At 58.9% G+C, this 57671-nt stretch carries 38 protein-coding genes and 3 pseudogenes (2 of these 41 cut by a window edge); 19 read left to right on the top strand and 22 right to left on the bottom strand.

Annotated elements, in window-relative coordinates; all coding sequences use genetic code 11:
• The 4 genes and pseudogenes from SB753_RS22565 to SB753_RS22550 all read left to right on the top strand — a co-directional run.
• A protein-coding gene (locus SB753_RS22565; RefSeq protein ID WP_410801913.1) for a hypothetical protein crosses the window boundary here: on the top strand, positions 1–184 show its 3' portion. It extends 80 nt beyond the left edge of the window; the window shows 184 of its 264 coding nt (coding positions 81–264); the start codon falls outside the window, past its left edge; its stop codon occupies positions 182–184.
• Between the two features lie 227 nt (positions 185–411).
• Entirely contained in the window at positions 412–813 is a 402-nt protein-coding gene (locus tag SB753_RS22560; protein WP_410801911.1) for a hypothetical protein, read from the top strand.
• A gap of 15 nt (positions 814–828) precedes the next feature.
• A pseudogene (locus tag SB753_RS22555) lies at positions 829–1329 on the top strand (trypsin-like serine peptidase); the annotation flags it as partial.
• The gene (locus tag SB753_RS22550; RefSeq protein WP_410801921.1) at positions 1306–2625 is read left to right on the top strand and encodes a DNA/RNA non-specific endonuclease; all 1320 of its coding nucleotides are present in this window, start codon (positions 1306–1308) and stop codon (positions 2623–2625) included. The pseudogene SB753_RS22555 and the gene SB753_RS22550, both read left to right, overlap by 24 nt.
• Positions 2626–3650: 1025 nt before the next feature.
• Here SB753_RS22550 and SB753_RS22545 read toward each other — a convergent pair.
• On the bottom strand, positions 3651–3926 hold the full coding sequence (locus SB753_RS22545; protein WP_410801910.1) for a hypothetical protein: 276 nt from the start codon (positions 3924–3926) through the stop codon (positions 3651–3653).
• 1077 nt (positions 3927–5003) lie between these two features.
• On the opposite strand from SB753_RS22545, the gene SB753_RS22540 reads away from it, so the two are divergent.
• The 7 genes from SB753_RS22540 (at position 5004) to SB753_RS22510 (ending at position 29575) form a co-directional block, all read left to right on the top strand.
• Positions 5004–7070 (top strand): DNA/RNA non-specific endonuclease, encoded by a 2067-nt coding sequence (locus SB753_RS22540; protein ID WP_410801908.1) that lies wholly within the window; start codon positions 5004–5006, stop codon positions 7068–7070.
• 18 nt (positions 7071–7088) lie between these two features.
• Positions 7089–8144: a trypsin-like peptidase domain-containing protein gene (locus SB753_RS22535; RefSeq protein ID WP_410801906.1), complete on the top strand. Its 1056-nt coding sequence runs from the start codon at positions 7089–7091 to the stop codon at positions 8142–8144.
• 4 nt (positions 8145–8148) lie between these two features.
• Complete coding sequence (locus tag SB753_RS22530) at positions 8149–9162, top strand: hypothetical protein (protein WP_410801904.1); 1014 nt, start codon at positions 8149–8151, stop codon at positions 9160–9162.
• On the top strand, positions 9162–12956 hold the full coding sequence (locus SB753_RS22525) for an AAA family ATPase (protein WP_410801902.1): 3795 nt from the start codon (positions 9162–9164) through the stop codon (positions 12954–12956). Before SB753_RS22530 ends, SB753_RS22525 begins: the two co-directional genes overlap by 1 nt.
• Positions 12957–14027: 1071 nt before the next feature.
• Complete coding sequence (locus SB753_RS22520) at positions 14028–21272, top strand: hypothetical protein (RefSeq protein ID WP_410801900.1); 7245 nt, start codon at positions 14028–14030, stop codon at positions 21270–21272.
• Between the two features lie 5 nt (positions 21273–21277).
• Complete coding sequence (locus tag SB753_RS22515) at positions 21278–28060, top strand: hypothetical protein (protein ID WP_410801898.1); 6783 nt, start codon at positions 21278–21280, stop codon at positions 28058–28060.
• 60 nt (positions 28061–28120) lie between these two features.
• Complete coding sequence (locus SB753_RS22510; protein WP_410801896.1) at positions 28121–29575, top strand: hypothetical protein; 1455 nt, start codon at positions 28121–28123, stop codon at positions 29573–29575.
• Positions 29576–29713: 138 nt separating this feature from the next.
• Here the strand turns inward: SB753_RS22510 and SB753_RS22505 are convergent, their stop codons facing one another.
• Positions 29714–30742 carry a hypothetical protein gene (locus SB753_RS22505; protein ID WP_410801894.1) on the bottom strand — a complete coding sequence of 343 codons (1029 nt, stop codon included), beginning with the start codon at positions 30740–30742 and terminating at the stop codon, positions 29714–29716.
• Positions 30743–30846: 104 nt separating this feature from the next.
• Positions 30847–31110: a hypothetical protein gene (locus SB753_RS22500; protein ID WP_410801892.1), complete on the bottom strand. Its 264-nt coding sequence runs from the start codon at positions 31108–31110 to the stop codon at positions 30847–30849.
• Positions 31111–31469: 359 nt separating this feature from the next.
• Between SB753_RS22500 and SB753_RS22495 the strand changes: the two are divergent.
• Positions 31470–31727, top strand: a pseudogene (locus SB753_RS22495) (IS66 family transposase); the annotation flags it as partial.
• A 255-nt stretch (positions 31728–31982) separates the two neighbouring features.
• Here the strand turns inward: SB753_RS22495 and SB753_RS22490 are convergent.
• The 14 genes from SB753_RS22490 to SB753_RS22425 form a co-directional block, all read right to left on the bottom strand.
• Positions 31983–32423 carry a DUF6434 domain-containing protein gene (locus SB753_RS22490; RefSeq protein ID WP_410801890.1) on the bottom strand — a complete coding sequence of 147 codons (441 nt, stop codon included), beginning with the start codon at positions 32421–32423 and terminating at the stop codon, positions 31983–31985.
• A gap of 116 nt (positions 32424–32539) precedes the next feature.
• Complete coding sequence (locus SB753_RS22485; RefSeq protein WP_410801888.1) at positions 32540–33073, bottom strand: GNAT family N-acetyltransferase; 534 nt, start codon at positions 33071–33073, stop codon at positions 32540–32542.
• A 126-nt stretch (positions 33074–33199) separates the two neighbouring features.
• Entirely contained in the window at positions 33200–33544 is a 345-nt protein-coding gene (locus tag SB753_RS22480) for a hypothetical protein (protein ID WP_410801887.1), read from the bottom strand.
• Positions 33545–33553: 9 nt separating this feature from the next.
• Complete coding sequence (locus SB753_RS22475; RefSeq protein WP_410801885.1) at positions 33554–33835, bottom strand: hypothetical protein; 282 nt, start codon at positions 33833–33835, stop codon at positions 33554–33556.
• 109 nt (positions 33836–33944) lie between these two features.
• On the bottom strand, positions 33945–34778 hold the full coding sequence (locus SB753_RS22470) for a hypothetical protein (protein WP_410801883.1): 834 nt from the start codon (positions 34776–34778) through the stop codon (positions 33945–33947).
• A gap of 187 nt (positions 34779–34965) precedes the next feature.
• Positions 34966–35916, bottom strand: coding sequence for an endonuclease domain-containing protein (locus SB753_RS22465; protein ID WP_410801881.1), 951 nt, complete (start codon positions 35914–35916; stop codon positions 34966–34968).
• A gap of 82 nt (positions 35917–35998) precedes the next feature.
• Positions 35999–36376, bottom strand: a complete 378-nt coding sequence (locus SB753_RS22460) for a hypothetical protein (RefSeq protein WP_410801880.1) — start codon at positions 36374–36376, stop codon at positions 35999–36001.
• Between the two features lie 942 nt (positions 36377–37318).
• A complete protein-coding gene (locus SB753_RS22455) occupies positions 37319–38107 on the bottom strand; it encodes a metallophosphoesterase (protein WP_410801878.1) in 789 nt (262 codons plus the stop codon).
• Positions 38108–38124: 17 nt separating this feature from the next.
• Entirely contained in the window at positions 38125–39129 is a 1005-nt protein-coding gene (locus SB753_RS22450; protein ID WP_410801876.1) for a TniQ family protein, read from the bottom strand.
• Positions 39012–40028 (bottom strand): TniQ family protein, encoded by a 1017-nt coding sequence (locus SB753_RS22445; protein WP_410801874.1) that lies wholly within the window; start codon positions 40026–40028, stop codon positions 39012–39014. The genes SB753_RS22450 and SB753_RS22445 overlap by 118 nt, the downstream gene beginning before the upstream one ends.
• 1 nt (position 40029) lies before the next feature.
• On the bottom strand, positions 40030–41058 hold the full coding sequence (locus tag SB753_RS22440) for a TniB family NTP-binding protein (protein ID WP_410801872.1): 1029 nt from the start codon (positions 41056–41058) through the stop codon (positions 40030–40032).
• Positions 41055–43046, bottom strand: a complete 1992-nt coding sequence (locus SB753_RS22435) for a transposase (protein ID WP_410801870.1) — start codon at positions 43044–43046, stop codon at positions 41055–41057. Before SB753_RS22435 ends, SB753_RS22440 begins: the two co-directional genes overlap by 4 nt.
• Positions 43047–43278: 232 nt before the next feature.
• The gene (locus SB753_RS22430) at positions 43279–44280 is read right to left on the bottom strand and encodes a hypothetical protein (protein WP_410801868.1); all 1002 of its coding nucleotides are present in this window, start codon (positions 44278–44280) and stop codon (positions 43279–43281) included.
• 181 nt (positions 44281–44461) lie between these two features.
• Complete coding sequence (locus SB753_RS22425) at positions 44462–44857, bottom strand: helix-turn-helix domain-containing protein (protein WP_410801866.1); 396 nt, start codon at positions 44855–44857, stop codon at positions 44462–44464.
• A 662-nt stretch (positions 44858–45519) separates the two neighbouring features.
• Between SB753_RS22425 and SB753_RS22420 the strand changes: the two are divergent.
• Positions 45520–46041 (top strand): annotated as a pseudogene (locus SB753_RS22420) (phage portal protein); the annotation flags it as partial.
• Between the two features lie 121 nt (positions 46042–46162).
• Here SB753_RS22420 and SB753_RS22415 read toward each other — a convergent pair.
• The 5 genes from SB753_RS22415 to SB753_RS22395 form a co-directional block, all read right to left on the bottom strand.
• Positions 46163–46825, bottom strand: a complete 663-nt coding sequence (locus SB753_RS22415) for a hypothetical protein (RefSeq protein ID WP_410801864.1) — start codon at positions 46823–46825, stop codon at positions 46163–46165.
• A 2-nt stretch (positions 46826–46827) separates the two neighbouring features.
• Positions 46828–47883: a DUF262 domain-containing protein gene (locus tag SB753_RS22410; protein ID WP_410801862.1), complete on the bottom strand. Its 1056-nt coding sequence runs from the start codon at positions 47881–47883 to the stop codon at positions 46828–46830.
• A gap of 158 nt (positions 47884–48041) precedes the next feature.
• Positions 48042–49064: a hypothetical protein gene (locus SB753_RS22405; RefSeq protein ID WP_410801860.1), complete on the bottom strand. Its 1023-nt coding sequence runs from the start codon at positions 49062–49064 to the stop codon at positions 48042–48044.
• Positions 49054–50721, bottom strand: a complete 1668-nt coding sequence (locus SB753_RS22400; RefSeq protein ID WP_410801858.1) for an N-6 DNA methylase — start codon at positions 50719–50721, stop codon at positions 49054–49056. The genes SB753_RS22405 and SB753_RS22400 overlap by 11 nt, the downstream gene beginning before the upstream one ends.
• Positions 50722–51157: 436 nt before the next feature.
• Positions 51158–52363 carry an IS110 family transposase gene (locus SB753_RS22395; RefSeq protein WP_410801856.1) on the bottom strand — a complete coding sequence of 402 codons (1206 nt, stop codon included), beginning with the start codon at positions 52361–52363 and terminating at the stop codon, positions 51158–51160.
• 313 nt (positions 52364–52676) lie between these two features.
• Between SB753_RS22395 and SB753_RS22390 the strand changes: the two genes are divergently transcribed.
• The 6 genes from SB753_RS22390 to paaE all read left to right on the top strand — a co-directional run.
• On the top strand, positions 52677–54488 hold the full coding sequence (locus SB753_RS22390) for an ATP-dependent nuclease (protein ID WP_410801854.1): 1812 nt from the start codon (positions 52677–52679) through the stop codon (positions 54486–54488).
• A gap of 310 nt (positions 54489–54798) precedes the next feature.
• The gene (paaA, locus tag SB753_RS22385; RefSeq protein WP_131320000.1) at positions 54799–55797 is read left to right on the top strand and encodes a 1,2-phenylacetyl-CoA epoxidase subunit PaaA; all 999 of its coding nucleotides are present in this window, start codon (positions 54799–54801) and stop codon (positions 55795–55797) included.
• 39 nt (positions 55798–55836) lie between these two features.
• Positions 55837–56121, top strand: coding sequence for a 1,2-phenylacetyl-CoA epoxidase subunit PaaB (gene paaB, locus SB753_RS22380; protein ID WP_020070840.1), 285 nt, complete (start codon positions 55837–55839; stop codon positions 56119–56121).
• Between the two features lie 8 nt (positions 56122–56129).
• Complete coding sequence (gene paaC / locus SB753_RS22375) at positions 56130–56933, top strand: 1,2-phenylacetyl-CoA epoxidase subunit PaaC (RefSeq protein ID WP_410801851.1); 804 nt, start codon at positions 56130–56132, stop codon at positions 56931–56933.
• A 16-nt stretch (positions 56934–56949) separates the two neighbouring features.
• Positions 56950–57501: a 1,2-phenylacetyl-CoA epoxidase subunit PaaD gene (gene paaD, locus SB753_RS22370; protein WP_392392897.1), complete on the top strand. Its 552-nt coding sequence runs from the start codon at positions 56950–56952 to the stop codon at positions 57499–57501.
• Between the two features lies 1 nt (position 57502).
• Positions 57503–57671: the start of a 1,2-phenylacetyl-CoA epoxidase subunit PaaE gene (gene paaE / locus SB753_RS22365; protein ID WP_310066082.1), read on the top strand. Its footprint extends 920 nt past the window's final position; 169 of the gene's 1089 nt are visible here — the first part of the coding sequence; it begins with the start codon at positions 57503–57505; its stop codon lies off the right edge, out of view.

The following is a 57671-nucleotide window of genomic DNA, read 5'->3' as shown; positions in this document are numbered from 1 at the left end:
TGATGCGGTTTCTCTTCTGGTTGACGCGACCCCTGCCGGTGAACAGGCGTTGCGTGCACAATCACGCCTAGTGGTTCGCCGCCAAGCCCAGCTTAGCACCGATCCGGTCGACGTAGGCCGTCGAATCGACGTGCTGAAAGCTATGGACGACGCGCTGACGCGCCGCCAGAAGCTCGGCATCTAATCGAGTCGCCTCGCTTCCTTCGCACTTCCAGCAACGCCCGACCTAGTATTTTTCTCGCTCATCCCTTCGTGACTTTGTAGCATAGCTATGCCCCCGGAACAAGTAATTTTTACCGACTTCGCAATCTCCCTTCAACAACCGACTTAACCCCCTGCCAAAGAACGGTGAAGCTGCTGAACTGCCGCAGTCAAGTGCTCGTGTCCTAACCGATATCTCTGCAGCCGCCAATGTCGACAGAGTCGTCAACTACCCTTCGATTTCTCGCGCTCGTCGCACGGCATGCCGACAGTCCAATCCAGCTGATTGAGCAGATCAGCGCGTCGAGATCGGAAACGGAAGGCGCCGAAGCTCAAATGGTTTCTGCGGTACCCACCATTCTCGACAAGGGCCGTCTGGCTGTCCAGGCAGCGGAAAACGGCCGCTCTCTCACGGACGAGCAGCTGTCCAATGTTGAAGCGCTCATAGACAGTGAGTTTCGGCCCGCCATTGACATCGTGGACGACACCTTTGCAGTCACCCATCCGCTTTGGAGGCGGCTGTCGGACGACCCGGATGTCCGTGGCCGTATTGAGGCGGCAGCGTCATCTGTCGGACGCGTGGAATTGCCCGGTAACCCTCAATATCCGTAAGGCGGTACCGGCTTTGTCGTCGGACCGAATTTATTGATGACAAACCGCCACGTCGCGGAGATTTTCACCGACGGGTTGGGTGACCGACGACTGAAGTTTCTTCCTAATGCCAAGGCTGGGGTCGACTTCACACGCGAATATGACCGTCCGGTTGGGCCAACCCTGTCGGTCCGAAGAGTAGCCATGATTCATCCGTATTGGGATATGGCGCTCCCCGAGGTTGCCGACCTCCCAGCGTCTCACCCGCCACTGCGCTTGTCTCTCAAGGACGCTCGGAATCTCGACGGCCGCCAGATATTCATCGTCGGCTATCCCGCTTTCGATCCACGGAATCCGGCCGATGAGCAAAGCAAGCTGTTTGGTGGCCGCTACGGTATAAAGCGACTTCAACCAGGCGAGCTCCACGGTGCTATACATGCGGCCAGCTACGGAAAGTCCGTCGTTGCTGCCGGCCACGACTGCTCCACGCTCGGCGGTAATTCTGGATCTGCCGTGTTTGATCTGGCCAAGGGCGAACTCCTCGCGCTGCACTTTGGTGGCGCCTACCATCAAATCAACTATGCTGTGCCTAGCGCAGCGCTCGCGGAGGACGGTAGGGTCGTCAATGCGGGCGTCTTGTTCGCGGGTAGGCCATCGATTGACCCCGGTGCCAACGCGCAATGGTGGAATCGTGCGGACGCAGTCGAGGCACACCCGGGAAACGCGGCCGGTGTATCGTCGTCATCGCCGGCCGACCGAGGGGTCACTCGTCCAGACACAGATGGTCACCAAACATTGACACTCGACATCCCTCTGCGAATCACGATCTCGGTCAACGCTGCTATCGGTGCCGCGACACATCTGTCGGATCCGACTGTCGCGTTCTCCGACAACGAAGCACTGAAAGAGCCCAAACACGAGACCGACTATTCGTCCAGACTCGGCTACGACGAGACTTTCCTTGATCAGGATCAGGCGACGCTCATCGTCGCGCTGCCTGTCGCGGCAGATGAGTCCGAACTGGCGCAAAGTCGTGAGGGCGGGACTGTGCTCGACTACCAGAATTTTTCGATTGCAATGCATGCGAAGAGGCGCTTAGCGCGCTTCACCGCGTCCAACGTAACTCGCGAGCCCGCGCTTCGCGTCCATGATGCCACGCTCGCAACGACCCGCAATGCGCTGACCGGACTTAATAAAGGTGACAGCGAAAAGTGGTTTCTCGACCCGCGTCTCGACGCGAAATACCAGCTTCCGGACGTGTTCTTCACCAAAGACCGGCAAGCGTTCGACAAGGGCCACATAGTTCGACGCGAGGATGTTGCTTGGGGAACCACGTTTGAAGAATTTCAACGTGCCAACGGCGACAGCTTCCACGTAACCAACTGCTCGCCCCAGGGTGCGCACTTCAATCGCTCGAACCTGAAAATGCAGAACTGGGGATCTCTGGAAAACCTCGTGCTGAAATCGGCCGCCACGGAACGACTATGCGTCTTTGCTGGCCCAGTTCTCAGGGATTCGGACGAAACGTTCGTTGGCGTTGGCGACGGCGGTTCGGTGATACGCGCGAAAATTCCATCGGCGTTCTGGAAAATCGTAGTTGCACGCGTCGGAGACGGTCTGGCAGCGTATGGATTTGTGCTGCAGCAGGACTTATCAGACGTTGAGTGGGAATTTGCTGTCCCCGACGATTTCAAGCCATTCTTGTGTGAAATTCGGGAAATTGAAACCGCTACGAATTTGAAGTTTTCAGAGGCAATTTGTGGTGCGGACCAGTTCTTCAGGTCACGGGGGGCCGACTTGGACCTGGCAGGGATTCCGCGGAAAGTCATTTAACTAACCCCGACGCGACAATCAGGTCGGACGATGACACTCGCAGGTCAACATCCGTGAACCGCAGGCGGAACAACGATCGAAATTCAGTCATTGTTCTTCATGCAAATCGCATCAGTCTGCCTACAACCATCCATCATCCCAATCTGAACACAAGAACCGGTACTCATCTTAAGCGCGCATTTGTGACATGAAAAGACAGGACACAACCCGGATTTTCTGATTTGAAATCATACTTTCGGAGCAGATATATAGTGAAGAAGGTGCTCTCACCCAAGGGACGGGCCTGGTCAAAACAAAGCGATGCTCTTCGACGCCAGTTGCTTGAGTCTGACGACCTATTGCGCACCCCTCGTATGACGCATTCCCGCTAACTTGAGCATGCGCGGCACGGCTTCCACAAGCACGGAGTTGATGATGCCCAGCACCGTCAACATGAGCAACATGCCCAGCAAAGTATCGAAATCTGTCCCAGCACGATGCTTTCCTTGCGGCGTGAGTAGTTCGAATCCAATTTGATGCTGGTATGGATGGATCTATGCTTCGCCAATGAGTGAACACATAACCGTATTCGGTTCACGTTCCGGGTACTGCTGGAGCGAGGACTCTTGATTCTGCGGCGTACGGAATTCGGTGCCATTGCTGCGGCGTCTACTGTTTGATCGCAAAGGCGGCGACGAGGAATCGAGTGTCCAATCTATATAGGGATTGGTATGGGTTCATCACAGAACCCCCTTCTGTCTAGACGCATAACAAAACACAACGCCCTAAAGTCCGTTGATACGCGGTCATCAAGCCGCACTGGGGGAAAGTTGGTCGTCGCGTATGGTCTGTAGCTTGGACCCTTTCAGCGGAAATCCGCACCGAACAGCGCTGCGTTGACGCATCGCGCCAACGCAGCGCGTGCGTACCATGATTGTTATTGGGAACTTCGCCTGCACGATAGAATCCTTGCTTCGCCTCGGTGATATTGTGAGGCGTATAGCACAATCTAACGAAGACCGCCTCCGAAAGACATCGGACCAGATTTAGAACTCAGATCCGCTCGACATTTGGAATGACTGACCATTCTCGACGACAATGCCGTTGACGCCGGTTCCGTCCCAACTCCAATTTACTCTAGCTTGATTGCTACCCGGCGCCAGAACTGGTGCGGATATCGCGCCTGTCGTGCTGCCCGCTTCTATGTTTGTTATCGTCGTAATCTTCGCGGGAGTGTTCAGGTCGGCGGCATCGAAGACGTCGAGTGTGCCGACCTCTGATCCGGTATTATTGTGTATCTTGAAGCTTACAGTAGAACTCACGGTTTCCTCCACACTTCAACTTTTCGCTAGAAATCTGCAAAGAATGGATGAGCACTCGTCCCTTCATATATCCGACGCACCGTAGATATCCTAGACATAGGAACGAGAAACGCAACCGTGAACGACAATGCCCGAAACGCAAGATCGCGCACTTTGCAGCACCATTTTTATTGGCAACGCACAAGCCGTAATAGTCAAGAATAGTGAAGTAAGCATCTGTCCACGGCTTGCTCCGAGTCGAGCCTGTCTTCCTCAAAGTTCCTCAAAGCGGTCCTCTAAGCATACACATCGAATCGCGTCGAAACCTAAGAATGTCGGGAAATATGTGCGCTAACGATCAGTCAGTTTTCTGTACATAGTTAATGCGCTGTTGACTAGTTCGAGTGTACGCCGCCGTGAGAATTAGGCAGTCATTCACTGCCTACTTTTGCCAGATTGCATTTGCGGTCAAGGAAATGCGCGGTCTGTGCGCAGAGAAATGGAAGAGCTCGTGGGCAAGCTTGCGGGAACGTCTGCACATGTCCGTCATTGAGTCTAGAACACATTAAAGATGTCAAAATTTGCGACGATAAAGATCATCAATTCGACGATGTGCGACACATGGATCGCTTTCGAACCCTGCTGTACAAGGACTCGCCTTTGCGCATTGAAGTTGTCACTTCGCTCCACGAGCGAGGAACTTTCTGGCGTCAATCCACTGATACAGAACATCCTGTGCGCTGGGCAAGCCGCCTGACAGAGCCATAGAGTCGCCCCGCTGGCTTCCCTATTCCGAGCGCGTCTTGCAGACCGGTACCTTCCAAATTTCGGGGCGCATAAGCCCGATACATGAGGCAGTAACGTTGTCTGTGGTATGGGGGTCTCCAATCTACTGTCACTTCCAATACGAATGATCTTGAATAGAAATTCTGCTTTGCATATTCTGAAAGATTGTCAGTAAAGACACTCGCCTGCAGGCGCAACACAAGCAATTTGACGGCCCCCCTCCTTTGATCTAATTTGATTTACGCGGTAGGCATTCTTCTTTTGCAATGAAGTTCTTCTTCCGATCACGGGTTCCAATTCTGGAGATCACGGATGAGTGCCACCCCACAAGACAATCTCGAACGACTCCGCCGCTTCAATGCATCGGTGCATGCAAGCGATCGAAAGCTCGCGGAGGAATCTGCGGATCTCGCCCGTGCCGAAGTGCTAGAGCTAGCCCCTTCACCCGGCACGACTACGGAAGCCATTGAGTTCGAGAGCATCGTACTGCGTCGCACGCGCCCGGTGCTGGCCATCCGCGACAATGCGACAATACTCAAGTTCGCCGATGCCGCCGACAGCGCCATCTGGCAAGAGCGCCTCACGCGAGCCGAGTCTTTGCTCGATCGTCCTATTCGGGCGGTGGGACGTATCGACCTGAAGGGAGGACGACTCGATTGGGTCGGCACCGGCTGGCTCGTCGCGGAGAATGTGCTCGTCACCAACCGGCACGTCGCGCACGAATTTGCCACGCGACGCGGCGAAGGCTTCACGTTTCGTGTCGGCCAGAACGGCCGTATTTCTGCGGACGTCGATTTCCTGCAGGAGATTGACAGTCCCAAGACACTCGTCTTTGAGTTGGTGCGCCCCCTGCACATCGAAGAGCCGCCCGGCCCCGATGTGTCCTTTTTCGAAGTCGAGATGACAGGCGGCAATGCGAAGCTCGCTATGCCCATCGAGCTCGCAGCGCACGTCGACGAAACTAAGAACATTGCGACGATCGGCTATCCGGCCTACGACAGTCGCATTCCCGAGCCAGACCTCATGGAGCGCATCTTTGGCAAGGTCTACAACAAGAAACGCCTGGCACCGGGTGCCATCACTCGCGTTGAGCAGACCCGCCTCTTGCACAACTGCACAACATTGGGCGGCAACTCCGGCTCAGTCGTCGTGGATCTCGATTCAGGGCAGGCGCTGGGTTTGCATTTCAGCGGCAGCTTCCTCGATACGAACTATGCCGTGCGCGCCGACGTCGTGAAGAAGCTTCTAGACGATGTACGCAGCGGACGGCATAGAAACGTCCCAGCCCCCGGTCGACCACGGCCGGCGCCTCCCGTGAGCCGCCCAGCGGTCGAGCGACCACCGCAGGCGCCCGTCGGACAAACGTCTTTCACGATTCCACTGACCGTCACGGTTTCACTCGGCGCTCCGCAAAATTCCGTTGCGCCCGCCGATGCGCGCACGCCGATGGTTCGGTTCGCGAGCCCTGATGCGGACGATGGCGACGATGCCATCGAGACTGAAGCCGCCGTTAGCGACTACTTTGATCGCAAGGGCTACCAGACGGCATTCCTCGGCTCGGACTTCGCTGTTCCGTTGCCCGTCGTGGAGCGCGATGCGTCCGATGTGCTCGTGTTCGATCTGGAGGGCCGATTGGAGACGGAGCTAAGATACGAGCATTTCTCGGTCGTCATGAGCCGGAGCCGACGCATGTGCTTCTGGAGCGCCGTGAACATCGATGGCAATCAGTCGCGGAAGAGTCCCCGCGTCACGTGGAAATGGGATCCGCGCATCCCGAAGGCGCAGCAGATCATGCAGGAATGCTATGGCAACCCGCCGAAATTCAGCCGTGGCCACATGACACGACGCGAGGATCCGGGCTGGGGCAACCCCGCAGTCGCCAGACGGGGTAACGAGGATTCGATGCACGTCACGAACGCCACGCCTCAGATGCAGGCGTTCAATGCGCCCATCTGGCTGGCGCTGGAGGACTATGCCCTCCAGCACGCCAGGGAAGATGACATGAAGATCTCGGTCTTCACTGGTCCATATTTCGACGACGAGGACCCGACGCGCTACAGCGTACGGATTCCGATCGGCTTCTGGAAAGTTATCGCGTTCATTCACGATGACACGGGCCAGCTCTGCGCGACAGGTTATGAGATGAGCCAGGAGCACAGCCTACCACCGGAGGACGAGTTCGTGTTCGGAGCCTTCACGTCGCCGCAACTTGGAATTGCCACGCAAGTCCCGATTCGCGCGATCGAGCGACGGAGCGGCATCGGCTTCGGCCCGCTCGCCGGCATCGATCCACTCGTTGCCGCAGACGAAAGCTTCGCCGCCGAAGAAGCGCGGCCGGCGCCACTTGAGGCGTTGTCGCAAATTCGATTCCTACTCTGAGAGTATGGCGAGGACTGAATGTCGATACTCGATGACTTTCCATTTCCCTTCGACAAACCCGAGGGCCAAGAGCTCATGAGGGTGCTGGCCAACTTGTACCGCACGGATACCGAAGCGTTTTTGCTGACTCAACCCTTCGGCGTCGATCCACTCAATGTCCCAAGTGGACTATCCGCGCGCAACCTCTGGTACCTGCTCCTCCAGATGCTCGCTGCGCAGGGCACCGTGCGAGCGACCGTGCAGGCTGCACGCGACCGCACGCCGAACAACCCACGCGCGCCCTTTCTTGAAGCGCTGCTGAAGGACAAGCTCGCGCCCGTCAGCGCCGAGCCCGTACCGGCTCCGGGCGCAAATGCTCAGTTCGACGACTCCGTGACCGAGCCCGAGGCGCTGCTCTTCTTCGACGACCTCACGATGCCCGTCGGCCAGGTGCCGAATCTACTCGCCACGCTCGGTGGTCTCCTCGAGCGCGCCTCGGCCGTGTGTCTGCTGCGGGTCGAAAATGGGTTCGGACGGTTCTTCGGCACGGGTTTTCGTATCGGCCCGAAGTTGATTCTGACGAACCATCACGTGCTGTTCCCGAAGAGCATGTTAGCCACACGCGTGCAGGCAGATTTTGGGTTCGATGTGGATGCGACGGGGGCGAGCCTGCCGGTGACGTCGCTCGCCGGAATATCCAACAGCATCCGCGGCGAAAAGCCCGACGATTGGGCCGTCGTCGAAGTCGACGATCTGGACCCACGCTGGGCGACCCTGCCTCTTGCGGCGGAGCCGGTTCCAAAAGTCGGCGAGGCGGCATACATTCTCCAGCACCCGGGCGGACAGCAGAAGCGCCTCGGCTTCGTACGCAATACCATCAGCGACGTCGCGGATGGAGTCGTTCGCTATCTCACGGACACCGAGCCCGGGTCATCTGGTGCGCCCGTGTTCGATGCTCAATGTCGACTCATCGCATTGCATCATGCAGGAGGCACGCCGATGGAGGTGGCCGGCAAGCCCCCTGTATCGAAGAACGAAGGCATTCGCATCAGCCGAGTGCTCGCACGCCTGCAGGCAGCCGGTATTCTGGTGTAAGGCGATGCTGAGTCAGCCCTTCCGCGAATTGCTCGTCGACACGACCGTACATGCCATTCCCAGCTGGCAGGATTGCCGCACGCACGTCGATGGTGTGCGGAACGGAACGTGGGCGCGGGTGGTGCCCATTGAAAGGCCGTATCGCGCGTCGTTTCTTGCCATCGTGAACTACGCCGAAATCAATAGTTGGCTGCGGGACCTGGTACAGAGCCTCGTCGACGCATTTGCCCCCCGCCTCGAATTCGCCCGCGTGCTGGCCGAGATCGACCGGGCGGCCACGCCGCGCACCGTCGCGAACCCCTTCGACGAAGTGCTCCTCGAGGCCGACCGACCGTTCGTCAACCGACGAGCGCTGCGCAACCAGTTGCTCGATCTCATGAGTCCGGCGGGCTCGTCTGTCCTGCTCATCGATGGCAAGGAACAGACGGGCAAAACGTTTTCGTACTATCTCATCAACCACGTCGCGCCGACTCGGGGCTACATCGTCAACAAGTTCAAGATGACCGCCCTGCCCAAACCCGACGAGCTCGCCGCGGACATTCTTTGGCGTCTAGGCGCCGAACGCCCGCTGCCGTCGCAGGGCCAGGAATCCGCGGAGCGCTGGGCCGAGAAGCTTGCAGATACGGTTGCGCGTGCGATCGAAGAACGGAAATCCCCGCGCCTCTTGTTGTTCGACGAGTTTTCGGACACGCCGCTACCGGATGGCACGGAGAGCCTCATCATCCGCCTGGCGACCTATGCGGATGAGGAGTTGCGCCCGTATTTGCGCGTGGTCGCGATGCGCTTCCGCGCCGCGCTTCCCGTGGATCTCGACGACGTGACGCTCCGTGACGATGCGCAGCCCTTCACGACGACCGACATGGTCTCCGTCGTCATGCAGGTCGCGAGCGCGCGCAAGTGGGACGTGACGGAACAAGTCGTCAAAGACCGGATTGATGAATTTCACGCGATACCGCGCACGCTGAAAGAGCGCTTCAAGTTTCTGCGCGGCATGTTGCAAGAGCTGGCCGCGCCCTGATGATCGCGCTCTCCACAGAACAGCAGCAAGCGCTTGTGACGGCGCTCGTCGAGGGCTTCGTGCCGGAAGCACTCGAGCGGCGCGTGATGGATCCGTTGCAGGTCCCGTACGAGCTGCGCAGCGCTGCACGTGCGTATCAGACGCGCGTGTATGAGCTCGTGCGGTGGGCCGCGTCCGTGGGACGACTTGGCGATCTGCTCAAGGCGGCCTACGAAGCCAATTCAAACAGCGACGCCCTCCGTCGCCTTAACGAGAGGACTGGACTTATCGAGAAGACGGTGGATTTGGTCGAGGCCGTTCGCCCCGCCTTGACCTCGCTGGACGCCCGATCGTGGCAGTTCAGGCTGGGTGAGATCGATAAACAGGTCTGCCTGATTCAAGACGAGGACGGGTTCGGAATCGGTACGGCGTTTCTCGTCGGTCCGGATCAGGTGATGACTCACGCAGCCGTCTTTACCCCCGACCGGGGAGCTGTGTTCCTCGAAGCGCTCACGCGCAAGAGCTTCGCCGCATGCTTCGAGCCGGGTGCTCTGGAAAAGAGATATGCCGTGCTCGCGTCCGAGCCCTATGTGCTCGACAACCAGATCGTCATCGTGCGTCTGGATGGACAAGCGGGTCGCGAATATGCGGCGGAGAGCGCCACCGGCACGGCCGCACGCGCGCGGGGCTGGATCGCCCCTTTGCCTCCGGAAGCGCCCGACGGTGCCGTGGTGATCGTGTACTTCGCCCAAGGGCCACGGCTCGTCGTATCGGTCGATACTCACGGATTGGTTCGGGACGATGGCGCAGGCCTCTACTACCGAACCGCGACGCAACCGGGCGCAATGGGCGCGCCCTGCTTCGATGCGCGCTGGCGGCTGCTCGGTGTACATGTCGGCACCGACGGAAAGTCGCTCAACCACGGTCTCAGCGTGATGGAGATCGGGGACCAGCTGGCGGCGCGCGGCTTGGCTTGGAATGCCTCGGGCGGTGTCTATGCGACGGCGACCGCCGCGCGCTCACCCAGCACATCCCCAGGCGTCACGACTAAACCGATCGCACTCGATGACATCGTGCGCCGCTATCGACCGGCGGACGACGCTGGCGATCCCGCGGACGATGTGTGGAGCGATGAAGATGCGGAGCCCTCGGATACCGACCGCTGGTCATGGGCCGAAGCGGCAGCGGTGAGCGCATCTTTCGATCCCACGACGCTCGTGCCGGCAGGATCGCCCGAGCGAGAAGCCCTCATGGCGGTCTTGCTCGAGAGCTCACCCGTGCGAAGCCCTGACGGCGGCACACGCTGGATGTTGTCCGAGCACGTCCGCGTGCGGGCTCTCGAACGATTGGCCGCACGAGGTCAGCTCAAAGCCGCGCGCGAACGCAACGCCGAAAGGCCGCACGACCTACTCGATGCCGCGCTCGGCGCGCTGATCGCGGGTACGCCGCCGGCGCGAGCCGATTTTCAAAATCCCGATCGTCTGCGCGCGATGTTTCAAGCGTCGAACTGGCTCGCACGCACCGGCGCGCCGCTGCCGTCGCGCGAGGATCTGCTCGCCAGCCTCGAGCGCGCGACGTTGATTGCCCCCTTCCGACACCTGACTGAGGGATTTTTCGCCGGACGGGACACTGAGCTCGCGCGGCTCGCCACCTATGTGGACGGACCCGATTTCGTTCAGGGCACGCCACCGCCCCCCGTCATGCTGCATGCCCCGGGCGGCATGGGCAAATCCGCATTGCTCGCGCACTTCATTCTCGCCCACTCCGAGCGCGACACGACGCGGGTCGATGCGTGGCGGCCTTTTGTGTATCTCGATTTCGATCGTCCAGAGCTCGACGCGCGCGATCCGGTCGGCCTCTTGGCAGCGATTGCACGACAGCTAGCGTCGCAGGTTCCTGCACTGAGCGACAGAGCAACCCGCTTCGTCGCGACGTGCACGACTCGACAGCGCGCAGCGCGACCGCAGCGGACGAACGTAGTAACGAAATCGCGCAAGGGCGCATTGTCGGCTTTGGCGGTGCGAACCGACTTTCACGATCTCCTCGCGGATGTCGCCGAGCTCCTCGTCGCGAGCCACGCAGTCATGCCGGCGCCTTTCTTACTGGTGCTCGACACGCTCGAAGAAGTGCAGTACGCGACGCCGGATGCGATCGCACCGCTCGCCAAGCTCGTGACCGACCTGCGCTATCGCGTGCCCGCCTTACGGCCGGTGTTGTCGGGCCGAGTCGCAACTGATGCGAGCCTCGCGCTCACACCGCTCGCGCTCGCCCCCCTGCCTCAGCAGGCAGCCGAAGCCCTGTTGACGAACAATCTTCCGCCGCGCCTTGCGGCGAAACCGGACCTCGTGGCGCGCATGGTTCAGGTCGTGGGCGGCAATCCGCTCTCGCTGCGTTTGGCGGCCGAGGTCCTCACGCACGAGAGCAACGACGCGCTCGATCGACTTGGGGAAGAGGAGCTTTGGCGCCGAGTCGGGGATGCGATCGTGCAGGGGCAATTGTACGAGCGCATCGCCGGGCATCTGCATGACGGTCCCATCAAGAAGCTCGCCATTCCGGGCTTGGTGCTGCGCTATCTCACGTGGGAACTCATTCAACAGGTGCTGGCGCGACCCTGCGGAATCGAGATCGAAACCGCTGGCGAGGCGCGCGCTCTCTTTGACGAGCTGGCGCGGGAAGTCGCACTCGTCCGCCGAGGGAGTGACGCGACGCGACTCGTGCTGATATCGGAGTTGCGGCGCACCGTGCTCGAAAGCTTCCGCAAGGACGGGCGGAGCGCGGAAACCCGCCGGCAAATCCACGAATCCGCCATCGAGTATTTTTCGAAGCGTGCGGGCGCGGACAATCGAGCAGAGGAGATCTATCACCGCCTGTGGCTCGATCAGGATCCGATGGAGATCGATGCCCGCTGGACCACGGGTATCGACGTGTATCTACGCAGCGCGGTCGAGGAGCTTGACGGACCTGCGCGAGCGTATCTCGCCAACCGAGTCGGCGGCGTGAGTGACGAGGCCGTTGTTGCCAAAGCTTCGCCGGAAGAATGGGAAGTGTACGCGGAGACTCGCGCCTCCGATTTGCTGCGCCTCGGCGATCCCGCCGCCGCACTCGTGCTGCTGGCGCGGCGTTCGGAGCGTCTACCGACGAGCCGCCTCCACCTGATCGAGAGTATCGCGCGGCGCTCATTGCCGAATGGCGACCTTGCGGCAGCGGAAGCAGCCGCCGAACAAGCGGTCACGGCCGCTCGTGCGAGTGCGGACCCCAGCGAAATTCAGAGCGCGCTGCAAGAGCTCGCGCAAGTGCGTCGCTTGCGGCAGGATTTTGCAGGCGTGTTGCGGGCTCTTTCCGAGCTCGGAGAGTTGGGCGAGCAACTCGGCGATGACTTGATTCTGCTTCACTCTGACGTAGCAAGCTTGGAGTCCGCCTTGGGAGAGAGCAAGTCGAAGACGCGCTTCAGCGAGAACGCGGTACGCGTATTCAGTCGCCTGCCCGACGAGATCATCGCACGCGCGCCGGAACTCGCACGACGCGTGGCGGCGCAAGTCGGCGCCGACGATCCCAATGTCCTCCAGCGTGTCGTTCGCATCGTGGGTGTGGGATCGCTCGATGAGCACACAGCTCGCGGCCTCGAGCACGTCCTCACGGAATGGGCTAAACGAGAAAGCCAGATCGAGCCGTTCGTGCCGCACGCTCCCGCGAGCGCAACGGAGCTTACGAGCGCGACACAGTATTTGTTCAGCACGCGTTCACTGGATTCGCAGACGGCGCGAGAGTTCTCTTCGTGGCTCCAGTCGAGCATCGGCAATCCTGTCGAACTGTAGCCAACGACATCGACCTGGTCTCGTCATGCGATTGGCGCGACCAAGCTGAAACCACTCAACGGAAACCGAGGCTAGCGAACAGGGTAGTACGTCAGACGAACGCAGATCGGCGACCTTCCCGCCAAGCCGGACTCAGACGCAAGGACGGAAAGATCAAGTGAACGATGACCGATGGCCAACACGTGATTCCGGCTTCAGTTGTTCGAACGGCCCGGGTGGAAGAAGCGATCGGTCGATGCCGGGCAGCGAACGTTCCATGTGGGCTACCGAACATTGGCACTTAGGAGTGGCTATCGCATCTCCTAAACTAGCAGACCTGAACTCGAAACAAGGAGAAGACGATGGCAGATCTCAATCCGGAATGTGACGCCAACATCGAGGTTCTTTCGGTCAGTCAGAGCGCTTGTCTATTCGTGTCACAACGGGAAACTGCAGACCAGCACCGGCATGTACTACTTCACGCCCGTTCCTGCTGATGGGACTCATGGCGCGCGCCAGCAATCAGTGGAATGGACGGCGTGCGACTCGGGCGCCGAGGGAGAGATAGTCTCGGTCGACGATATCTCCACGCCGACCTGCACCCGCCTCGACCCTGCGCCATAAAACCCGCATCGTCAAAACGCCCCGCTGACGGACCCGCGCCGCGCTAAAAAAACTGGCTTGTGCAAATCCGTGCTAGCGACTAGATTTATTTCGGATTCCTATCACGGGGTCTTTGGAATCCGCAGTCCTCGCGTGTCACGTCTGGCCTGATCCACGGGATGGGTTGAATCGTGCTCGGCCATATGGCCGGCGCGCGCCGTCCTTTGTATGCAATCCTTACTTGATAATCGGCGACCGATATGTTTGCGCCATAAGCAGCATCGGCCCGGGAATGGGACGTCTCTCATCGGGCGTTCGAACGCATCGATCATTCTCCGGCAGTAGTCACTCAAACCGCAGACTGGCGACCGGTTGCTCGCGCGACCGTCGTCGGTCGGGAATTGTTTCGTCCTGACTTCTCGTTCGATCCGGGGTATCGAGTGCCGGTCGAAGGGCGAGCCGGTCGATGATGAATCGTCGGAGCCTGCAATGACGAATTCGAACCAGATGGCCAGCAGCAATCCGGGAGGATCCGGCGCGGATCCGCGCACGTTTAGGATCGCGTTGATCGCCGTCAGGAGCGGCACGGGATCACCCGTATCGGGATCGAACAGTATCCCTCAGGCGATCGTCGTCGGAGAGGTAACGTATCCGGGGACGCCTACGGTCACCGAGTGGCGTTATCGAGTGTTTCCGCTGGCCGAGCTGGAGGCTTTACTCGCCAGACGGCAGCGTGGTCTGGATGTGCCGCATCCGCTGGATGATCTCGACAAGCTCGATCCGCTGCTGACGGTGAATTGCTACGATCAGTTCGGCCCAGGCGCGCTTCTGGTCATGACCAAAGAGGAGCGCGACGACTTCTACGCGCCCAACGACCTGTCGGCGGCTTTGCGGGAATCGCTGTCGAAGATGGTCAAGGTTCCGGGGACGACGACGGAGCCGGCCGTATCGCTGACGAACTTTGCGGTTCCGTTTCGCGATATCGTCAGGATTGCTTTCTACGATGCAGACAGTCAACCGGATCAACCGGATCAGCCCGACGATACCGGTCCGGCTGCTCAGCAGATGCAACGCGATCAGCCGGCTTCGGATGGACCGCTGTTGATGCTGGACACGTGCCGCTACGTCGATTCGTCCGTGAATGCGCCGCCCGGCGATCCCGTCACCGATCCCATCCCTCAGGCGCCGTTTGGCTCACGGCTGATCGTAGTCACCGATCCGATGCAGGTGGCAACCGACGGACAGATGGCCGGCGATCCGACCACCGCCCGAGGCAAGATTCGCGCGTTTGCGGTTTTGGCGCAGGTGCGGCTGCCGCTGAACGGACACGCGAAGAGGAATGCCGAGACGCGCGGTATGTTCCGCTTCTATGCGGTCAGATCCGACACGACAGCGTCCATGTTCGCCGCGCCCACCGACGCAGGCAGCGCGGACGACGGCTACGCCGACAGCTACGGGCCGTGGTTCGAAAGCATGCGAGTCGGCTTTACGACGACCACGTGGGATGCGTCCTCGCCGAAATCGTCGCGGCAATGGTCGAAGACCATCCGGGGATGGCTCGGGCGACTCAGCCGTCCGAACGCACGCGCGCGGGACTACCTGCCTGCCGGATCATTGGACGCATGGCTCAGGCAGCATGACACGAGCGTCGCAAGTCCGGTCTTCTCGCCCTTGCTCGACAGGCTCGGTTATGTGATGCAGCTCGATCACATGTCACGCGAACTGGGTTTTCGCTTCGTCAGGCGGCGGCGCGTCGGCAGCCGAACGGTCAGCCTCGCGCTGCGCTTCGAGGCCGCGTATTCCATCGGACGGGGATTTGCGCTCGATTTTCTGCCCGACAACGCCGCGTGGCCGAACAATGTGTGGCTGCTGTTTGCGCAGGAACAGCCGGTCGACGCAATCAACTGGCGTTTGTCGCCCGCGTCCGGCATCCGCTGGATTCTGACGGCGCGCCCCAAGGACGATGGCCAGAAATCGATCACCGCAGCGGTTCTGAAGATCATACGCGATCGGGTTGAGGCGCTTTACGCCGGCCTGCGCCAGGCGCGCGACGCCACGCCCATCTCAATGCTGCCGATCCTCGCGGACGCGAACAAGGGCGCGACGTTTCTGTGGCACTTCGTCGGCAATCTGATCGACCGCGCGCCGTACGACAGGCACATCGCCGGGACGACGATCGACGCGAAGTTTCGTGTGCTGGAGCCGCGCTTCATCGCCGATATGTGGCGCAGCCATCTCGCCCCACCGCCCGACGGCAAGACATCGTCCACACGTGAAGCGCTGCTGTCTTTCGCGGCGAAAGCGGCGTTCCCGCGGCTCACGCTGACGAGCGCCGTCACGCTCGGTTACGACGCGCTGCTCAGTGCCCCGCGATTCGCCGATGCGGTTCAAAAGAAGCCATCGGGCTGCACGGACTGGCCGTGCTTTCAGCCGGCGATCAGCGAACGCGAGCCGGATCAGGCGGTGTCGGGAATCATCGTCGGGGTGCAGTTGTCGGCGAGCGACAAGGCGATGCGCTGGACGCGAATCGGCGCGCTGGAGATCGGCTTCGCGCCATTCGGCGTCGCAAGCGCCAACGATCCGACGACGAACATCGACCAGTTGGGCGTGCTGCGTTATCTCTATCTGTCGAGCGGCGAAGTCAGCTCGGGCATCGACGCGCTCCTGAAACTACAGGTGAGCCGGGTGCGGCCCGCGGGACAAGACGACTTACCTGACGACGCGCGCATCACCACCGACGAGCGCGTACGCGATGCCCTGCCGGATCTAGGCGCGGACCCGGACGCGCCGCTGCTGTTTCCGCTCGATGCGCCGCTCGCGCCGGAACGCGTCAACTGGACCTTGCACGCGGCCGAGACGGTCACGCGGCATCGCAATCAGACGCTGCAGTTGTCGCTCAAGACCATCAGTAAGCACGATGCCGACAGCCCGGCGCCGCCCGACACGGCTTCCGACGCGGCACTGCTGGTGATCGATCCTGCGCCGTTTCGCGTCGCGCTCGTCCGAAGCCCGGATCTTTCGGCGGCGCAGACGAGCGAGGCGTACGAGGTGGCAGTCTGGAACGCGGCCGGCGAGAACGGATTGTCGTGGCGGGTCGTCAACGACGCCGATACCATCAGCCTGCTCCTGCCGCCGCAGGTCATCGGCGAAGCGATGGAAAAGAATCGAAACGATGCGAGCGGCGGCGGACCGCCCGATATCGCGGAAGGCGTGCCGGCCGCGGCGCGCATTGGCTCGGCCACGCGGCTCGATGTCGATCCTTCGTATTTCGACGTGCGCTACGCCGAGCCCGGATGGAATCTTCGGCGGCTCATGGGTTACGCGGGCCAGCGCGCGCCGGGCGTCGGTCTGCGCGACATGCGACTGGAGCTGATGTACGGCATCGTCACGCGCATCCGGCCATCGGCGCCGGGTTTGCGGCTGGCGGAAATCGGCGCGGCGATCGGCGCACCCGCCGACGGTCTCGCCAACGACAGTCCGAACGTGAAGACCTATGCGCGGGACTTCAACGCGCTCCTGCGCGCCGAGCGCCGTCGTCTCGCAGTCGACCGGCTGTGGAAGGACAACGCGCTCGATGATCTCACCATCGAAAAGGATGTGAGCTTCCGCCTGCGCACCAAGGCCAGCTCCGGACCGCTCACGCCATTCCGCTGGCCGATTCCGGGAGGCGTGCCGCCGGATCTCGACGCCGGGCTGGCCTCGACCTTCAGCGCATTGACCGACGACAACGAGAGTTTTCCTGGCGGCGTGCCGTGGGCCTTCGAAAGCGCGAACATTCTGCGCAGCGTCTACGCCAAGACCGATGCGGGCGGCGGCCGCGTGCAGGGCGTCCACCTGTCGGCGCTCGGTGGCTGGGCGCATCAGCGCGGACTGTGGGACCTGAATCGCAGCGCGATCGAAACCGAAACCGCGATGGGGCGCGTGCATCGTTACGCGCTTGAGCGGATCGGGCGGATCGGTGCGCTGTGGAACCGCGCCAAGCACGTTATCGTCTTCGAGCGGTCCGTCGTGCCTGCGGCGCAGTTCTATAACACCGGTCCGATCGGCCGCCAGCAGGATCAACTGCGCGGCCGGCCCGTGCTGCGCAAGGTCGAGGAATACGTCGAGCTGCTGGAACCCGTGCGCCGATATCCGGAAAAGGGCAACGCGATCGAGGCGGCAGGCTGTCTGACGGGCGTGGAGTTCATCAGCCGCAAGATCCGCGTCGACAGCAGATGGGGCGGCGATGTGCGCGCGGAAGGCTGGGAGGTTCCGCTGTGGAACAAGGCGTTCGACCACTTACCCGACCGGCCCGACGATCCCGACGATCCGACGTTCATCTACCCGAAGCCGCAGATTCGGCTGATCGTCATGGGCGAGAACAAGGCGGAGAAAGCGCTCGAGATCGCCGAACCCGAGAAGCTCTTTTTCTACAGCTCGGTCACGCCGGGCGAGACTGGCGACGACACCGACACGTGGCATGCGGTTCGCGAAGTCGATTTCGTCGACCTGCCGATTCCGTGCAGCGCCAACTCCACGTGCACGTCGGGCGATCTCAACGACACCGATTTGCCCGCCGAGCGCGCATGCGTGGCCGGATACGACAGGCTGACGATCGGTTTGACGCCATCGAACGAGCTGGTTTCCGTCACCCATGGCCGGCAGGACAAGGGGCCGGTCGCGCTGCTGAGCAATGTGACGATCGGCCGCGCGGCGCCCGTGCCGGCGTCCGGCTCGGGCGATTCGCAGGCGCGCGCCGGCCGGCAGCTGGGCAGCGGCCTGGCGCAGGTGACCGTCGATGCGCGCGTGCAGTTCGATCGCGTCGTCGGGTCCATGCGCACTGCGTTCAATGCGCTGACCGCGCTCCCCCCGAATCCCGATCCCGCGACGGTCGCCGCGTGGAGGTCAGATGCGACGAACCACGTCAACGCCGAACTCGACCGCATTTTCGGGGCGGGCGGCGTGCCGAAGGCGTTGGACGACGCCACGCACATCCTCGACGGCGTGGCGGCGCTCGACGCGGCAGCGCCGTGCGCGGCCATCGAAAAGCGCCTGACTACGCAGTTCGACATGCAGCGGGATCGCGCGCTGAAGACGGTCGATGACGCCGTCAGTCAGTTCTACAAGCAGCTGGTCGATCCGCTGCAAGCCGTCGTCGTCGCGCTGGACCGCGCGGCCGAGCAGAAGCCGGACGAAATCGGCAAAGCGGTGCAGGATGCGCTCAGGCGCGCCGTCGGCGGACCGAAGACCGCCATCGATCGGGCACACGCCGCCGCTCTATCCGTGCTCGCTCAGGTCCAGGCCGATCTGAACGGCATCGATTCGGCCCGAAACCGGCTTGCGGACGATATCGGGGACGCCATGCGCAACGCCGTGGCCACCATCCGGCAACATGTGGTCGCGCTGCCCGACGCGGCGGCGGCGCCGCTGAGCGACCTGCAACACGCGTTTCAACAGCGGGCGGACGAAGCCAACGAGACGATAGCCGCGCTGGATGCGATGGCCTCGCGCTCCGGCTTCCCGCCCGACGCTGTGCGGCTGGTGGTGGTCATCGACGGCGCGTTGTCGAGGCTCGTCGCGCTGAACGGGGCCGTGAAGGCGGCCACCGGTGCGATTTCGGCTGACCTGAGCCAGCGCGTCGGCGCCTTCCGGGCGGAATTCGACCAGATGGCGGGGCAGATGATCGCGCGGCTCGATCTTGCGACCAGCCAGTCGCAGAGCTTGCTCGACAGCGTCACGAAACCGTTCAGCGATTTCCGGTCCGACGCGGCCAGCTACATCCAGGCGCTATACGACGCGCTGAACGGCAAACTGACGGATCTCGCCAACTATGCCAACACCATCCAGCTCGCAGCCGGCGATGCGCTGGTCTCGGCGATCAGGGGTGCGCACAAGACAGCGGGCGACGCGAGGACGATGGCCCACACGGAATGGGCGAAACTCGCGGCCGCGATCGGCGGCGCCGAAGACCGCTTCAAGGCGGCGATCCACGAGCCCATCAAGGCGGTGATCGAGAGGCTCACGGTCAGTTGCGAGACGATCGAAGGCTTCGTGTCGAAGTCGGTCAGCGACGGCAAGCAGGCGATCAAAGACATCGCCGATATCGTGAACTACCAGAAGAGGCTCAAGGAGACCATCGGCAATGCCATCGGCGCGGTGGTCGACGGCGGTGCGGAGCAACTCGCAAATCTTCAGCGCGCCGTCGATGAACAGGTCACGGCCATCTCGCAGACAGTCAACGACCGCATCAGCCGGTTCGCAGGTTCCGTGCAGGACGCCGTCCGCGATGCAATCGGCTGCGATCCGCAGGAAGCCGCGGGCGAGATTACGCGCATCTACAGCCAGGGATCGGACACGCTGCGGCTGTTCCGCGCGCTCGGCGATCCGCCAAAGACGGATCAGCTCAGCTTCAACCGCCCGGAAGTCGCCTACGTGTTTCAGGAGGCGAACAAGATCGTCGATATGACGCCGGCGATCGCGCTGGTCAACCGTGTTGCTGATACGGCGGCGGCGCTCGGCGCGGCGGCAGGAGCAACGGATCAGGCGCTGAAGTCGCTGGGCATTCGCCTGCCAGCATCGGGTATCGGCGATCAGCTGGTGCCCGATGCGCTGAAAGACCTCGATGTGTCGAAGCTCTTTCCCGACTTCTCGGGCATCAAGCTCGACGGCCTCTTTAAGAATCTGCCGTTTCCTGATCTGTCGGATAGCGAAGCAGTCAAGGTGCGCCACGGCTTCGACCGCGCGGAGCTGACCGCGTGGATCGAGGCGGACATCGACGTGCCCTTTTCCGATCCCGCGCCGCTGCTCGATTTCGGGCCGGTGCAGATCATGATCGACGATGCGCGCTTCACGGCGTCGGCGCGGCTCGCAGAAGGGCGCCAAGGCACGCAGAAGTCGATGCACGGCAAGCTCGCGGGCGACTGGCGACTCGTCTGCGCCGGTCAGACGCTGGTCACGTTCCGGCAGACGGGGCTGTTCTTCGACGAGTCGGGCAAGATCGATTTCAACATTCAGCCTAACCGCGTGGAACTCGCCGAGACGCTCGAATTTCTGACCAATCTCGTCGAAACGAGCGGGCAGGAGGGTGACTTCGAGATCGTGCCGTATATGTCCGGCGGCGTGCCCAGCGGCGTGGCGGCGCGTCTGGACATGGTGTTGCCGCCGTTACAGACCGGCGTGTTCGGCATTTCCGACTTGTCCCTGCACGTGTTGTTCGGCGTAGCGGCACTGCCCGAGTTCGAAATCCTCACAGAGCTCGGCATCGGCGCGAAGCTCGCGCCGTTCACGTTCAACATCTGGGTTCTCAACGGCGGCGGCTTTCTCACCTCGCGGCTGTCTTTCCTGCCGATGGCGCGCCCATCGCCCGTTCTCGCATTCACGTTCGAGGCGGGCATCGTGGCGGGTGTCGGGATGGGCTTCACCTTTGGCGTGGTGTCGGGCGGCGTGTGGGTGCAGGTTGGCTGCTCGGTCGCGCTGACGTGGACGACCGGCCCCGGCGGGTCGACCACAGCGGTGTCGGTGTTTCTGCTGGTGCGCGGCTGTGTCGATGTCCTGGGCCTGATCACCGTGGGCATCTCGCTGCTGCTGCAGGTCACCTATGACGGCGATCGGATGATCGCGTCCGGGATGCTGACCATGAAGGTGAAGATCAGCATGTTCTATTCGGTATCGGCAAACGAGCACGTCGAATACACGTTCCTCGGCCAGAAGAAGGAACAGGCTCAGGACACTTCCTACTCTAATTCGTACGCGTGACCGCCATGACACGTTCGCTCCAGATCAATGTGCAGATCGACTGGCTGCCCGATATCGCGGACAACGGTCAGGCCGGGACGACGACCGTGCAGAGATACGTGGGCGTGCGCGTGAGTGCGTCCGTCACGCCGGTCGGTGGCGATCGGGCGAAGCCGGATGACGTGTCCTACCTGCTGCCGTGGCGCTGGAAGACGCCGGGCGGCGGCGCATGGGATCCAAGCCTCCCTACTTCCTGGAGGGCCTGGCCGATCCAGCCCGCACACGACAACGTGGCCGCGAGCGTGGGCACGAGCGTGGAGCTCACGCCGTGTCGCCGAAGCGACGCCAACGTGCCGCCGAAGTTCGCGCAACGCCGCGAGCAGGTGGTCGGTTCGATGATCAAGCCGCCGTCGCCGCAGCCGTTCGATCCCGCCAGTCTCGAGACATCGGACGGGAACGCATCGGTTCCGACGCTGTTCGGCTTCGTCGAAAGCATGACGACGATGCCCGCACCCTTGCCCGAAGCGAATGCAGTGTGGACCTGTCTCAAGTTGCCGCCGAACGCCAGCGCGACGGATTACGTCATCGTGCCGGTCTTCGGTGTGGCGGGCACGGACCCGAACGTGGACCTCGGCAAGTACGACGCCGATCCCGGCAAACCACCGGCGCTGAACAACGGCAACTGGACGTACGAGTATCAGCCGGTCCCGGATGACGGCACGTTGCTCAAGGCGACTGCGCTCGTGAAACGCATCGAGTCTGCACCCGAGTTGGGCGACCGCATCATTCTCGAAAAGGATTTTCTGGTCGGCGGCGCATCGACGTGGGCTGGTGTCATCGACGAGGACTGGATGGCGGCGCTGCCGCACAGGATTGCGAAGATTCTCGACCCGGCGCAGCGGCTGGCGGAAGGACTAGAGCAGATCATCGCCGAAATCAGGCAGGACCCGTTCGGACCACAGGCAATGCTGCTGAAGTCGCCCGACAACCGCAAGCTGCTCCGCAGTGCGCTGGCCGTCGTGCACTGGCGCATGCTCTCGCATTCCGCGCAATCGACGACGGGCGTGTTTCCGCTTGCAGTCGGCATCGCGCGGTCGCGTCCGGCGGCGGACAATTTCAGCTTCCTGTTGCTGTCGAGCGCTCGCGAGGTGCGGCTCGCCACGGCCACGGAATTCGATCCCGCCACGTTTCAGGTCTGGTCCGACGACCGCGTCACAGGATTGCTGGGCCTGCCGCGCGATACGACCGTGTCCGACCCGGCGACCGTCAGTCGCGTGGACACGTCCGAAAGCGTGCGCGACTGGCTGCTCGCGTACTGGTCCGCAAAGGTCGATGCGCTGCCGCTCGGCGCCGCAGCAACGCCCTTGCTCCATTTGTCGGCCGTGCAGTGGAACGTCGCCGACAAAAAAATCGAACGGGACGATAGCGGGTTGCTCGGCCTGCTCGACATGAGCACGCTGGCCGGCGACGCGACCGCGTCGATGGCCTTCGATCTGAGCGTGGACGCCGCCGACGCCGGCGCGAAACTGCACGTCGCGTTGAAGTTCGGCGATGCCGCCGTGACCGACGCCGAGTTGTCCGCCGACATTCCGAAAGGCCCGTCGGCGGTGACGCTGACCATCACGCGGAATCTTCCGGGCACGCCATCGACATTTGCAATGACGATTGGCGGCGCCGGAATTCCTCCGGTCGAACTTCCAAACGATCCGGCGCTGCAGCGCGCCGCGCATCTGGAACTCGCGATCACGAGCAATGCGGCGCTGGCTCCGGCCGTGACCGCGTCATTCGCCGGAATCGCCGATGGCATCATCAAGCGTCTGCTGGATAATGTCTCCGGCCAGACGCTTCGCGATCAGGCGGCGCTAGTGTATGCGGCGCCGTTCATTCCCTTCATCGTGGCCGGCCGTCTGCCGGACGGAAGCGACGCGAAGCGCGCGCAAGGCAAATTCGAGACGCGGCTGCAGAAGATCGCCGCGACGCTCGGTCCTTGGGCGCAGAACCGCATCAACGCGGAATGCGACGCGGCGCTTCAGACGATCCGGCAGCCGGGCGCGGCGACGCCGATCGACACCTTGTTCACGGACGCCGCCGCACGCGCCGTCAAAAACGCCACGACCGCCGCCCTCGCGCTGGCCGCCGCCGACATGCCCTGCGCCGAAGGCTACGGCGTCAGCGTGAAGGCCGTGCCGATCGTGTTTCCGATCGATCAGCCGCAGCCGATCGAAGGCCAGCAGGACCTGTGGCATATGTTCTCGGGAATGGGCGTGCTCGCCGCGCGTTCGGACAACTCGATCGACTGGCCCGATCAACCGTGGTTCAGTCTCAACGTCGCCGAATTGCACGTGCTGGACCAGGACCATTCCGTCATCGATTTCGATGGCGGCTCGACGCTGGTTCAGAAAAAGCCGTTCGATCCGGTCGCGGTTCAGGTGAGTGAAGTCGGCGGCGTGCGTGGGGGGTGCATCACGTACGACAACCGCACGCTGATCGGCACGATGGCGCACGATCCCGCGCATGTTCAGCCGGATAGGCCTTCCGCGCCGCGCCGCATGGAGGCCTACGCCTTTCCGCATGCGCGCGAAGGCGAGCAGGCGGGGCGAGGCCGCGTGAAGCTGCCGGCGCTGTGTTTCGGCAAGCGCTATTTCTTCCTGCCTTATGTGATCGGTCACGGCGGGTCTCTACCGATATGCCTGCGCGATTCATCGGACCCGTCGATCGCGACGAAGATGCGCGGCGATGGTGGTCGGATCGAGCTTTCGGCGAACGAACTGCCGGGCGGCGCGCAGCAGGCCGACGACCTCGTGCGCCGCGTCGACTATCTGCGCACGACGCCCGTCAGCGCGCCGAGGCTCGACGATCCGTTAAAGACCGCGATTCTGCCCGGCGTTCCCGAAGGCGTGTTTCCGCTGGCGGCCGAGTTGCCGATTCTGCCCGCGCCTATCACACTGCAGGCGGGCGAGACGATCATCTTCTATCGCAACAAGGAAGCGACGCAGGGCACCCTCGAATTCACCTGGGCGGATGCGTCGAGCCGCGCGCTGCAAATCGATATCGGCGGGTTGCCGGACGGATCGGTCGGTGCCGATGGCCGTGCGCTGCCCGCGCGGCCGGAGATCCATCTGTCGATCGTCGGCTCGACTACCGAAGACATGCCGATCGCTTTCGACGATGTCAAACTTACGAGCGCAGACTGGCCGACGGATACGTCGCTCGGTTTGCGTGTGACGATCGGCGCGAACGGCGTCGCGCTGCTCAAGGAGCAGACGCCGAAGCCGGATGGCTTCGTCGAATGTCCTGGGATCTTTACTTTCGCGCGGCAGATCAACGGCCGAGCGGTCGATCTGTCGAAGTGGCGCGTTTTCTGGATCGCACTGACGAATCCGCCCGGTGTCCACGGCGGAGACGCATTTCTTATGCCGCCGCTCGCATCGCTCGGGCGCGCGCAGCTGGACGGCACCGGCGCCTATCAGATCACCGAGCCGATGCTCGTTGCGCCGGACGAGATCGCACATCGCAAGCGCGTCATCCATGTGCTTGATGGCATCGGCAAACGCAGATCGTCGGATCCGGACATGAGGTTCCCGTTGCGCCGTCCCGCCGTGGAATTCGCGACCTATGAACGCTGGATCAACTGGACGATGGACCAGGTAGGCAATGCGCTGAATCAGGCGCACGATCAACTGGTCCTGAAAACGCCCACGCGCGAGTCCGATCTCTCGCTCGACGATCCGGCCGTCGAGCGGCTCGTCGTCGAGTGCGTCCAGTTGTTTCCGGTGCGGCGCTCGCTCGGACGCCGGTTCGTCGATGGCACCGACTGGTCGGGAGACCGTGCCTGGCAGAATCCGTTTCGCCAGTCGGTGAGCGACCCGTCGCGGCACGTCGATTTCTCGGTGAACGTCGCGACGAACGCTGGCCTTATGCCCGAGACCGGCAGCACGGCAAGCTCGGTCAACGTCGCGGCGGGTGGCGTCTACGAGTTGCGCTTCTACGGCGCGGTCCCGGAAGCGAAACAGAGCTTCGCGGACAAGTTGCCGAAGGAACGATTCGGCAAGGGCGCGTGGGAAGGGCTGCTGCGCTTCAAGGATCATCGGCTGGGCGCGGCGCTGACGCTGACCGTCGAAGTGTCCACGGACACGATGCCCGTCTTCGGCACGGATGCGTCGTCGGATCCGCTGCATATCGAACGTGTTCTCAGCCCCAGTTTCGCGGATGCAGCCAATGTGCGGCTGGCGCTTTCGTATGTGAATGGCGTGGACCGCGATGGCCGCCTGCTGAACTACGTGCCGATGCGCTACGTCAGTCACGTCGCGCTGCTGAACCAGCGATGGGGCTGGCGCGGCCGGCCCCTGCCGCCGGTGCCTGAAAGCGTGAACAGCATCATGACGACGGCCGCGCAGGAAAAGAACGTCGAGACGAAGAACTTCGAAAACGTGGCATTTGTCGATCGGCGCGATGACGACATCGGCGTGATCGACGAGACGCGGCTTCATCTGGCGCATCTGTTGCCAAGGAGTATCCAGCAAGCCATTCGGCCGATTCCGCCAGCGCAGCGGACCGCGTCCGATGACTTTCGTCCGTCGCTATTCATCAAGGATCTCAAATATCGCGGCGGTGCGAACTGGTGGCGTTTCGCGTTGCGCGCGACCAGCCGCTACGCCGCGATGCGCCCCGCGCTCAACCTGACACGCTACACGCACCGGTCGCGGGCATCGTCGGAAGCTACGTGGCACTCGCTTCTCATCGGTGATCGCGAAACCGGCCGCGTGCCGAAGCGTCCCGGCCTGATGCTCGTCTTGCCGCTGACGGAACGGCTGATGCCCGACGCGTCGGTGCCGCCTTTGCTCGCGATCTTCTCGGAACCTATGTTCGCGAATTTCAACATCGGCGATGGCGTGGAAGTCGCGCTCGACTACGCGCGTCATTCACTGCCGGACGTGCCCGCTTTCTCGGCCGATGCCGCCCAGCTCGCGCGCGCACACGAGAAGGCGAAGGCGCTAACGCAGGCGGAGATGGCGTACGCACGTGCGCCGAACGACCCGGACGTGCAACTCGCGTTGCGTCGGGCGCGTGCCGATGCCTCCCTTACCGCGCTGTCGCGCGCGGAAGTGGTCGCCCGTGAAGACGAGGCGCGCGCGAAAGTGATACTCGACAGTGCGACAAACGAATACGAGCGGGTCAAGTCGAATCCGGCTTCTCCCGAGAAGCAGAAGATCGTCGAAGCCCGCGATCAGGCGAATCTCGCTTACATGGCTGCGCAGAAGCAGCGCGAGCACGCGAACCAGGCGAGCGACGCGGCAAGCATCGCCCACGATCAGGCGGTGGCCAACCAGACCGACACCTCGAAGTCGACGTTCGTCGGTCCAGCCGATATCCAGCGCTTTTGGCCGGAGATCGGCCCGGACCCGGTGCTCACCGGCGAAGGGCACAGCGGGGTGCCGGTGCCGCTTCGTCTCGATGGTCCGCTCGGCTACACCTTCGACCGCGAAACCGAAGCGCCCCGCTTCGGACGATCCGGCTTCGTGGTGACGCCGGTGCCGCAGGATTTGGACTTGCCGGAGGCATCGGAGATCGAACCGTGGACGCTCGCGCGGCTCAGGTTCCGGCGTGTCGAATCAATCGAAACGTCTTGCCGCGAGATCCGCCCGATCGCCGGCCAGAAAATGCTGTTGCGCTCGAAGACCGAGGACGCTGCCGCGTTTCCGCCCGGCGTGCATGAAGGCCTCGTCATCGATTTCGGTAAGGTCGAGGCCGCGAGCGTGTTCGCGAAGGTGCAGGTCGAGAAAGGTGCGCTTGCGGCCCCCGCGTGGACGACGCGATTCATCCAGACGACGCTCGATCTCCTGCCCGAAAGCCTGTCTATTTCGCTCGATACCGACCTCGGCCCCGCGGGAACCTTCTCCACGAAGATGACGCCGTCCGGCGTCGCGCAGTTTCGCTTGGTGCTCTCGCAACGCGATCCGCCCGAGGCGAGCACCGATGCCTACGAGCCGATTCTCGATGTATCGGTCCGGTTGCTGATCGACGACGGTCTCGAAAGCGCCGCGACGCGCTCGCAAGCGGGCGCGTGGCTCACGGTGGCATGCCTGCCGCTGCTCGCTGGCGGCAAGACTTTCCGGCCGAACGATCCGGTCTACGTCACCGTCGATTCGGCGCCGCCACAGGGCGGCAGCGCGCAAAACGCACTGGCAAGCGGCGATGCAGGACCGCGCGTCGTCGGCGTCAGGCTGACATCGTTTACGGCTTCGATGTGGTCACAATTCACGCAGGATGTTTCGCTGTTCGAAGTGACCCTGCCGGGCGGACCAGTGCGGCGCGCGTGTCCGGTCACGGCGCTCAGCGTCGTCGTGGACGCCGGCACGCATTTGCCGTCGATCAGGCTGCGCAAGGAACTCGATGCCGTCGCGCCCGTGCAGTCCGTGCGCTGGCTTCCCGCCCACGCCGGCTCGCAATTGGCGGGCGAGGTGGCGCTCATCGTCACGGCGTTCGTGCGCGATGCCTTCGATCGTACGCGCGAGGCGCCAGTCGCAATCTATCGCATCCTCGATGGACAAGGGACACAGGCGCATGGCGTCGAACTCATCTGGAATGCCGGTGGCAAGGACGACCCCGTCGTGCTCGACAAGCCGGGCCGTGTGCGGCTGCTGACGTTGATGCGCTGGCAGAAAAGAGCATCGGATACGGGCGCGGCGCCGCTGACCGACGCGCCATCGCTCAAGGAGTATTTCGGGGCCTTCGATGAAATCGGCATGGAAGCCGACGATGCGCGGGGAAGAATCCTCGGCGTATCCCGGCCCATCGACTTTAACTAGGCGTGTGACGCGGCGCGCTTTATCGCGCGATCTCTTGTCTGCATTTCGGGAGCAGGGAACATGGTGAATCCTCAAGCGACTGCGGAATGTGCACGTATCCTCTGGTTCTTGACCCGCGACTGGAAGACGACGGACGGCGACGCTTCGGCGTTGCAGTCGGCCCGAAACGCGCTGGCGCACACGATTCTCAGCCTGAACGGGGCGGGCTTTCTGAAGCCTGGACCGACAGACGTTCCGGCGAACCCGGAAGCCGACGCCGCGTGGCAAAGTTGTGCGAAGGCGGCGACCAGCGAGCCAGCGCCGGATGAAACGAACGGCTCCTTCGGCAACTACGTCCTCTTCTGGACGAGCGATCCCAAGAATTCCGGCGTCATCGGCGACAGGGCGGGACTGGGGCTGAACTGGCCGTTCGCGACGGGGTCGCACATGGCGCTCGTGACCGCCCCGTTTCTGGACGGGACAAGCAGCACGCCCAAACGCCTGTTCTTCTTCGACGAACTCGATCCATCCGCAGCCTTGACGGACGCCGATCTGAGTGTTGGACTCTGGCCGAAACAGGCGCCGTCCGGCGCGCCGGTGCCGAAGCCGAACCCGCTCGCGCTGTCGCCTGGGCCGGACACCACGGTATCGAGACGAAAAAGAACGTATGCCGCGCTATTGTTTGTGCTGTGGTTAGCCGTGTTCGTTGCGAGCGCGTTCTGGTTCTGGTTCATCGCCTACTGGGCGAAGACGGCGCAGCCGTTCGGCAAAACCTCGAGTTTTTTCTGGAACATGCTGAAAACCAATGACACCCATTTTTCGCTGCTCATACCGTTCACCATCGTGTTGACGTCCATCGCGGCTCTGATCGCTGCCGCCGGGCTCGCGAGAAAGGGCCAGTGGTTCGGAGCGTTGATCGACGAACGCTACCGATTCAGCCTGTCGCAGACACAGCAAGTGTCGTGGACGGTTCTGCTCATAGGCTCGCTCGCCGTCATGGGATGGTTCAACGCCACTTGGGGTGTCGACATCGAAAATCTCTTCCCGACCATGCAGCCCGAGCTTTGGGCCGCGCTCGGCATCAATCTCGCGCTGACTCCGCTCATCAGCGACACGATCCTGAGCATCAAGGATGATCAGGCCACGAAGGAGGAACAGAATCCGCAAAGCACGCCGCCGGCTTCGCTCGTGACGCCAGCGTTGCTGGATAAGAAGCACCGGCCCGACAACGCCAGTTGGGTCGATCTCGTGAGCGGCGAGACCGAGGGCACGCAAGATCAGATTGACGTCAGCCGCCTTCAACATCTGATTATCAGCGGCATTCTGCTCTCGGGCTATTGCCTTGAAGTCGTGAAGCTCGTCGTAAGTCTGCCGGTTGGCTTAAACACGGGTGGCACAACGCCTCCTCCTTTCGCGGCGCTGCCCGAAGTCGGCAAGACCTTTATCTGGCTGCTCGTATTCAGTCATGCCGGATACCTCGTCTTCAAGGCACGCAAAAAAGAGGGAAACCAGGCGAACGCGCCGACCGGCAAGTGAGCGTTCGGATGCCACCTCTTAAAGTTGAGGATGTCCAGTCTCAAGCGTCATATCGCAACGGGTGGCCATGAGCAGCCCGCCGTCGATCGCTACAAGGTCGTCGCGATCAAGCCGACGGTTGCGCACCTGCATCCGCGGCTACCTGAGAGTGCAATTCAGTGCGCTCATCACCTGGTCGATGGGGCAGGCATAGGTTTGGGTGCCGTTGCCGGCGTAGAGCAGACCGACGAGAGCATGATCTCTTTTCCTGACGATAGCGGAGCCCGAATCGCCATGATCCGAGAAGAGCGCTCCGTCCACGCCTTCGATGACGATGCTCTGCTGAAACCAGCAGGTCCCCATGCCGTAGCGGACCTGCGACACGGTGCCCACTTGCGTGACGATGCCGTGCGTCAGTGCCGTGGTGCGTCCAACCTTGTATACCTCGTCGCTCACGGCAGCCGTGCCCACGCCAATCGGTCCCGTCACTGCGCGCAGAGGCAGGTAGGTCTGCGAGGGCACCTGACCGGCCGCGACCGTGGCCGTGGCCGCATCAACGGTATTCAAGTGCACGTTGCCCTGGACCATGGATGCGCCCGCCGGACTCGGTGTCAATTTGACAAAATCCTCGAGGACACCCGCTAACATCGTATGCTGGAAGTTAACGCCCCCTGGCTGGAGTATGCGATCCTGTCCGATCACACCGCGATTCTCGCCAGCCAGCACATGATTGTTCGAAAGCATCGCAACGGAGCCGTTTGCCAGATTGACGAAACAGCCTAGCGTGCCGACGAACATGTAGCCCTTCGTGATCTCACCGGTGCGAACGTCGTCGTCATAGTTTTGAAGCTGGAGCCCACAGACCAGCGGCCTGTGAAATTGCTGCTCCTGCACGAGGCTACCGACGCCTGGACTTGCCGGCCCCGAGTGAGGCACGCGCGCGAGTCCGACTGGATCGTTAGGAGCGTTGATGTAGTGGACCGGGACGCCCTTGAGGTTCGTGAGCGGCCTTGGACTATGTGCGCCGCCAGCGAACGCCACGGCCTCAGAGGAATTACGCACCGCGAAGAAACCGACGTCGTCGCCGTTCTTTCCGACACCTACCGAGCGGACGCCTGGGTCGGCGTCGAATATCGTCCCTGCGGCCTCGAGTACCTGATCCAGAGCAACCTGCAAGTCGAGTGGCATGGCATCTCCTCGCAACGATATCGTCTGGGTGTGACCACCCACCGCTGCTGACTTTTAACTGCTCATTGCAAGGCGGTGTTTTGCGCGCGGCGGGGCTCGTGAACTCAACGCGCGACAGCGAGCGCCTGCGGTTCGACGTATCCGGTTTTCACGACGACAGGAACCGTTTCCCCATCTCGCTCGATGTGTTTCGGGAATCTTCCCGCGTCTTTTTCGACTTGCAGAATCAGCACGGCCTGCCTTCCGCCAGCGCTCTTGCCGACGCCGAGCGAATAAGGCCCCGTGTATCCGGCCAACACTTCCTGATGGACGTCCGGCTGTACCACCAAGCGCCCAAGCGCTTCGACTTCCATTACACCCTCCGACATGAACGGTCGTTCGAAATCTCCCGCAATCGGCTGCCAGGACCTGAAGATCCACTATGCGCAATCGTGCGATCTCAGTCAAGGAGCAAAAAATAGGCCCGATTTCATTCGACGAAAACAACTCCTCAAGCAAATACTTTACCGCGTTCCGCATCGAGGCGTTGTTCCCGGTCCATGCCGGCCACAGAGGTGCTTCAGATAGATCAGATCACGTTCGCCGGACCGTGAACGTGCACTAACCCACATATTTCGCGCCAGCGAACGCAGCAAGGACGGCCGGTAGAATCATTGGTATTGCGATCTTGTTCCGATACTAGTTCGAATCGAATAGCGCTGCGATGAACGAGGACGGCGTAATGTTCGTCACAGCAGGAAAGTACGTCGATGGTACGCCGCTGTACCGGATGGCTCACGCGCTCGCGCGCGCAGATATCGAAGTCGGACGTGGCACGTTGGCAAACTGGATCATCCGGCCCGCTGAACTGCATTACAGCCGGCTCTGCGAGGCACTGCGCAGGACGCTGCTGTCGCAGCCATTGATCCATGGCGACGAGACAACAGTGCAGGTGCTCAAGGAACCTGGCAAGGCCGCGCAGAGCACATCGTATATGTGGGTCTACCTTGCGACACGAGGTCGCTTGCAGAAGTTGTCCCTACTTCAACAGGAAGGGACCATCCATGTCACTGGATGAATCTACGGTTCTGAATCAAGTGCGAACCGGACAACGTAACGAAGCACCGCGAGGTGCGGGGTTCAATCGCGAGAGGCGTACCCTTCTGGCAGCCACGCGCCGGATGAGTGCTAGATAGTCGATATGGCGAACACAAGTAAATCTGCGATAAAGGTCGTAACACATGACAAGCAGAAGTGGCTACTACGCTTGAACCAAAAGGTAATGAAGGTGGGAGCGACGTCGGGTATATACGTCCTCGTGACCCATCCGCCCTCCGGCCAACAGCAGGCGCCTAAGTTGACGTACTTTTGCAAGCGGAACGTGGAAATCCCGTATCGCTCCCCTCGGGGACAGCAGATCGCAAGGTCTGCCCATGGCGGTGCGGGCGTAGGAACGAGGACAAAGCGAATGCCATTCTGTAATCGGATCGACACCCACCTTGCGCAACCTGATCCATTCGTCTGCCACTTCCCCCATGTTCCTCGGTGCTCCGCTTTTAATCCAGGCCATGAAGGAACGATCGAACCTGAATGTCTTACCGCACTCACTCGTCAGAAATCGACGAACGTTCTGCGTGTTCTTGTAAGTCTCGTCAATTTTGGTGGCCCGATTAATCGGGTCTCGGTGCCAGTCAAACTTCATTGAGCCTCCCCGTCTTCAAAGTTGCTGTAGAACAGACTAGCTATTGTTAGCGATCTGCGCCGCAGCGCGAGTGGCCGGTTTTGGCCCGAGGGAAGTCAATTTGAAGGCTGAACTGCTTACACTTCGCTCGTGACTGGCCGGCAAGGAATTCGGTAAACGACAGATTTGTACTTTGGTGTTACGCGGCTTTCCACAATTACACCGCCTAACGATTCGGCGATACGCCGGCTGGGGCGGTTCTCTTCGGCAACCGGATAGCTAAAGCTTGCACAGCCAATGGTTCTCGTTGCCCAGTGCGCAACAAGAGTTACGGCTTCGCGGCCAAAGCCATTTCGATGGCGATCTTCACGGATCCAGATGCCGAGTTCCGGGCTCTCAGTGCGTACGCGGTGGAGTCCGGTCAATCCAAGGAAACTCCCGTCAGCGCGTTGCCGTATCGCGAATACATAGTCTGACCCGTCGTCTATCGAAGGTAACCAGGAGCGCCAGACATCGTCAAAGTCATGCCGGGATGCCGGCGGCTCCCACGCCATGTGACGGGTGAGCGAAGGGGTGATGCATGCGAACGTGGCATCCGCGTCGTTGGCCGTGAACGGTTTGATCACGAGCCGGGGTGATTCAATCTGGATTTCTGTCGGTCGCAGCAGCATCTCAGGTTTTCCGTCGAGGTTTGTTTATGTTCACCAATTGTCGACGAATCAGAAACGTGTGTCGAACGGCTGTTCATGGCCGAACTTTGCTAGGTGCAGTCGGGCTTAATATTAATCTGGATGGGCTCAGCGCGCCGTTGTATTACGCGGCTCTTGACACAAGCTGGCTAACCGCCCTTGCGGCCGGAAACCCATTGCCTCGTATATTGTTCCGGCATAGTAGGTCTCATCTGCAACCATGATAAGCCGGTCCGACTGCCCGGCGGACAGCCTGATAACCTCGGTCACCAAGGTTTTGCAAACATTTCGGTTTCGATGCTGTGCCCCAGTAATAACTGTCTGGAAACGCCCAATGCCGTCAAGAAAGAACAGACCAAGACTTCCTACCTGCTCATCCTCGATAAAGGCCCCCCACCAGTTTCCTAGACCGCGTTCGATGAGGCTTCTGTAAGCCCTCTGTTGATGCGCCATGTAATGCTGTCAGGTAATGTCCATCGGATTTGGCATGTCGGCGAGTTGCATTCGGGACCAATCGTCCCATTCCTGCTCCATGGCAAACGGGCGCACCTTGACCAATGAATTGGTCGCAACTGGATTTATCTCAGCAGGATGGGCCACCAGCACCCGACGGACGGTCGCGTCGTAGCCTTGTTCCACGAATGCGTCGAGGGTCACCACGCTGTCGGCGCTTTCAAGCCACGCAAATGTCCGGTGTGCAATCAGCGGCGGTGTCCCGACGAGCCGGCCGAAGTCAAATGGCAAGGGCCACTCCCAACTATTACGGTGGGTATCCGATTCCGCGCCGTAACATGGCCGTAGGCAATACGCGGAGCGCCTGAACTCAGCGGGCGGACTAAAACTCGCGCTTTAGCTATTTGGTCGGACGGCAAATGCCGTCGATCGCAGCCTTTAGCTTCGGGGTTAATGCTGCTCGCACGGTGGCTTTGTCCTCGTCTTCCTTGGTGCAAGAATATAGAATCACTCGATTGAAACCTAAATCAAAAGGGAGATCGCTAATGCTGCCGAAGGCGGTGTTGCAGACCATGACGATGCCGTCGGGTCCAAGTACACTGAGTGCATAGCCAAGCTCGACCATCACATTGGAATTAGCCTGTTTTCCCGCGACCAAGGACACGTCGGCGATGAAAACATCACACTGCTTGATTTTCTCAAGGATCGTGTCGAAGATTTTCGGAGAGCCTGGCCGGCCGCTTGTGTCACTGTCGACCCGAAGCGAATCCTCGACATTCATTTCAGCGTTCAGAGCATCCACTGCCCTGTCAATGCAGGTACGAACGAGTCCTCTGTTGGTCGAGTTTGGCAAAGTCGATTGCCACGAGTAGAAGACAGTCCACGGCCCATTCTCCTTCACCCTAGGTATCGTTGTCTCGCGCTGATACCGTTCAAGAGCATTCTTTACGTATAAGACTGCGTCCGCATACTGCTGCTGCGCCCTCCCGCCGTTAAATGTTGAGGCGCCTTGCAATCCGAAAACGCTTTTCTTCAGGTTGAACAGTTCCGTTGACGGAACTGTTTGGCGCAGCTCTGGAATTAGCTCGCCTGCCGATAAGAGTGGCGCAACAATGGTCTGGAACGTGTTTGCTATCTGCAAGTTTTTATAGTCCGTTCCACCGTCGAAGCGTTTTAGATCGTTGATGGCGCGATCGCATAGCTCGATCAAACTTACCGCGTCTTGTGGAGTCATAGTTTTGAAGTTACGCAGGATATTTGAGTGTTGAATTATATGCTTTGCTGCAATCTCGGCTCATTCTGGCAGCGTGTCTTAACTAGGTTTCGTAGATCATCGACGCTCGTTGCTTGCTGCGTTTTGTCTATGACATCCGTCGTTGTATATGGCGCGATTGTTGAGTGAACTATAAATTCAGGTTTTTTTAAAGTTCAAAAAACTGAAGACCCATCGAAGTCCCCAAGGCGTACCAGATATCCTGCCAACGGACCATCACAAGGTCTGATCCCACAAAGCTGGTCTCATCATTTCCTCTCCGTAACAGCTTGCCACTGGCAAGGTACTCAAACTCCCAGTCGCCCATCTTCTCTCTCGAATAAGTCTGGGGTAATACTGACCGTAGAGGATCTATGTACACAGGATCATCTGCGACAAGATAGAAGTCATCGAAGAGATGTGAAAAATTGCGCATATGCTTCCCAAGTTCTATTGAATATAATTCTGAAGATATGCAGTTTATTCGCACATCTCCTTTTTCATACTCTCGCACTGAATTGTCAAGGTATAGTAGCTCGTCACCATCTTCGGAGCGATGAAACAAGAAGACAGTAATGAATGATTTTTCTTTCAGCCATTCAATCGCGTGAGGAATGAATTCATCAATTGGCGTCTTTGAAAGATTTTTATGAGGATGTAAATCCTGATAGAACGCGAGAGCCTTAGAACTTTCAAGACAAAAAAACGCGTAATCGATGTACATCACTCTATATTTACCCGGTGATCGCTGAACGCGCTCCCGGTACATCTCGCGAACCTCCGCGACGCACGCAGCCGGACTCCTATTCACCTCTCGACCGGTAAAGCGGACAATACTGTAACCCGCGCGGGTCAAATATCGCTGTCGGACAGCGTCTTTCTCCAGATCCTCTTTTGTGGAGTGATTTGCATGCCCGTCCAACTCGACGATCAGTCGAGCATCTTTCAACAGAAAATCGACTCGATAGCGGCTATGTTTTTTTGGGTCTCCAAACCACCTTTCACTTTCAATCGCGTTCGCTAAATCGCCTAGCTCTTTCTCAAATTTGGCCTCGATAAAAGACGGATTGCGATGTCTCCACCAAGCTGGCGGTGCTTCTGGCTGCCCCGGGTAGTTCATAAATCCTCGTTGTCATGTTCAATGTTGGCGCTCAATTTCCGCTATCTACTCAAAGCAAGCCTCTCTCGGCTCTCGTTTCCGATTAACTATGGTTGCCGCAAACTGGACAATGGTACTGCCCAAACTGCGTATGTAATATCCCACTGGCGCGCGGCAATAAAATTTTCTTGCTCGCGGTCTCAAAACATTTGATGCAGTAAGGCCCTTTTTCCGAAAATTTATGGCCGCCATCCATAGGCTCCGGTTGTTCGGATGTGCGAGTTTCAAGTTGCCTAGTCAATTCGGCGTTTTTCGTCATTATCTCCTTAAGACCGACCACCTCCAGCTTTGCATCCACTAGCTCGCTTTGCAACTCGGCAAGCAGCATCTTGATATCAGCGTCTTTGATCGTCTCGTTGAGATTGCGCAGCTTCTTCACTATTTCAAGCGAGAACTGAATTGTCGAGATTACATCGGCCATAGTAGATGTCAGGTTATGTCTTGGCTATTTCAAAAATTCGCGGCGAAAACAATGTTGTTTGATTTCCGCGCCGAATGTCTCAGGGGTCTTATGCAATGAACTTTCCTCGTACACCTCATGAAAATTCGGCATGCAATGACAAATGCGCAATGAACCATGTGAGAGCGATGCGCCTGGAAGCTTGTACGACATTGAGGTTAGGCATACTTTTTATTTTCGTCCGCATCGGCTTAGCCGAATCAGCGCTTGCGCAAACTTACCGGTCGGTACGACGGAGATTTAGCGTGCAATAGCGCTTTCGCTGACGATTGTCGCCGATCTTTGCGCTCGTGTCGAACGACCGAACTTGCCGTCGGCTTGTGCCCTATGCGGGCTGACACACAACGCCAGAATCATCCAATCAGCATCGGACGGAGTTCGGCCAAACAGAACTTCGCGACGACTATGTCAATGGCAACCTTTCGTAGCACAACGGACGTCTATGTGATCACCGCGAAGATCTCCGACGAGTCAGTTCGACCTTTAGTTCGCAGTCGCATGTGTCTCGCCTCCAACGAGGCGCTCAATCGACGATCTCCAATATGCTTAGAACGACAGGTTAGTATCATGCCCTGCCGTGGAGCTACATGTTCGCCCCTCGAACGCATCGCATGGAATATATGCCTTGGCTAGGTGAAGTGGCGCGTATCCGAATAACCAACAGGCGCGTCGAAAGCCGCGCACTTCGCGTTCTAGACTATGTAAGCCGACAACGGCTTTCTCGCGACGACTATCTAATCCTCGACGACGCACCAAAGGAGCTTGCGTCGCCCCCTGCTCTGATACCCCCGCTCGTCACCTGCGACTCGACGCGTGGCCTTGATGATCCACCGGTTATCGAACAAATTGGAAGATTTCTTCGCTAGCGGTGCGCTCAAAAGTGGTCTGCGGAAAATCTCATCGCTAATCCAGCTCGATAACCAATGACGGGTTGAAGTCTTCGTTCAGGTACTTTGGCGCATACCCACGCGGGTTACACAGGATGCGAGTGCCATTGATCTCGTAATCCATCGATTCGTGGATATGGCCGTGAATCCACAGGCGTACGTGCTCGCCCGACATCGAGTCCAGATCGCTCGCATATGCCGCACTCGTTACATCGCCCTCAAATTCACCCGGAATCGACCTCGCGGACGGTGCGTGATGCGTAATCACGACTGTCGACCCTGAAAACGGTTCAACCAGACGATTCTTGAGCCATGCGCGCGAGAGTTCATGCCTACGCAGCGTATCGCGAGGGTGCAACTTTCGATAGCTCCCAGCTTCCCGGCCACTGGCCGTGATCTTTCGGTAATCGGTCAAACCGAGGCGGATGGACTCAATTGCCGAAGGTAAGGACGTGTGCAAGCCGTAGAGTTTGAAATCCGTCCACATAGTGCACCTTAGGAAGCGCACGCCGTCGATAATTACCTGATCGTTTTCGAGAACATGAATATTCGTGCCTTTGGCGGCGTTACGCATCTCGCCAATGACCTTGTCGAAATGCCCACCATAGAACTCGTGATTGCCGGCGATCATCAAAACCGGCGTCCCAGGTATCGCCGGCGCCCATGTCTTGGTCCACTCGACACCGCGATGTCTGGTGCCGATATCACCTGCCAGTATGACCAGATCGACCGCAGCCAAAAGTGCCGGATCTGGTTTAAACGGCACAAACTCGTTGTGCAGGTCGGAATAAATCAGAATGTTCAAATTTTACTCCGTTCAGGCTAAGCACCGATCATGCGGGCAGTGCTGTTAAGGCAAGGAATAAGCTTCCCAAGTTCTTGCCATTGATTGCCGAACAACTTCACAACGTCGAGACCGGTGAACCCCTCTCTGATGGTTCTCTTGCCGGTATTGCGACGCAAATACAGTGGTGTCAACGTGCGAGAAGACGCCCAACGGCCAAACTCCGTGTGAGATCCTTCAGTCACCTGAACGTGAAACCAGTTCTGAAATGCGATCATTTGCTCTGCCACATCAAAGTCCAACGGGTCGCGAACATCGGTCGAGTAGGCGGCTCCGCACTTATTGCAGATTCCGACGCAACTATGCCGATCGTTGACGGAAATCTTCGCCGAAAAGCGCATTGTCAAGTCAAGCAGTTCTCCGCATACGAAGCAGCTGTCGATGAGCGCACATCGATGTCTTTCGCAAACGAAGGCGTATGCCAACCTCCAAAAATAGCGAAAATGAGGTACTCGATCTTCCGCCAGGCAGACTACACAGCATCGGTAAATCGGGCGACGAAGTCGCATATCATTCGTTAAGCAAAGGAAATCAGACTGCCCGAGGATGGTCGACTTCAAATCCGATGCACGGGCAATCGACTCTGGGTCGTGCATTGTGACGCGCGCGATTCTATCGAGCACCTCTTGCTCAAGAATGGCAAAATCCAAGCTACTGGATGGCCCTGCAAAGCCCCACAGTTGCATAATGGTGGTTGGCGCGACGTCGTGTCGCTCGGCAACCCGTCCAACCCAGCTGCTTAGCAGTTCGTTTCCTATAAGTTTAGGACATGAGAACAGGCGCCGGCCTTCTGCTGACTTAATTAGTCTGGCAGTAGGTATAAGTTGAGCCTTCGTCCCACCGAGGTACCTGTAAGAGAATTGGCTCAAAACTCTATCTCCAGTTGAGAACTCAAGGATCTTAGCGATCCGGTACGACCTGCCCGCCTGAGAAGGTCGCGTGTCTGTTGCTGGAAAATTCGACGCATGCACAGCGGATCGCATTCAAGCGTAATGTGATAGATCCTGTCTCGCACGAACCGCAGGATTCTTTCGGCCTCACAGTTGGTCTCTCTCAGTCTTGAAACAAATAGCTGTTCGAGCCCGGTTACGAAATTTTCCGGCCAATCTTCCAACATGTGGAAACCGCGGTCCGCATGTATCCGTGCAGTTGGCAACGGAACTCCTGCTCGACCGCGACATATCTTTTCGTCAATTAGCGCAGGCAAACTGACCGCGAGAAACCAGAGCGTCTGAAGCGCCGTGTTAGGGTGTACGAGAGAAATTGTCGCGTAAGCACGATTGGTCGCCCTCGTCTGCGCACCCGGTGAGAGTCTGGTCCGGGCAACGCAGTCGCTGAGGCTCGCTGAGATATACAATCTGCCGCTTGTAGCCAGCGTTTCGCGCGCGTGGCGCATATCGAATCCACAATGGCAGCGGGTCATGCTCTGTCGTGACCATACGAGTAAACGCCTGCATTCTGGGCACCGATCAATAAGATCACACTGGTGCTCAACGCAGCAAGTGTAAAGCGAGATATCCCATGTATCTCGCGAATAGCCACCGTCCTGCAGACACCGAGGACATATCGCTTTGCAAGGGCCTGACATGTGCGGCTTGGCTATTACCCAAGAAGGTCCAAGCCTGCACTCGGGTATGGGTCCGTGCTGCTTTCGCCAGAATCCAGAAAGTCCCCATATGTCGTCTGGTTCGGCGCGGCAATAGGCGGCGAACTGCGTCGACCTGTCAAGTTGCGGTTGAGCACACTCTCCGAAGACACTTCGCATGATTCGCTCGGGCGAGTGTCCTGCGTTCGCTTCAGCGAGGCGGATGACGTAACCTCCCAGTGACTCATCTGTCCGAGGTGCCAACGCGAAAAACAATCGTGTATTCGGGTCAACCATGTCACCTCGCACCTGGGAGCGAATTCATCGATAGCCTACGGCTCGCTTCCCTGAAATGGTCCTCCGTCAAGCTAACTGCCTTATCATGGGCCGCGACCTTGACGCACTCACTTAGCAACAACTTCAATCGCCGAAGGTTTCCCAACGTTACCGAGTGCAGAAAAGCGGCGACCGGCGCACTGTTCAGTTGACATGGCTTTCCCATAGGAAGCGCGCGGTCTAGCACCCTGAGCAATTTGAGCCATTCGTCGCCGGGAATGTAAGTGGGTAGAGACACCTTTCCCGGCCAGCGACTGTTTAACTGCCCATCGTCGGCGAATAAGTTTCCCAGACCGGGTTTCCCCGCCCAGACGATAGGAATATGACACTGGTCGTAAAACTCTTTGGCATAGTCTCCCAGTCCGCCGGCCAGACGATCCCGATTTCGGCGGGAGCCCGATGCGGGAATCATGTGGTGTGCTTCATCAACGAGGATCACACGCGTCCCGCATTGCCGCAAAGCGTCACATAAAATCTGTGTGCGTTTTTCGCCCTTTGCTGCGGATGCTTTCAAGGCGTGACCGAGAAATTCAAGCAAACCTAGGTCAAAGTCATCTACAGTCGGCATCGCGCCAAGCCGCACCCTCGCTACGGGGCAGAACTCCGTCAACAACGTTGCAGCACGAGGGTAGCGCGCGGAGATAGCATCGAAAATGAACGTCTTTCCGGCGCCACCATCACCGGTTATACACAGTCCGCCTGGCTGTGATACGGCTCCCGTACGCTGCATTAGTGCTTCGATTGACTCTGTCGCTTGTACGAACGCTTGAGTATCCAGTTCAACGTTCAACACGAATTCCGCACGCTCATGCGGTGGCGCTTCAAGGACGGCCTCACGGGCTGCGGCTGGCGAGACAACAGCGAGACGTTCGTCTGGAAGAGGAGGTTGAAACAGGCTTTTTGTGGCCCCCCCGTCGCGCGGCGCCTTGAAATCAGAGATATTCAATTTCGCCGATTCGGTAGGGCTAGCACATGCCAGTCGATCTTTCATCTCACCCTCCATGTCAGTTCGCTAACATCCGTAATCGGCGCAGCGAATGACGGCGCCTCGCTGATCGAAGCGGCATCCTTCTTGAACGGCGTCCACACGGATCGATCCTCGCCCCGGATCACTGCGTTTGAATCAATCTGAGCTATTCTGGCAAGATGAGCTTTGGAAGCGCCGCGTTTCGACAGTAGTTCGTCCCCAATCGAATTCTGGATCGACTCACGTGCGCGTATCAGATGGTCAATGGGATTTTTTTTATCGAGTGCCTGTCCTGTTATGCGCCGTATGTACTGATGCTGAAAAAGACTTAGCCCATCGGCATAATCGGGACGAGTGTTAGGCACCGCAATGTATCGCTTGTCACGCGGATCTAGAACATTGATGTAGCCGACATTATCCTGGGAGACGACATATTGAACTATGGTTCCGGGGCCCACTTCTTTCATGAGATCGTGTAGGTAGTGATCCGCGAATGTCATCCATTTGAATCGTACGCCCTCGTGGGATAACCTTCCCGTGTGAGTCTCGCCGAGAATGATGTCGAGTGCATCGAGGTTGTGCGGTAGGGCCGGGGGCGCAACGACAATCCCATCATTCCAAAGATCGATGGGTCTCGCCTGCTTGCGTTGGTTCGGGAAAATATTGTGGAAGTCGGCCACCCATTTGTGCAGCAGGTAGACAAAGGCTGAAAATCGAACTACGGCGTGCAATTTGGAGTCGTAGTCTCCGCGCTCGGAAAGACTTCGGAAGGTTCTTCCTGGCAGTAGCTCGAGTAGCGTTGTCTCGAATGTTCCAAAAAATCGTTCGATGGAACCTTTGTGCCAAGGGGTATGTCGTTCGCAATATTGATACTCTGCACCGAGTTCCCGAATGGCCACGCGATACATCAAAGCCAGAAAATCGGATCCCCTATCGCTCACGTATGTTTGACCCAACCCGAACGAGGGCCACGCGTTTTCGATTTCCGGCCACCGCCGCATTACGGCCTCGTGAGATTGCAGAGAATGTTTAATCGCGCCGAAGGTGCTTTGTAGACTCGGGGGTGAGAAACTGACGAAGAGTCCAAGTACCACCCCCGAGTAGCGATCCTTGATGACAGTAATCCAGGGACGCCCCAGCGGTAAATTTGCGTGATCGTCAATCACATAGAGATTCACCGGTGAATGGTCTATTTCAACATAGTCCAATGGGTGGTCGCCGGGCAAATGCCCTTCAATCATGTTGAAACGGTGTCGCGCGTACTCGGCGCCGTAGCGCGCTTCCACTACGTCGTATTTCGACAGATCACCGACTCGCCGTACATAGGTACGATAAGAGATAGGTTGCAGCTGTTTAATGTTTTCTCCGACCCGATTCCGGTTTTCTTTCTTTATCTCATTGACGTACCGCAGGTGAGCAGATCTGAATGATGGTCGACCTAAAACTAGGTAATGATCCTGGATCGAGCATTGTATGATTTGTTCATGTACCCGCCCAGTCGACTTTCTACGACTTCGATTGACAAATCCGCTCGAAACAGATGCGATATCGAACCCTGACAGCTCGTACTTTCGCATCCACTTACCGAAAGTCGATGGGGCGGGCGGTCCCATCGGATCACTGATCTCTTTCGCGATCTCTTCTAGCGCAGTTTTTAACTGCGTCCGTTGCCCGCGTGTTATCCATCTCTGGCGAATACCTGCGATGTAAAGACCTTTCCTGTCAACGTCTGCTTGCCATTTCTCCGGCATTCCAACGACTGGCATTTCGGTCGCGTCTGCTGGTGCGACATCATTTTCGTCGTACACCAAGGAGGTGGCCGAACTGAACGCTTCCACAACCTTTATCGCGCGAGAGTTGAATTCCTCCCAAAACTGCAATTCCGTCAGAGCGCAGAGTTCACAACTTACCAAATCTCTGAAATAGATGCTCCCGGCACTGCGCGTAACGTATTCGAGATGGGCAGTTCGACGAACGATGACAAGGCCCTTGCAAAGAAAGGATGATTTCATTTCTCAAGTTTTCCTTCGCCATATAAAAGACATTGGACGCGGCGATTGACAGAACGCGGCAGCGTTACCCGGCCCGATCAATGATGGATCTGGCTCACTCACGAAGTGGCACTCCAATTTCCTTTTGAGAAAACTTTCGCGAGGAAAGCGAGGTGACTTTATTCGGTCTATCGGCGTCATGGACTCGTAGGAATCCTTCGGATTATTCACGAGGTACGGAAAGAAAATACGTTCATTTTACGGACTTCCTCTTAGCCGCTCCCTGAGTTTTTTCTCCATCCCTCTTAGTTGACTGACCGTCATCGTCTCGAAGTAGATCGAGAGGCTCGTAGACACGACCTCCGGCCTTTCGGCTCGGAAAATCGCCGACCATTGACAGTCCTGCAGGACGACGGATTCGTTGTCTACCAGCCTTCGCAAGCGCCAACTGGCGTTTATCCGTCGGTCGACGACCCAAAGAGAGGTCCGCCAAAAGATCACTGAATTGACTCGAAGCGAGAATGGCGCCAAAAGATAAGCCCGGTAGGGATTTGGAGGGCAACCAAACAAGCGAGTCGCTACTCAATTGGGTTGACCAATCCACGGATAGATGCCGTTGTGCCAACATTGCGTAGACATCGCGCAAGGTCAGGCCAGCCTCTGTCTGTAGCTGCTTAAGGGGAAGAATTCTCTTGTCGGTGATCTGTCGCATCGTGTTAAGTGCTTCCGTCGACAGGAGAGTTCGCGCGTACCGGTTGAGGAACATGACGGTCTGAACGCGCGGCTTTGCGAGTATGTCGGCGTCGACAAAAAAGAATATTGCGCTACCAGCAGCTCGAAGCCTCCTAGCGACCTCAATGTATCGCTCGATGTTTTCATCGTGGACCAAGATCTCAAGAGGCTTTACTTCAACGTATGCGCTCCCAAAGTCTCCCGTAATCAACAGATCAGGGAAGCAAGACCGAGGCAGGCCTCTAAGCTGATAGATCAACTCCTGGGGCTGCGTCGCGAAGGATTCAACGTCCTGGCACAGGAGAAGCGTGGATATTGAGGCTCGCTCAAGATACGACTCCCATTCGGCCGGATAGACAGTTCGTCCCGGCACGTCCAACCCACCTACGATTCGATATGGCGTTTTTCTGACGATCCCTCTAGCCGGCCCGTCACCTACCGGAGGAAGCATGTCGAAGTTGTTCCACTGGATTAAATCTACGGATAATGCTGTAGCCGTCTCGGTGCTCTTTTTTGCTGGCATGGCAGGTCCCTTTTCTGGGATACCAGATGCCAGATCTGGTATCGCTCAGAAAATGTTAGACAAAGGGGTCCCTTGACGTGGCACGCAGCGCGGAGTGATACTGAAGATTCCTAAGTCGCTCAGTCTCATTGCTGGGTGCACACGGCGGGGAAACTCGAAAGGGTTTTCTCGCCGTTCTCGTTTACATGGTGGCCTCCTGCTCGATTGTTCTCTCCGACGCTGTCAAATGCCGCAGGAAAGCGCGTGTAGCTTTGAGTTGGTCCGTGGAGAGAGTCGTGATCGCGCATAACAGGTCCGCCATATCGGGTGGCACCTGCTGCGACAGTTGGGTTTTCAGGCGACGAGAGAGGGCAAGTTGCTGCAACAGCCGGCGGTCTTCCTGGCTCGCGTCCAAAGCGTCCAGAATTCGAGCCAACACATCAGGCGAGGGGGGCTGACGCCTAGCGGTTTCCAGCGACGCCAGGTATGACGGATCGACGCCGCTTCGGTACGCAACGGTCTTCTGCTTTTGACCGCTTCGACGACGGATCAACAGAAGACATTCGGCGAAAGATATTTTCGGAATTGGGACTTCCATGTCGGGACGATCCTGTCACGTTGAACAAAAATACGTGACAGGAATCAGACAGTCAAGACACAGTGAGTTATCTCATGGGTTGCATATTTTCTTAGGAATGCTACTGATAAATAAATTTAATATATTTTTTTGTTTCCCAATTGGCAACTTCTCATGCTTTGAAGAAAAAATCTTCGTCTCCTTGGGAATTTGTCGCGGTAGCACGGACCTAGTCGCGAAATTCCGAACAGGAAATTGGCGCTCGACAAGAAAGAATATTCTTACGAATTTTTTTCAATGGAATTTCGCGGTTCATAGCCCATACAGTCCGGCGATACTGCTGGTCCAACGGCCGACGAAGCATTCGCCATCAGCTCGATCACAGCCCTTGCTAAGCGACGCAACAGGTAATCGACTCCGCGAGCTACTTCTAGCACGACGCGCTTTCCGCGACGTTCATTCCGCACACGTTGCTCACGCTCGAGATATTCGACAAATGGGCGCTCGATTTCCTCACGTTCGGCGATGGGAACTTGAACGACGAAAGAGCCGGCTAGACGGCCAGCTCGCGTTCGAGCGGGCCGCCCGCCAGATATATGCGTCGCGCGACGGACCTGCAACGCTTCTGTCAGGCCAACAGGTGTCAAGCGTCGCACTTGTCCGCGGCCGGCACCGTGCATCACTTGATGTAACCGGACATTAGTCAAGAAGTGTGCGACTTGCCCGAATATCTGGGCACCCCGCACGCGGCATGGTTGAACGAGTCGGCGACGCTATCTCGCCGGCGTTATACGAGAATGGTTCGCACGGGGGTTCATCCTGTATATGACGGATGCGGCGCAGCCGCAAACCGACGTCGACGACATGCGTGCAGCGCTGAAAAACAGCAAAGGGCCAGGCAATTTCCGAAACCTGTTCATGTACGCGCCGAATGGCAAGAAAGACGGCATCCAGGTCATTCCCGTTTCCGAGGTCACGGCGAAAGACGAGGTATCAACATCAAGAATGTGACGCGCCAGACTTGCTCGCGACGCATCGCATCCCCCGCAGCTCATCGGATGGTGCTGAGCAATACCGGCGGGTTTGGCGTGGCCGACACGGCGGCCACGGCATTCGGGCGTAACGAGATCGAGCCATTGCAACGGCGATTCGCGCAGCTCAATGATTGGATCGGCGACGAGGTTGTGCGCTCCAATCCAATTTGATTAAGGTGTCGAAATCCGCCGGGTAGGCGCGCACTTGGAAGTTGATCGATGGCACTATGGCGCAAGTCGCCCTTGGCGGGCCTGTCTGGAAGCACTAATTAGACTAACGACGAATTTGCTGCTACGAAATGGCATCGAGGCCAGCATCGCGCAACTCTTCAACGGCATGAAACACCAGATAATCGTGTGTACTTGACTCAACCCAATACAGGGACTGGATCGGGTGAGTCGTGGGGAAAATTACAAATCTCGACCAAAGAGGTTGTAGTGCGGCCCGCGTTTCCGAATTGTTGTGCGCTGCGGCGTTTCGAATGAGCTGCAATGCTTTCGCGCTTCGATGAGCGGATGAAAACGCGGCCATAAGCTGCGCTTCATTCGACGGATGAAGCCGCGGAATTATCTTCGTGAGTAGGTCAACATCCCCCCATGTGGGTTCATGACGTAGCACGGTATTCGTGGATCCCCAGAACGGTGGGTTTGGCTTCTTTTTCGCGTTAATCGCCGCTGCGGATACGTGCGCCTCTGATGCTGCTTGCGGATGCGGCACAATCGGAGCCCCCGCTCCGTCGATAGTTCCGACGCATGACTCCATTACACACGCCCTGCAGAAGGTACCCCATGCTTGCCATACTCGCGAAAGCAAGCCTTCCAGAAGGCACTCGTCCTCAGTGACGAAATGCGCCGATGCTGAGATAATTGGCCTGGCTGCAGTAAAGTCCCTGAGGTGATTGATGAGTGGATCGAATTCGTCACAAAGCGCCGTCCACGCGTCGTAGAGACTCATGGTTACTGCGCAAACTCGCCAAGAAGCGCTCGGCACAACCACTTCACTCGAATTGCTCTTTGGGGGCCGCGATTGCCGCCTTCTGACGCGGCTCTTACATACTCGCTGAACTCTCCAACGTCCTTTTCTTCGTGTGCGGCGGCCAGTCGCTTTATAGATTCAACTGCTCTCCCTGCGTCAGCGAAATACGTCCCTGAGGGGGCAATGCCAGTCGTAGCTTCGACGCCCGGCAGCCCAAAACGGTTATGGATCAACGCACAAAGCAGCGAATGGAAAACATGAGATTTCGTTGCGTACGTATCTTGAATCGCAGAGAGGTGTTCAAGTGTGGCGTTAAACGCCCCTATGACCCTTTCATCGACTGATTGAACGTCTAAGAACAAGACATCATTTCGTTTGTACAGGCCGCGGAGTTTAGCGGGACTTGTGCTCACGATGCCCTCTTCGACGGCGAGTGCAAGATCGGAGATGAATTCAGCGTCAGCCATCCGGACGATTTGACGGCTTGTCAGTACCTTCCAGTCAATCAGGACCGATCCAATGCGATCAAGAGTCTCATTTACCCAATCTTTGAACTCTCCGAAAAATTCGCTGTGACGTTTTTCCGCTTCGTTCAAGGGTAATGTGAATGCGTTCATACGCCGAAACATCTGCAAAATCTCAGACCGATCTGCGTTTCGGATCACGTCCACTGATACCGTGTAGGACCAGAAAATTTCATGAATTTCTTCGGGTAAATCTTCGAAGTGTTTCCCTTCGTGTTCGCGGGCGTTTCGTCCGAGAGCGAACTTGCCATCGACGAATTCGACGATGGTACTGAGTCGTTGCTGCCCGTCGACGATCTCTCGACGGGGCTTTCTTGTGCCTTTGTCGACGTACTCGTGAAAGTACACCTTCGGAAACGGAAAATCCCTAAGGATCGTATCGATAAAGTAGCTCTTTGCGGCCGGTGGCCACAGGCCGCCCCCACGTTGGTATTCCGGGTTCACGATAAGGACCCGGTTTCTAAACCAATCTACCAACTCGGCAAGCGAGTATTTGCCTTCTTCGACCTTCATTGCTAGTCCTTATGGTTCTCAGACCAATCACCGTATTTCCTAACCTACTAGCGCGCAACCCGCGGAACGATGTGCTGCGTCGCAACGTGCCGCCGACCTGTATTGCTGTGGCTACCAAGGCGACTCAACGCGACAGACAAACCCTACAGCGAGAGTCACTATCGTAGCTCTGGCGAAGCACGACGTTGCCGCGCTTCCTCGTGCATGTTGACCGGCGTAGCGCCAAGGACACGCGAGACCATCGCCGTGAGGAAGCGGCCAGGTGCAAGCTCCTCTGGGATCCTTTCTTCGACGATCGTCACTTTTGGAAGCTGCGCAATCTCACGATCGACTTCCGACTCGGGGACGGGTGCTGGTGCATCCTCTTCTCCGACCAATTCAGGCCCGGGTTCCGGCACACCTTCAGCGGGCCTCTCTTCCCCGGTGTCGGGTATTGCGGCTTCGTCTGAGTATTCCATCAAGACTAAGCAGGTGGCGTGGTATGCGTCGTCTTCACGTCCGAGCTTGGCGAGTAGGTCGAACAACCAATCGGCAGTTTTAGGCTCCTTTTGAAGGATGTCGGAGCGAAGCCCAAACGCGAAGCCGAGAGCCGCGAGGGGGTGTCTCAATCGCAGGTTTTTAGCGTCACCGTATGACTCCTCGATTCGATTCGGTGCGTTTTTGCCGTAGGAGGAGTCCATGCGCTTCGTCGAAATCAGCAACTCCGGCCCCGTGGCCCAGTCTGTGATGATGACGTCAACCTGCTTAAGGTAGTTCTTACCAAGGATGGATGCGCTGGAGGACGTAACGTCAGGGATCGAAGGTTGGTTGTTCACACGGTCCGCCACCGCATCTCGGATCTTGCGAGGCAATGCCTTCAGCAAGGACGCTACAGCCGCCGGGAGGATGCGCGGGTGGACTGGGCGCGGCCAAGTCTGATCTGAATCGAAGCCCGCCCGTCGCAACTCATAGCTCAGCCATACATCGAGGGCTAACGCCGGAACTCCGGATTGGGTCCCCGCCTTCAGGTAAAGAGGAACGCCCAGTAGTTTGACTAGCGTGTCGTAGTCCGGCTCGAAGCGCAACTGGCCGTCGGCGGTCTTGATCCAAGGATTCCTGTGCACACCGCCGGGGGCGGCGAGGGAGACGATCCGGTCGAAAATGACCCACGCTTCTGCTTTTGCAGATTGTTTAGCGGCCACTGGATGCCCTCATTGTGCGGCGATTGGCGAGTTCTGCTCGCGCCTGTCGGATCTGCTTAATCTGTTTTGCCGTCAAGTCACCGCAGCCTGCAAGGACGACTTTATCGACGACATTTACAGCGTCGAACAGCCTGCCTTCGCTTAAGAGCTCGGCGACTTGTTGCTTGATTGCGCGAAGCGCGCCAGCATGGGCCATGATCAACGCGGGTGAGGGCATTGCCCAGACGTCTGCTTCCTTCGGCTCGATCTTCAAAATCCCTCCGCCGTACGCGCGACCAACCATCTCTGCGTGCAGCAGCGTGACCGAGTTCAGGCTCGCTAGCGGCAAAAGTTCGTGGCCAAGTTCACGGTTTTTTGCATCAAGGTAGACGCCGTGCACCGAGTTGAGGTGGCGTGCCCCAGCGTCATTTGCTGTGAGTCGGGGCGTGTCTGCGTTCATGCAAGTCAATAGCAGGTCCGCAGCTGGAACGAGCGGCACTTGGTACCAGGTCTTGCGGACGCGGCACTTGTATGCAGTATCGACACCAGTCCGGTGGCCGTCTTCGATGTATGCCGCTGCTTCAGCCGATGGTGGATCGCTCGGATAAAAGAGGTAGGTAGCGTGACCTTCTCGGCCCAGCTCGGTGAGCATAGCTTTGGAGAGCGAGAGACCACGCAGGTGGGAACTCCCAGGCGGCGAGACGCGCAGCAGCTCATTGCGGCGCAAGCCGAGTTCCTTCACACGTTGAGGCGAGAGCGTGAAGTATTTGTTGTTGCCCGTGACGATGCCGAGGGTGGTGTCCCCCCATGTCTCCAAGCTCGTAAACAATCCTCGCTGCTGTAGCCGGTGCAGCGGCTCGATCGCTTTCGGGTCGATGAGGCTGCTGGTCCACTTGGCCGCCGGGTCAGTCGGCGTCCAAATCAGTCCTGCACCAAGCGACGCAAGGTCAGCGGCGTTCTTCGCTTGCCGGATGGTCGCGTGATGTGCGGGGCCTGCAAGATAACCGTCGGCTAGGAGTAGCACGACATCGGCCTCGGCTTCGGGGAACACCTGCTCGTCGAAGAGCACGAGTTGCACGTCGCGGAAGCGGTTGAATAGAAACCGGCGCACGGGTGCCGCATAGTTCACCGAAAGCAACTCGGCCGGGAGAACGAGCCCGAGCCGCCCACCCTGTTTCAGGAAAAGCGCGGAGTGGATAGTGAATGCGGCCCAACTGGAGGCAAGGCCGGTGAGCGAGACGCCACCTCGGAGGGCGGCCTCCCGGGATCGAGCACGGGACTCGCCCGAAAAGTCCTGATAGCGGATGTAGGGCGGGTTGCCGATAACAGTGTCGTAGACCTGTTCGGGTTCGACGCAAAAAAAGTCGCAGTGCCGGATTTGAGCTTTACCACCAGCTTCCCGCACGCGTTGGCGGGCGATGTGCGCACTGTGGGCGTGAATCTCGACACCGTCTACGGTCGGACGCGCATCCATGTCCGACGTAAGTTCGCGAAGACGGCTCACGGCGGAGACAAGGAAGGCGGCATCGCCGGCCGAGGGTTCCATCACTTGGTCGTCAGACTTACGAATGGCCCAATTGGCCACGAACCTGGTGATCTCGTCGGGCGTGAAGAAGGCCCCTCGCTCCTTGCGGAGTGCGGGCGTGTCGTTGGGATGGATGGAACGTACTAGAGTCACTTGCAAATCCTAGGAGCAGCGGCACGGGCCTTCATGCGGAGACCTGCCGTGCCGGCTTCGCCGAAGCGGGAGTTCATTGTCAAGTTACCTTCTTGTTTATCAAACTGTTCAGCGCACCTGATCTTGAGGGCGTAGGCAGCAAATTCCACGAACCGACCCTACTAGAGGAGCCTGTGAGGAAGCTGGCGACTATCGAGTTATGTTCGACTGGGCCACCATGCTGCCCGGGGCGTCCTAACGACGCGCAATTTTAGCCCGGTTGCAAACCCGTCGTCGAGGTGATGGCACCCCATGCCACGACAGTCGGATCGGCGGGTGACGAGCATTTATGACCATGCGTCGACGTGAAATGGGGGAATAACGAAACCCACATCTTCGTTCTGTGCCCACCAACCATCCACGCAGATATTGCCGGGGGGTGCCCCTATGTGGTTCGTCAAGCGTTAGGGGCTGACTTGGGTTCGTAAAAGGTGCCGTCTCGCAGCATGGCGAACAGGACGTCGCAGCGTCGCCGTGCGAGTGCGATGAGCGCCTGGTTATGTCGCTTGCCCTGTTGGACCTTGCGTGCGTAGTAAGCCCGTGAGATGGGGTCTCTCAAGGCCGCGAAGGCCGATAGAAACAAGGCGCGTTTGAGCACCTTGTTGCCGCGCCTGGACGGATGCTCGCCACGGATGGATGAGCCTGAGCGCCGCGTAACTGGTGCGAGGCCAGCGTAGGCCGCCAGGGGACCTGCCGAAGCGAATGCTTTGTGCGCGACCTCGGTGAGGAGTCTGGCGGCGGTCCTGACGCCGACTCCCGGCATGCTGGTCAGGACCGGCCAAAGAGGGTGAGCAAGCACCAGCCGCTCAACTTCGGCGGCGATTTCGTCGCGCTGTTTGCGTAAGGCGGCAAGTTGCTGAGCCAAGCGCGGCATGACGATGGTGGCGGCCTGCGTCCCGGGCACGATCACGGCCTGTTCACCCAGCGCCTGAACGACTTCGGCGGCCAATCCCTTGCCCATGCGTGGCGCGAGCTTGGTTAGTCGGTTGGCAAGCGTCTTCTCGCTGGTTGCTGCAAGCGCCGCTGGAGACGGGTAGCGCTCGAGTAGATCAAGCACGGCTGGATGGTCGAGGCGCGGTCCGAGAACGCGCTCAAGTGCGGGATGGATCTGGGTGAGCAGGCCGCGAATGCGGTTGCTGGTTTGGGTAATTTGAGCGGCGAGATCGTCGTCAAAGCCGCACAGCATGGTCAGCTCGGCGAGCGGTTCATCAGCCAACCGAAGCGAGCGCAGTGTATGCGGCATCGAACGGGCAGCCTCGGCGATGATTGCGTCGTCGCGGGCGTCGGTCTTGGCTTCACCTGCATGCAGGTCGGCAATGCGGCGCATTGCCAATCCGGGCAGATAGGCAACCAGAACGCCTTCATCTCGGGCGACAGCCACCGGCAATGCGCCAATGGTGGCGGGTTGGTCGACGACGAAGAGAAGGCGGCCATGTACCTTGAGTTCGGCGATCAGGGCACGCAGCTTGGTCTCGTCATTGGGCAGCGCCTTGTTGTACAGCCGCTTGCCATTTCGACCCAGTGCTACTGCGTGATGCTGGCCTTTACCGACGTCGACACCGATGAAGACATCGACGGCGTCATGTTGTTGGAATTCTTGCATCGAAGTTTGTGCAGATTGAACGAGTTGGCCTGCAACAACGGTGGCAAGTCTCGGCATCCACGTTACGGACGGCCTTGGAATATCCCAGCCGAGCCCCTATTAGCGATCACCAGCCACCCACCAGACCCGGTGACAACACCCCCGGATCATGACTGCGACTGGGGGCGAGAATCATGCCGGGCCTGGCTGGCCAAAGCCTCGATTATCGAGGCGGGAAGATAGTAACGGGGTGAAAATAATACGGTAATTTATGCCATTCAATGCCATATTGCTGACGCGGCAATGTGACCGCGTACATAATCGGGAGGACCGTATGGCAATGAGTTCCGCGAGTAAGGCTATGGCAAAAGCAGACACGAAGTTGGAAGTTGCTCCGCGGGCGCGCCTGCATAAATTAGTAATAGCGAATTTTCGAGCTATCGGAAAGACTCCGGTAACGATCGAGCTGGACGATATTGTGGTGTTGGTAGGGCCAAACAACGCGGGGAAAAGCTCAGTTCTCCGCGCTTATGAGGTAGTGATGCAGGCTGGGAAGTTAAACGAGCTGGCCATTGAAGATTTTCCCAATGCAAAAGTTCCGTCTGCCGAAGACTCTGATTTGTATCCGACAATTGAATTAGAAACAGTTCTTTATGCCAATAGTAATCCTCCTGCAAAGCATTGGATTGACGTCAAAGAAAATGGAGATCGTCATGTCCGAGAGCGCTGGGTGTGGAAAGATATAGGTAAGCCTGAAAAACGAGGGTTTAACGTTGAATCCGGGCGATGGGATGAAAACCATGGGCCATGGGGAGTCGCCGCGGTCGCTCAAGTGAATAGGCCGGAAACGCATCGTATTGAAGCATTCGATGACCCTCAAAAGCAAGCAGAGGCAATAATAGAATTATTGCAAGAAGCGATAAAAGAAAAAGTGAAAGAAGTTAGTTCAAAGAAAAGCGAGGGCGCAGCAGAAAAGAGTGATTACGAACTTCTTCTTCAGTCGGTGGGAGAACTACGGAAACAAGTTGCCGAAGACGCTGTCACGGCGATTAAGGACGTGCGAGACAGTCTTAATCATTCAATCTCCGATGTATTCCCAGGATATTCGATAACTTTAGACGCGCGACCGGAAGATGATTTGGAAAAGGTAGTATCTTTCTTCAAATCATTACCACTTCTACGGATGGGACCTACTGACGGCCACCAATCCACATTGGAGCGACAGGGAAGTGGTGCTCGCAGGACACTACTTTGGACTGCGCTTCGTATTTTGGCAGAACATAGGCGAACCAAGGACAAGTCTGATGCAACAGAACGACCCCATGTATTGCTGCTAGACGAGCCGGAAATGTGCCTTCATCCCAGCGCCATCCGCGACGCATGCAATGTTCTTTACTCATTGCCGAAATCCGGGAAATGGCAGGTCATGGTTACAACACATTCACCTGTATTCATAGATCTGTCACGCGACAACACCTCCATTGTTCGCGTTGAACGCGCGGTAGGAGGAGAAGTATCAGGGACAACGATTTTTCGGCCTGCCAGAGCGCAATTAACCGACGACGATAAGGAAGAGCTGAAGCTTCTCAATATGTATGACCCTCACGTGGCCGAATTCTTCTTTGGTGGAAAGACAATTATTGTTGAAGGCGATACTGAGCATTCGGCATTCCGAGAACTAATTAATTCCGACAAGAAAACGTTTGGCGACGTTCACGTGGTAAGGGCGAGGGGGAAATATACAATTATTGCTCTATGCAAAATTCTTAATCATTTTGGAAGTCCTTACTCCGTTTTGCATGACGCGGATTCAAGGACAATAACAACTAGGAAGGGTGAGGTACAAGCTAATCCAGCTTGGAAAGCCAATGAACGAATACTAGAGGTGGTATCAAGCGCGCCCAATGGAAATGCTACGCTCGTCGCATCCATTCCGAATTTCGAAGAGGCTATGTTCGGGGAACCGGCTAAAGGAGAAAAACCGTATGGCGCTTTGGAGAAAGTGAGAAAGGATCCGGAGGCGAGAAAAAAAGTGAAAGAATTGCTCGCCTTCTTGTCAATGAACGGTAACGCGCTTCCGTCCGGCGCACTGCCTTGGTCGAGCATTGACGAGTTGGGAATAGCAGTCAGCGCGAAGGATCTTTGAGGGAAGACCGAAGGCTCAACAGGTCTCGCCGCATCGTGATTTGGGACGCTCGGTGCTCGCCCACAGTATAGGCGAGCACCGACTATAGTTTCCGTGTGGTGTGGGCTCAAGCCGCAACGTCGCGTGCGACATAAGTATCCAGCCTAACAGCGCAGCTGGATCACACCTAGAGCTGCTCAACTTAGATGTCAATCGGCTCGACTTACATGGCAACCGACAGATGCCCCGCTCGTCTCAAAAAAATCTATTAACCGACCGGTCGGTTGGTTTATACTGTTCGCACCAGACAACTCCCGCAAAGAGAGTCCCCATGTACACGCAATCCCTGGATATTCCCGGCAACGTCGCTTCGCTGGACGCTGGCGCGACGTCGCCCGAGCAGACCCAGTTCGACGCCGTGATGGCCGCCGACGGCAAGATCGAGCCGCAAGACTGGATGCCCGACGCGTACCGCAAGACTCTGGTGCGCCAGATTTCGCAACATGCGCATTCGGAGATCGTCGGCATGCTGCCGGAAGGCAACTGGATCACGCGCGCACCGAGCCTCAAGCGCAAGGCGATCCTGCTCGCCAAAGTGCAGGACGAAGCGGGCCACGGTCTCTATCTATATAGCGCGGCGGAAACGCTCGGCGTCTCGCGCGACCAGCTGGTTGCGGCGCTGCATTCCGGCAAAGCGAAGTATTCGAGCATCTTCAATTACCCAACGCCCACGTGGGCCGACGTCGGCGTGATCGGCTGGCTGGTCGACGGCGCGGCAATCATGAACCAGATTCCGCTGTGCCGTTGCACGTACGGCCCCTACGCCCGCGCGATGATCCGCATCTGCAAGGAAGAGTCGTTTCATCAGCGCCAAGGTTTCGACGCGTTGATGGCGATGATGTCGGGTACCGAAGCTCAGCGCGAGCTCGTCCAGCAGGCGGTGAACCGCTGGTGGTGGCCGGTGCTGATGATGTTCGGGCCGAGCGACAAGGACTCGATCCATAGCAATCAGTCGTCGAAATGGGGCATCAAGCGCATTTCGAACGACGACCTTCGCCAGAAATTCGTCGACGCCACCGTCGATCAGGCCAAGGTCCTCGGCGTCACGTTGCCCGACCCAGACCTCAAATGGAATGAGGCGCGCGGCCATTACGACTACGGCGACATCGACTGGGAAGAATTCTGGCGCGTCGTGAACGGCGACGGCCCGTGCAACCGCGAGCGTCTCGGCACCCGCGTCAAAGCTCATAACGAGGGCGCCTGGGTCCGCGAAGCCGCCCTCGCCCACGCCGAAAAGCAGCGCCAGCGCGCACAACAGCACGCCGCCTGACAAGCGCGGCACGCCCGGCAAAGAATCAGGAGATCAGGAATGAACAAGGAATGGCCAATCTGGGAAGTCTTCGTGCGCAGCAAGCAGGGACTCGACCATAAGCACTGCGGCAGCCTGCACGCCGCCGACGCGCAAATGGCGCTGCGCATGGCGCGCGACGTCTACACGCGCCGTCAGGAAGGCGTGAGCATCTGGGTCGTGCCGTCATCGGCGATCACGGCGTCCGCGCCGCAAGACAAGCCCGAACTGTTCGACCCGGCCGGCGACAAGATCTATCGCCATCCGACGTTCTACACGCTTCCCGACGAAGTCAACCACATGTAAGCGCGGCCATGACCATCACGCCTGAACATCTGCAATACGTGCTGCGCCTCGCGGATACCGCGCTGATACTCGGTCAGCGCAATAGCGAGTGGTGCGGCCACGGCCCGATTCTCGAAGAAGACATCGCGCTGTCGAACATGAGCCTCGATCTGATCGGCCAGGCGCGCCTGCTTTATACGCACGCGGCCTCGCTCGAACAGCAACTCACCGGCAAGACGCGCACGGAAGACGATTACGCGTACTTTCGCGCCGAGCGTGAATTTACGAACTACACGCTCGCCGAACTGCCGCACTGCGGTCCGCTGTCGGCTACCGCACAAGTCGAGAAGGACTACGCGGTCACTATCGTGCGCAACTTTCTGTACTCCACGTTGATGGCGCATCTGTGGACGGCGCTCACGCAATCGACGGACGCCCAGCTTGCCGCGATCGCGTCGAAGTCGATCAAGGAAGCCAGCTACCACGTGCATCACGCGAGTGAATGGCTGATCCGCTTCGGCGACGGCACAGAGGAATCGCATCGGCGCGCGCAGGCTGCGCTGGACTATCTGCTGCCGTACACGCGTGAGTTCTTCAGCACCGATCCTGTCGAAGAGACCATCGCCGCCTCAGGCATTGGCCCGCTGACCGCAGATCTCGAAGCCGCCTGGCTCGACGACGTTCGCGCGACGCTCGAGCAAGCCACGCTCACGCTGCCCGAAGCAGTCAAGCACATCACGACCGGTAAGCACGGCGAGCATTCCGAGCACATGGGCTTCGTGCTGGCCGAAATGCAAAGCCTGGCGCGCCAGCATCCCGGCGCCACCTGGTAATACGGGCCATTCGACGATGACGACCTCGACTACGACGCCACGAGCCGACGCATCCGTCCAACGCGCGTGGGCCGTGCTCGAAGCGGTGCCCGATCCGGAGATTCCGGTGGTGTCGATTCGCGAACTCGGCATATTGCGCGACGTCCGGCGCGCCGAGGACGGCGCACTCGAAGTCGTAATCACGCCGACCTACTCCGGTTGCCCGGCAATGTCGCAGATCGCGGAAGACGTCGCGCATGCGCTCGACGTCGCGGAACTCAAACCGTACCGGATCTCGACCGTCCTCGCGCCCGCATGGACCACCGACTGGATGACGCCCGACGCCCGCGAAAAACTGCGCGCTTACGGAATTGCGCCGCCCACGGGCAATTGCGGGTCGGCGGCCGGACCTGCCGGCGTACAGGAAAAAGTACTGCGCTTCGTGCCGCGCGCGCTGCCCGCGCCGTCCTGCCCAAGGTGCGGCTCGGCGCATACGGAACGACTCGCGCAGTTCGGCTCGACCGCTTGCAAAGCCTTGTACCGCTGCATCGACTGCCGCGAACCCTTCGACTACTTCAAACCATACTGATATGGCCACTCCGCAATTCCATCCGCTGCGTATCCGCGAAGTGCGGCCAGAAACCGCCGACGCCGTCTCGGTCGCGTTCGAAGTTCCCGTGGAACTGCGCGAGCTTTATCGCTTCACGCAGGGCCAGTTCGTCACGCTGAAAACCCACATCGACGGAGAGGAAACGCGCC

This window comes from Paraburkholderia sp. SIMBA_053, assembly GCF_046534895.1.
Lineage (GTDB): Bacteria > Pseudomonadota > Gammaproteobacteria > Burkholderiales > Burkholderiaceae > Paraburkholderia > Paraburkholderia caledonica.
This window is presented reverse-complemented; position numbering and strand designations above follow the sequence as displayed.

Bases quoted from the DNA above. Each gene is read 5' to 3' on its own strand.
- SB753_RS22560 (WP_410801911.1), top strand. From the start codon at position 412: ATGTCGACAGAGTCGTCAACTACCCTTCGATTTCTCGCGCTCGTCGCA.
- SB753_RS22540 (WP_410801908.1), top strand. From the start codon at position 5,004: ATGAGTGCCACCCCACAAGACAATCTCGAACGACTCCGCCGCTTCAAT.
- SB753_RS22535 (WP_410801906.1), top strand. From the start codon at position 7,089: ATGTCGATACTCGATGACTTTCCATTTCCCTTCGACAAACCCGAGGGC.
- SB753_RS22530 (WP_410801904.1), top strand. From the start codon at position 8,149: ATGCTGAGTCAGCCCTTCCGCGAATTGCTCGTCGACACGACCGTACAT.
- SB753_RS22525 (WP_410801902.1), top strand. From the start codon at position 9,162: ATGATCGCGCTCTCCACAGAACAGCAGCAAGCGCTTGTGACGGCGCTC.
- SB753_RS22520 (WP_410801900.1), top strand. From the start codon at position 14,028: ATGACGAATTCGAACCAGATGGCCAGCAGCAATCCGGGAGGATCCGGC.
- SB753_RS22515 (WP_410801898.1), top strand. From the start codon at position 21,278: ATGACACGTTCGCTCCAGATCAATGTGCAGATCGACTGGCTGCCCGAT.
- SB753_RS22510 (WP_410801896.1), top strand. From the start codon at position 28,121: ATGGTGAATCCTCAAGCGACTGCGGAATGTGCACGTATCCTCTGGTTC.
- SB753_RS22505 (WP_410801894.1), bottom strand. From the start codon at position 30,742: ATGCCACTCGACTTGCAGGTTGCTCTGGATCAGGTACTCGAGGCCGCA.
- SB753_RS22500 (WP_410801892.1), bottom strand. From the start codon at position 31,110: ATGTCGGAGGGTGTAATGGAAGTCGAAGCGCTTGGGCGCTTGGTGGTA.
- SB753_RS22490 (WP_410801890.1), bottom strand. From the start codon at position 32,423: ATGAAGTTTGACTGGCACCGAGACCCGATTAATCGGGCCACCAAAATT.
- SB753_RS22485 (WP_410801888.1), bottom strand. From the start codon at position 33,073: ATGCTGCTGCGACCGACAGAAATCCAGATTGAATCACCCCGGCTCGTG.
- SB753_RS22480 (WP_410801887.1), bottom strand. From the start codon at position 33,544: ATGGCGCATCAACAGAGGGCTTACAGAAGCCTCATCGAACGCGGTCTA.
- SB753_RS22470 (WP_410801883.1), bottom strand. From the start codon at position 34,778: ATGACTCCACAAGACGCGGTAAGTTTGATCGAGCTATGCGATCGCGCC.
- SB753_RS22465 (WP_410801881.1), bottom strand. From the start codon at position 35,916: ATGAACTACCCGGGGCAGCCAGAAGCACCGCCAGCTTGGTGGAGACAT.
- SB753_RS22460 (WP_410801880.1), bottom strand. From the start codon at position 36,376: ATGGCCGATGTAATCTCGACAATTCAGTTCTCGCTTGAAATAGTGAAG.
- SB753_RS22450 (WP_410801876.1), bottom strand. From the start codon at position 39,129: ATGCGATCCGCTGTGCATGCGTCGAATTTTCCAGCAACAGACACGCGA.
- SB753_RS22445 (WP_410801874.1), bottom strand. From the start codon at position 40,028: ATGGTTGACCCGAATACACGATTGTTTTTCGCGTTGGCACCTCGGACA.
- SB753_RS22440 (WP_410801872.1), bottom strand. From the start codon at position 41,058: ATGAAAGATCGACTGGCATGTGCTAGCCCTACCGAATCGGCGAAATTG.
- SB753_RS22435 (WP_410801870.1), bottom strand. From the start codon at position 43,046: ATGAAATCATCCTTTCTTTGCAAGGGCCTTGTCATCGTTCGTCGAACT.
- SB753_RS22430 (WP_410801868.1), bottom strand. From the start codon at position 44,280: ATGCCAGCAAAAAAGAGCACCGAGACGGCTACAGCATTATCCGTAGAT.
- SB753_RS22425 (WP_410801866.1), bottom strand. From the start codon at position 44,857: ATGGAAGTCCCAATTCCGAAAATATCTTTCGCCGAATGTCTTCTGTTG.
- SB753_RS22415 (WP_410801864.1), bottom strand. From the start codon at position 46,825: ATGAGTCTCTACGACGCGTGGACGGCGCTTTGTGACGAATTCGATCCA.
- SB753_RS22410 (WP_410801862.1), bottom strand. From the start codon at position 47,883: ATGAAGGTCGAAGAAGGCAAATACTCGCTTGCCGAGTTGGTAGATTGG.
- SB753_RS22395 (WP_410801856.1), bottom strand. From the start codon at position 52,363: ATGCAAGAATTCCAACAACATGACGCCGTCGATGTCTTCATCGGTGTC.
- SB753_RS22390 (WP_410801854.1), top strand. From the start codon at position 52,677: ATGGCAATGAGTTCCGCGAGTAAGGCTATGGCAAAAGCAGACACGAAG.
- paaA (WP_131320000.1), top strand. From the start codon at position 54,799: ATGTACACGCAATCCCTGGATATTCCCGGCAACGTCGCTTCGCTGGAC.
- paaB (WP_020070840.1), top strand. From the start codon at position 55,837: ATGAACAAGGAATGGCCAATCTGGGAAGTCTTCGTGCGCAGCAAGCAG.
- paaC (WP_410801851.1), top strand. From the start codon at position 56,130: ATGACCATCACGCCTGAACATCTGCAATACGTGCTGCGCCTCGCGGAT.
- paaD (WP_392392897.1), top strand. From the start codon at position 56,950: ATGACGACCTCGACTACGACGCCACGAGCCGACGCATCCGTCCAACGC.